The organism is Runella aurantiaca (assembly GCF_003339505.1).
Classification (GTDB): Bacteria; Bacteroidota; Bacteroidia; order Cytophagales; family Spirosomataceae; genus Runella; species Runella aurantiaca.
Genome location: NZ_QPIW01000021.1, coordinates 1 through 57,671 on the forward strand (window position 1 = coordinate 1; position 57,671 = coordinate 57,671).

General features: G+C 46.5%; 38 protein-coding genes (1 of these 38 running past the window's edge). 23 read left to right on the forward strand and 15 right to left on the reverse strand.

The genetic code is table 11. The features are described 5' to 3' along the window. Window positions 1–142: 142 nt before the first annotated feature. The 4 genes from DVG78_RS21000 to DVG78_RS21015 form a co-directional block, all read right to left on the reverse strand. A complete protein-coding gene (locus DVG78_RS21000; RefSeq protein ID WP_114463005.1) occupies window positions 143–1,474 on the reverse strand; it encodes an alpha/beta fold hydrolase in 1,332 nt (443 codons plus the stop codon). 190 nt (window positions 1,475–1,664) lie between these two features. Further along, entirely contained in the window at window positions 1,665–2,558 is an 894-nt protein-coding gene (locus DVG78_RS21005; RefSeq protein WP_114463006.1) for an alpha/beta fold hydrolase, read from the reverse strand. A gap of 287 nt (window positions 2,559–2,845) precedes the next feature. Further along, the gene (locus DVG78_RS21010; RefSeq protein ID WP_114463007.1) at window positions 2,846–3,925 is read right to left on the reverse strand and encodes a tyrosine-type recombinase/integrase; all 1,080 of its coding nucleotides are present in this window, start codon (window positions 3,923–3,925) and stop codon (window positions 2,846–2,848) included. Further along, window positions 3,918–4,265, reverse strand: a complete 348-nt coding sequence (locus DVG78_RS21015) for a single-stranded DNA-binding protein (RefSeq protein ID WP_114463008.1) — start codon at window positions 4,263–4,265, stop codon at window positions 3,918–3,920. The genes DVG78_RS21010 and DVG78_RS21015 overlap by 8 nt, the downstream gene beginning before the upstream one ends. Window positions 4,266–4,405: 140 nt before the next feature. Here DVG78_RS21015 and DVG78_RS21020 point away from each other — a divergent pair, with 140 nt between their 5' ends. From DVG78_RS21020 to DVG78_RS21045, 6 genes are all read left to right on the forward strand, one after another. After that, entirely contained in the window at window positions 4,406–6,805 is a 2,400-nt protein-coding gene (locus DVG78_RS21020) for a penicillin acylase family protein (RefSeq protein WP_114463009.1), read from the forward strand. Window positions 6,806–6,888: 83 nt separating this feature from the next. Then, window positions 6,889–8,100, forward strand: coding sequence for a glycosyltransferase family 4 protein (locus DVG78_RS21025; protein WP_114463010.1), 1,212 nt, complete (start codon window positions 6,889–6,891; stop codon window positions 8,098–8,100). Further along, complete coding sequence (wecB, locus tag DVG78_RS21030; protein WP_114463011.1) at window positions 8,097–9,200, forward strand: non-hydrolyzing UDP-N-acetylglucosamine 2-epimerase; 1,104 nt, start codon at window positions 8,097–8,099, stop codon at window positions 9,198–9,200. The genes DVG78_RS21025 and wecB overlap by 4 nt, the downstream gene beginning before the upstream one ends. 29 nt (window positions 9,201–9,229) lie before the next feature. Next, a complete protein-coding gene (locus DVG78_RS21035) occupies window positions 9,230–10,726 on the forward strand; it encodes an oligosaccharide flippase family protein (RefSeq protein ID WP_114463012.1) in 1,497 nt (498 codons plus the stop codon). 33 nt (window positions 10,727–10,759) lie between these two features. Beyond that, window positions 10,760–11,404, forward strand: a complete 645-nt coding sequence (locus DVG78_RS21040; RefSeq protein WP_114463013.1) for an FkbM family methyltransferase — start codon at window positions 10,760–10,762, stop codon at window positions 11,402–11,404. An 11-nt stretch (window positions 11,405–11,415) separates the two neighbouring features. Next, the gene (locus DVG78_RS21045; RefSeq protein ID WP_147277138.1) at window positions 11,416–12,729 is read left to right on the forward strand and encodes an ArnT family glycosyltransferase; all 1,314 of its coding nucleotides are present in this window, start codon (window positions 11,416–11,418) and stop codon (window positions 12,727–12,729) included. Between the two features lie 763 nt (window positions 12,730–13,492). Here the strand turns inward: DVG78_RS21045 and DVG78_RS21050 are convergent. The 7 genes from DVG78_RS21050 to DVG78_RS21075 all read right to left on the reverse strand — a co-directional run bounded on the left by DVG78_RS21050 (window position 13,493) and on the right by DVG78_RS21075 (window position 23,022). Then, on the reverse strand, window positions 13,493–13,972 hold the full coding sequence (locus tag DVG78_RS21050) for an META domain-containing protein (protein ID WP_114463015.1): 480 nt from the start codon (window positions 13,970–13,972) through the stop codon (window positions 13,493–13,495). A gap of 94 nt (window positions 13,973–14,066) precedes the next feature. Continuing rightward, window positions 14,067–16,085: an alpha-amylase family protein gene (locus DVG78_RS21055; protein WP_114463016.1), complete on the reverse strand. Its 2,019-nt coding sequence runs from the start codon at window positions 16,083–16,085 to the stop codon at window positions 14,067–14,069. 60 nt (window positions 16,086–16,145) lie between these two features. Then, entirely contained in the window at window positions 16,146–18,539 is a 2,394-nt protein-coding gene (locus DVG78_RS21060) for a glycoside hydrolase family 127 protein (protein ID WP_114463072.1), read from the reverse strand. 143 nt (window positions 18,540–18,682) lie between these two features. Continuing rightward, complete coding sequence (locus DVG78_RS21065) at window positions 18,683–19,417, reverse strand: carboxypeptidase-like regulatory domain-containing protein (protein WP_158550068.1); 735 nt, start codon at window positions 19,415–19,417, stop codon at window positions 18,683–18,685. 135 nt (window positions 19,418–19,552) lie between these two features. Then, window positions 19,553–21,742: a S9 family peptidase gene (locus tag DVG78_RS21070; protein ID WP_374755726.1), complete on the reverse strand. Its 2,190-nt coding sequence runs from the start codon at window positions 21,740–21,742 to the stop codon at window positions 19,553–19,555. After that, the gene (locus DVG78_RS30665; RefSeq protein WP_374755727.1) at window positions 21,711–21,872 is read right to left on the reverse strand and encodes a DUF1010 domain-containing protein; all 162 of its coding nucleotides are present in this window, start codon (window positions 21,870–21,872) and stop codon (window positions 21,711–21,713) included. The genes DVG78_RS21070 and DVG78_RS30665 overlap by 32 nt, the downstream gene beginning before the upstream one ends. A gap of 106 nt (window positions 21,873–21,978) precedes the next feature. Beyond that, window positions 21,979–23,022, reverse strand: a complete 1,044-nt coding sequence (locus DVG78_RS21075; RefSeq protein ID WP_114463019.1) for a helix-turn-helix domain-containing protein — start codon at window positions 23,020–23,022, stop codon at window positions 21,979–21,981. 424 nt (window positions 23,023–23,446) lie between these two features. Here DVG78_RS21075 and DVG78_RS21080 point away from each other — a divergent pair, with 424 nt between their 5' ends. The 8 genes from DVG78_RS21080 to trpF all read left to right on the forward strand — a co-directional run bounded on the left by DVG78_RS21080 (window position 23,447) and on the right by trpF (window position 36,180). After that, window positions 23,447–24,706, forward strand: a complete 1,260-nt coding sequence (locus DVG78_RS21080; protein WP_114463020.1) for a DEAD/DEAH box helicase — start codon at window positions 23,447–23,449, stop codon at window positions 24,704–24,706. 121 nt (window positions 24,707–24,827) lie between these two features. Beyond that, window positions 24,828–25,988, forward strand: coding sequence for an aldose epimerase family protein (locus tag DVG78_RS21085; RefSeq protein WP_114463021.1), 1,161 nt, complete (start codon window positions 24,828–24,830; stop codon window positions 25,986–25,988). A gap of 219 nt (window positions 25,989–26,207) precedes the next feature. Beyond that, complete coding sequence (locus DVG78_RS21090; protein ID WP_114070177.1) at window positions 26,208–27,170, forward strand: alpha-E domain-containing protein; 963 nt, start codon at window positions 26,208–26,210, stop codon at window positions 27,168–27,170. A 106-nt stretch (window positions 27,171–27,276) separates the two neighbouring features. Continuing rightward, complete coding sequence (locus tag DVG78_RS21095) at window positions 27,277–28,011, forward strand: proteasome-type protease (RefSeq protein WP_114463022.1); 735 nt, start codon at window positions 27,277–27,279, stop codon at window positions 28,009–28,011. Between the two features lie 65 nt (window positions 28,012–28,076). Then, on the forward strand, window positions 28,077–28,919 hold the full coding sequence (locus DVG78_RS21100; protein ID WP_114463023.1) for a transglutaminase family protein: 843 nt from the start codon (window positions 28,077–28,079) through the stop codon (window positions 28,917–28,919). Between the two features lie 153 nt (window positions 28,920–29,072). Next, window positions 29,073–30,413, forward strand: coding sequence for a lysyl oxidase family protein (locus DVG78_RS21105; protein WP_114463024.1), 1,341 nt, complete (start codon window positions 29,073–29,075; stop codon window positions 30,411–30,413). A 286-nt stretch (window positions 30,414–30,699) separates the two neighbouring features. Further along, window positions 30,700–35,451: an SdrD B-like domain-containing protein gene (locus DVG78_RS21110; protein ID WP_158550069.1), complete on the forward strand. Its 4,752-nt coding sequence runs from the start codon at window positions 30,700–30,702 to the stop codon at window positions 35,449–35,451. A gap of 111 nt (window positions 35,452–35,562) precedes the next feature. Beyond that, a complete protein-coding gene (gene trpF, locus DVG78_RS21115) occupies window positions 35,563–36,180 on the forward strand; it encodes a phosphoribosylanthranilate isomerase (RefSeq protein WP_114463026.1) in 618 nt (205 codons plus the stop codon). A gap of 172 nt (window positions 36,181–36,352) precedes the next feature. On the opposite strand, the gene DVG78_RS21120 is transcribed toward trpF, so the two are convergent. The 4 genes from DVG78_RS21120 to DVG78_RS21135 form a co-directional block, all read right to left on the reverse strand. Continuing rightward, window positions 36,353–36,985: a nitroreductase family protein gene (locus DVG78_RS21120; protein WP_114463027.1), complete on the reverse strand. Its 633-nt coding sequence runs from the start codon at window positions 36,983–36,985 to the stop codon at window positions 36,353–36,355. A 206-nt stretch (window positions 36,986–37,191) separates the two neighbouring features. Beyond that, entirely contained in the window at window positions 37,192–37,743 is a 552-nt protein-coding gene (locus tag DVG78_RS21125; protein ID WP_114463028.1) for a hypothetical protein, read from the reverse strand. Between the two features lie 51 nt (window positions 37,744–37,794). Next, complete coding sequence (locus tag DVG78_RS21130; RefSeq protein ID WP_114463029.1) at window positions 37,795–39,405, reverse strand: SusD/RagB family nutrient-binding outer membrane lipoprotein; 1,611 nt, start codon at window positions 39,403–39,405, stop codon at window positions 37,795–37,797. 96 nt (window positions 39,406–39,501) lie between these two features. Beyond that, entirely contained in the window at window positions 39,502–42,792 is a 3,291-nt protein-coding gene (locus DVG78_RS21135) for a SusC/RagA family TonB-linked outer membrane protein (protein WP_114463030.1), read from the reverse strand. Window positions 42,793–44,094: 1,302 nt separating this feature from the next. On the opposite strand from DVG78_RS21135, the gene DVG78_RS21145 reads away from it, so the two are divergent. From DVG78_RS21145 to DVG78_RS21185, 9 genes are all read left to right on the forward strand, one after another. Next, window positions 44,095–47,229 carry a SusC/RagA family TonB-linked outer membrane protein gene (locus tag DVG78_RS21145; protein ID WP_114463073.1) on the forward strand — a complete coding sequence of 1,045 codons (3,135 nt, stop codon included), beginning with the start codon at window positions 44,095–44,097 and terminating at the stop codon, window positions 47,227–47,229. A 21-nt stretch (window positions 47,230–47,250) separates the two neighbouring features. Continuing rightward, window positions 47,251–48,795: a SusD/RagB family nutrient-binding outer membrane lipoprotein gene (locus DVG78_RS21150; RefSeq protein WP_114463032.1), complete on the forward strand. Its 1,545-nt coding sequence runs from the start codon at window positions 47,251–47,253 to the stop codon at window positions 48,793–48,795. 50 nt (window positions 48,796–48,845) lie between these two features. Further along, window positions 48,846–50,201, forward strand: a complete 1,356-nt coding sequence (locus DVG78_RS21155) for an enolase C-terminal domain-like protein (RefSeq protein WP_114463033.1) — start codon at window positions 48,846–48,848, stop codon at window positions 50,199–50,201. A 91-nt stretch (window positions 50,202–50,292) separates the two neighbouring features. Continuing rightward, window positions 50,293–51,354, forward strand: coding sequence for a LacI family DNA-binding transcriptional regulator (locus DVG78_RS21160; RefSeq protein WP_114463034.1), 1,062 nt, complete (start codon window positions 50,293–50,295; stop codon window positions 51,352–51,354). A gap of 54 nt (window positions 51,355–51,408) precedes the next feature. Continuing rightward, window positions 51,409–52,650: a mandelate racemase/muconate lactonizing enzyme family protein gene (locus tag DVG78_RS21165; protein WP_114463035.1), complete on the forward strand. Its 1,242-nt coding sequence runs from the start codon at window positions 51,409–51,411 to the stop codon at window positions 52,648–52,650. Between the two features lie 49 nt (window positions 52,651–52,699). After that, window positions 52,700–53,947 (forward strand): galactonate dehydratase, encoded by a 1,248-nt coding sequence (dgoD, locus tag DVG78_RS21170; RefSeq protein WP_114463036.1) that lies wholly within the window; start codon window positions 52,700–52,702, stop codon window positions 53,945–53,947. 7 nt (window positions 53,948–53,954) lie between these two features. Continuing rightward, the gene (locus tag DVG78_RS21175; protein WP_114463037.1) at window positions 53,955–54,935 is read left to right on the forward strand and encodes a hypothetical protein; all 981 of its coding nucleotides are present in this window, start codon (window positions 53,955–53,957) and stop codon (window positions 54,933–54,935) included. A gap of 36 nt (window positions 54,936–54,971) precedes the next feature. Beyond that, a complete protein-coding gene (locus tag DVG78_RS21180; protein WP_114463038.1) occupies window positions 54,972–57,197 on the forward strand; it encodes a pyrroloquinoline quinone-dependent dehydrogenase in 2,226 nt (741 codons plus the stop codon). Window positions 57,198–57,221: 24 nt separating this feature from the next. Beyond that, window positions 57,222–57,671 carry the start of a 2-dehydro-3-deoxygalactonokinase gene (locus tag DVG78_RS21185; protein WP_114463039.1) on the forward strand. 555 nt of this gene lie beyond the right edge of the window, so only the first 450 of its 1,005 coding nucleotides appear in the window; the start codon lies at window positions 57,222–57,224; the stop codon falls past the right edge of the window.

A 57,671-nucleotide genomic window follows, 5' to 3' on the forward strand; every position in this document is an offset into this window, starting at 1 on the left:
ACGATAACTCCATAACAAAAGAAAAGAGTTTGGTGAGCACTCACCGCTAGGCTGGCCGCCCGCCCGAGTTTCGTTCAACAGCGGTTTCATGGCTTGGCCTTCGGCCACCACGAAACCTTAGTTATTAGCGGTAGTTCTATTTCTAAAATGTGCTTGCATGTCTAATAATTCTTAACCAGTTTGATTGTCTGTAAACCCATACTTCCGTAAATCTTCTTTCATGGTGTTTGCCTGCATCAGTCCTGTTAGCATCTTTTGTCGGAGTAACATTTTCTTTGCCGACAACTATTGCGGTTTTGTCGTCAGGCATTGTGAAATATTCAATAACCTTTTCAAACTCACTATATTTTATAATGCCATCCTTAACTCGTTTAATCATTGTTTTTTTATCAATCATTTGTCCAAACGGGTTGGTAATTACCATGTCGTCAGGATAAAATTTTTGCATAGCAATAGTATCTTGCTTCAAAACCATTAATTCAATTTGTTTGGTTAAGCTGTCAATTGTTTTATAAACAGCTTGTTGATAGTCATTGAGATTAAATTTATTAGCATTGTTTGGTTTTGTTACTCCAAAAAAATCTCTTACTAAATTATTCACCTTTTGAGGTGCTTCTAAATGTGGAAGGTGTCCAATGTTTTTTAATATTTCAAGTTTTGAGTTTTTTAAGTAGTGATGTATAGAGTCGGCATTAATAGATATTGGTGAAATTTTGTCCTCTGTACCTGCAATAAGCAAAGTTGGCATTGTTACTTTTTTAGAAATAAGTTCTGGATAGTGGTCTTCAGAAAGGAGAAAGTTTACACCTTTCATAAACATACTTGGGTTTACGCCCCTCATGCCTTTTCTTGCTAATTCAATAAGTTCAGGTGAACTATTTGGGGCTAATAAATTTTCAACTCGTTTGTTTGTAAATGCGTAAGCACCATCTTTGATTTGGTCATACCGCATATTTATTGTTTTGGTTCTATCATCAAAAGAAATATTTCTCTTACCAGCAGATGGACCAACCAATGCTATTTTGATAACTTTTTCAGGGTAATAATATGCAAAACATTGTGCTATTCTACTACCAAACGAATTGCCCATTAAATAGACCTTGTCTAATTTTAAAGCAAGGATAAAATCGTTTAAAGCGTCTGCATAATCTTTAGCAGATGGGTAATTTGTTTTTAATTCGTCAGACAACATATAACCTGGGGCATTCCAAGCAATCACATGGTAAGTATCTGATAAATCAAAAAGTTGATAACGCCAGTCAGCAGAACTTCCTCCATAGCCATGCATACACATAATTACTGGGGAAGTTGTCTTACCAGATTCCATATAACTCCAACGGTCTCCCAGAAATTTTGATTTGTCAACCACCGAAACATAGCTCATTTCAGGCAATGGCGGAACAAAAAAGTTACTTTGTCCTTTTGCAAAAACAGTGAGCAAGCCCAATAATGATAGAAAGCTTATTTTTTTCATTTCACTTAAAATTTGTTTTGTCAATGAATGAAGGTGTCTTACAGAATTACCGCTAACGGTTTACGGCTTGGCGATGTGGCGGATTTTTAGCACAAAAGTTCAATAGAATTACTGCTGTTGAACCTTGCACAAATGTCTCAAAGAAGCACTTCAGCCGCCATATTGCCAAACCGATGTTGTGTGCAGTCTTTCATCGTCTAACAAATGTCAAAATCGCTTTGGCAAAGTCGGCAGGTGCTTCTTGTGGTAAATTATGTCCTACTCCTTTAATAATTCTTCTTTCATAACCACCTTCAAAGAAATTAGCATCCTTGCCAGTTCCTGAAAATGGTTCAACTCCGTCATCTTCTGCGTCCAAAATAATTGCAGGTACTTTTATAGTCGGTTGCTCTTGTAATGATTGTTCAATTGCGTCAAATTTTGGGTCACCTTTTACTAATCCATAGCGATGTCGGTAAGAATGTATTACAACGTCCACAAAATCGGGATTATTAAATGAAACTGCTGACGCATCAAAAGTATCATCATCAAATTTCCAAGTTGGCGACCAATTATGCCATAAAAGCCTACAAAGCTCTTTCCTAAATTTTGTCAAACCAATACGCCCCCGCTCACTATGAAAATAAAATTGATACCAATTTAGCATTTCGATTTCAGGGAAATCAGGTTCAGAAAATTTTGCTATATTCTGAATGTTGTATCCTGCCATTGAAACAAGTCCAATTATACGTTCTGAAAAAAGTGCAGAAACGATACAACAAGCTCGTCCGCCCCAGTCATAACCACCAACAATTGCTTTTTCTATGGATAAGGCATCCATTAATGCTTTTAAGTCATAGGCTAATGCAGCTTGTTGACCAGAGCGAATTGTGTCTGTTGATAAAAACTTTGTCTGCCCATATCCACGCAAATAAGGTACTATAATACGACAGTTTTCGGCTGACAAAAATTTTACAACTTCATCATAAGTTCTAATGTCATAAGGAAAGCCGTGCATAAGCATTACAGGTGTTCCGTCTGCATTACCACTTTCTTCATATGCAATTGAAAGGTCTCCTGCATTAATATGTTTCAATATTGCCATTTCAGTTTATAGAGTGTCTGTTTAAGATTGCACACAACTCGCTAATTGATGCATGTTTTGTGCGTTTTATATGCAAAGTAAATGCTTCCGTCATAAAATGCAACCTTTAAGGTGGTTGTTTTTTAAGTTGTTGATTTTTAGTGTTTTGTGTATTGGTTTCTGCATTTTTTCTTAGATAAAGGCTTAAAATAATACAGAATGCGCAACATGTATTTTGAAACCATCCATCATTAAAACAATACAAAATGCGCAGTGCGTGTTTTGTATTGTTTTAATACCCTCTACTTTTAAAGGCTGTCCAATGGACTTTTGATTCTCTTAATATCTTTTTGACTTACATGGGTATAAATGAGTGTGGTCTTAATGTCGTTGTGACCCAGTAACTCTTGAATAAATTTTACATCGGTTCCTGCTTCCAGCAAATGGGTCGCAAAGCTGTGCCTTAGCCCGTGTATACCTACGTCTTTGTTAATCGCTGCTTTTTTGAGTGCATCTTTAAACACCTGCTGGGCACTGCGCTTACTGTATTGTTCACCGTATTGCCCCTCAAAAAGATATTTTTTGGGTTTATAAGCTTTATAATACTCCCGAAGTTGGAGCAAAATACTCTCTGGGAGATTCACATAACGATCTTTTTTACCTTTGGCTCGCTCTATTAAAACCTGTCTGTTTTTACTGTCTATGTCGGTAATTTTGAGATTAACAATTTCGCTCACACGCAATCCCATACCATAGCAGAGTTTGAGCAGGGTGTTGTGTTTGAGATTGGTTGTAGCGATAAAAAGCTTTTTAATGTCTTGTGCATTGATAACTTTGGGTAAAATAGAGGGCTTTTTGGGACGAGGTATCTCAAAAAAGAATTTCTCGCGATGCAGTACTTGCTCATAATAAAACTTTACGGCATTGATACGGCTGTGCAACGTGTTTTCGGATAGTTTCAGGGTTTTGAGGCAATATAAAAAATAACTTCGCAGCCGAGCGGTATCCAAATCTTCAACTGGCTTGTCTTTAAGGGCATACAATAATTGTGCAAACTCGTTGCGATACGTCGTAATAGTACTTTGGCTGTATGCCTTTAACTCTAAGGTTTCAATAAAGGTATATAATGCAAGTTGATTGAGCGGATGAATGTGTAACAGCACTTCTTTGCCGACAGGCTCAATTTTGATACCAAAACGTTCACGATGCATGGGGGTATCAAGGACATACCACGCTTTTTGAGTGCTATTCCAGCGTACACCTATTATGCTACGAATGAGGCGATAGTGCTCAGTATTGTATTCAAACCGAATCAAAATTACAGATTTGCCTTCGTGTTTGGTCAATTCAAATTGCCAATTTGCGGGTATTGGGGCTAAGTCATTCATCAGCGTTAGTCCGTTTATCCAGAATGATTATTTGGTCGGCAATGATCTCGGTTACGTACCTTTTGCTGCCGTCTTTAACATCATAATTACGCGTTTTCAACTTGCCTTCCACATATACCGAACTGCCTTTTTTTAAGTATTGATGAGCGAGGTCGGCCAAACTTCGCCAAAGTACCACCGTATGCCATTCTGTATCGCTGTGGTTTTGACCATTTTTGTCTTTGAAAGTTTCAGTGGTGGCCAGCGAAAACTTAGCTACGCTTACTCCGCCTTCTAAGGCCTGAAATTCAGGCACATTACCAAGATTTCCAATTAAAGTTACGCGGTTAAGTCCTCTCATGTTGAAATAGATTAGTGACAATATGCTCTTTAGAACACATTCTGTTTAAATAGTCACTCATCAAAACGGTTTCGTCGCTATTTCTTGAGAATTCTTCCAAATTTTACTAACATTAGGTTTCATTAACCTAACTATATCCCTTGAAACGATTTATACTACTGCTTGCGGTGGGGCTGTTCGTGCGTTGCGCGGGTTCCTGCGCCCAAACCCTCACCATCAAAGGCCTCCAACAACCCGTTGAGGTCATCCGCGACCGCTGGGGAATCTCCCACATTTACGCCCAAAACGACCATGACCTGTTTATGGCGCAGGGCTACGTGGCCGCTTCCGACCGCCTGTTTCAACTCGAAATCTGGCGGCGACAAGCCACGGGAACCGTGGCCGAACTGCTCGGAAAAAAAGAATTGAAACGCGACATTGGCAGTCGATTGTTTAAATTTAGGGGCAATCTTACGGCGGAGTTGGCGCATTACCATCCACGTAGTGCGCTCATCATCAATGCCTTTGTGGAAGGAATCAACGCCTATATCCGCGAGATGCGACAAACGCCCGAAAAACTTCCGTTTGAATTTAAAGTCTTGAACACCCTGCCCGACTACTGGACACCCGAAATCGTCATCAGTCGCCATCAGGGATTGCTGAGCAACGTCAAAGACGAACTCAACAATGCCCGAATTGTGCAGTTGGTGGGTGCCGAAAAGCTGCGTGAATTGCAGTGGTTTCACCCCGCCAAAACCGCCAACGAACCCAATTTAACTTTGGACAAAACCGTGCAGGGCGAAGACCTTTTTCAGCCCATTCTCGAATTGTACGAAGCCTTTCGGGCGCCTTTGAAATTTGTCAAAGATGATAAAAAGGCGAGCCACACGCCCGCGTTTGATTTTGACAGTTGGTACGAAGAAGAAAAAGCCAACGTCGGCTCCAACAACTGGATTATCAGCGGCCACCGCGCCCAAAGCGGCTATCCGATGCTGGCCAATGACCCTCACCGCGCGCAATCGGTGCCGTCGTTGCGGTATTGGGTGCATTTGCACGCCCCGGGCTGGAACGTCGTGGGGGCGGGCGAACCTTCCTTACCGGGCGTTTCGATTGGCCACAACGAAGTGGCTTCGTGGGGATTGACCATTTTTGAAACCGATAATGAAGACCTGTACGTCTACGAAACCAATCCCCAAAATCCGAATCAGTACAAGTACCAAGGGAAATGGGAAAACCTTAAAATCCTGAAAGACACAATTAAAGTAGCCAACGATTCGCCTGAGGTAATAACGCTCAAGTATACTCGTCACGGGCCGGTGGTGTTTGAAGAAGGGGCCAAAAACAAACTGTACGCCGTGCGGGCGGGTTGGTTGGAGGTGGGTTGTGCACCCTATTTGGCGAGTTTGCGCATGAACCAAGCGCGTACGTGGGAAGAGTTTCGGACGGCGTGCAGTTTTAGCCGTATTCCGGGCGAAAACATGATTTATGCCGACAAAAACGGCCACATCGGCTGGCAGGCGGTGGGGATTTCGCCCATTCGCAAAAACTGGGCGGGGCTTGTGCCCGTGCCCGGTGACGGCCGCTACGAGTGGGCGGGTTATTTACCTATTCAGCTGTTGCCTAATAAAAAAGACCCCGCCCAAGGCTACGTGGTCACGGCCAATAACAACATGACGCCCGTTGATTTCCCCAATCGCAACGCCATCGGCTGGACGTGGGCAAACCCCGTGCGGGCGCACCGCATCGAAGAAGTGCTGAACGCCGGAAAGCGTATGTCGTTGCAGGATTTCGCGACCTTGCAAACCGATTATCTCTCTGGAACGGCCCGAACGCTGGTGCCTGTTTTAATCAATGCTCTGAATAACAATGCGGCCAAAGAAAGCAACGAAGTGGCGAAAGCCAAGGCGCTTTTGCAGGCGTGGGATTATCAACTGAAGCCCAATTCGACGGCGGCGGCCATTTATGTACAGTGGGAAACGGAATTAAAAAAGGCCGTTTATCAACTGACCGTCCCCCAAAATATTCAGACCTATTTTAAAACGTTGCCCACCAAGCGGCTCGTAGATTGGGTTATTACGCCCCGTCCTGAGTTTGGTATAGACCCCATTCAAGCGCGTAATGAGTTGTTGGTGAATAGTTTAGATAAAGCAATTCAGGTACTCATTGTACGGTTGGGCAATAACATGGATCAATGGCAGTATGGACAAGCTAAAAACAAACACATTAAGCTCACGCACGCGCTCAGCGAGTGGGTAGGTGAGGAGCAACGCGCCAAAATTAACCTCGGCCCCTTGCCGCGCGGCGGCTACGGCGAAGTGGTGGGCAATACGGGCAACAACCTCAATCAGGAGCATGGCGCTTCGTTTCGGATTTTGGTAGATACCGAAAATTGGGACAAAACCTTGGGAATCAACAGCCCCGGCCAATCGGCCAACCCCGACGATCCGCATTATGCCGATTTGTTTGAATTATGGGCCAAAGACGGTTATTTCCCCGTATATTTTTCCAAAGACAAAATTAAGCAAGTAGCCGACCGAACTTGGACGCTGAAGCCTAACTAGAAATTTGTACATTTGCGCCTCAAAAATAACGCCGACGGGATTTTTTAGCCTAGCTCGTCGGCGTTATTCTAATTCAGAACGAGATGCGTGTTTGTTTTGTAATGCCCGCTTTGCCCCACTACTTTAAGCTCATTCTGAACAAGATTGTGGCGGGAACTGGGTACGAGATTTTGATGATAAAACCCGCCCAAAAAGGGAAAGCAACGGGGGCGGCCGTAAAGGAAGAAACCGACAATGCGCTGTTTCGGGTGGTTGAGTTGGAAGAATACCGCGCCTGGTACGGCAAACCTTTTTTTAAGGATTTGTTGCCCACGCTCAGAGCCTTTCATCCTGATATTGTGGTGATTACCACTTGGCCGTATTTTCTGTATCTCACCCTCAATCCGTTCTTTTATTGGCGTTTGCGGAGGTTGGGGGCCAAGCTCATTGCCCGGGATATTCCGTTCAACTACGCCATTTGGGGGCGGGTCAAAGAGTTCTATTTCTCTCCTCAGTTTCTCTCCGAAAATTTTCAGGATTCCAACAAAACTTGGATTGGCTTTATTCTTTTTTGGATTGCCTCTTTACTGCGCCGTTTGAATTTGCCTTTGGCCGATGCCCACATCAACTACATCGACGAAGCCCACGAAATCATTGGTAGCTACGGCGTGCCGTCAGAGAAGATATTTGTTATTTCTAACTCCCCTGATACCGACGAACTATTGGCGTCGTTTGAAACGGTCAAAAAACAACCTTCTATTCTGCCCCCCAATCCCCACCGCCTGATTCACGTGGGGCGCTTGGTGCAGTGGAAACGCGTGGATTTGATTATTGAAGCCGTAAAAAAACTACAACCAACCTATCCCGGCATTGAGTTGGTGGTGGTAGGCTTTGGGCCAGAGCTAGAAAAACTGAAAATACAGGCGGCGGAGGCAGGACTGGCAGAAGCGGTGCGTTTTGTGGGAGGAGTGTACAATTCAGGAGATTTGGGGCAATATTTGCACGAGTCGGCGGTGTACGTGCTGGGCGGAATGGGCGGCTTGTCTATCAACGACGCCATGTGTTTTGCTAAACCGGTGGTGTGCTCGGTGGCCGACGGCACCGAAAAACGCTTGGTACGCGAAGGAACCAACGGGTACTATTTCAACAACGGAAATGCCGCTGATTTGGCACGAGTTTTGGATTTGTTATTGGCAAATCCCGAGCGGGTTCGGGCCTTTGGCCAACGTTCATTGGAGATTATCAAAGAGGAAATAAATATACAAACCGTTATCGAAGGGTATCGTCACGTATTTGAATTCGTAACCAAGAAATGAAAATTCTTAACATTGTAGGCGCACGGCCAAATTTTATGAAAGTAGCGCCGCTGCATCGTGCTTTTCAGCGAAAAAGCGAGATTGAATCAAAAATTGTACACACGGGGCAGCATTACGATGCCAAGATGTCGGATGTATTTTTTAACCAACTCGAATTGCCCAAGCCCGATTATTTTCTGGGAATCGGCGGCGGCTCGCACACCCAACAAACGGCCAAAATCATGTTGGAGTTTGAAAAAGTGGTAGAAGCCGAGCAGCCTGACTTGGTGTTGGTGGTGGGTGATGTTACCTCCACCATTGCCTGTGCGTTGGTGGCAACCAAAATGCACATTCCGATTGCGCACGTTGAAGCGGGATTGCGGAGTGGCGACCGTCGAATGCCCGAAGAAATCAACCGTATTTTGACCGACAGTATTTCGGATTATCTGTTTGTGACCGAACAGGCAGGGATTGACAACCTCAAACACGAAGGCGTGCCCGCCGAAAAAGTATTTATGGTGGGCAATTGCATGATTGATTCGCTGGTGTATTATCGTCAGAAAGCCAGCCAGATGAATGTATTGGGAGGGGTGGGGCTTGCCTCCGCCCATTCTTATGTATTGATGACCATGCATCGCCCCGCCAATGTCGATACCGCCGAAGGGCTGACGAGTATTTTGCAGATTATTGAAAACACGACACCCTACAAAAAAGTACTATTTCCGATTCACCCCCGGACCAAAAATAACATTGAAAGATTTGGCTTAAAAGCAAAATTAGACGCGATTGAGGGCCTGATTTTGACCGAGCCGCAGGGCTATTTGGAGTTTTTAAATTTGATGGAAAACGCGGCCTTGGTCATCACCGACTCGGGCGGTATTCAAGAAGAAACGACTTATTTGCAGGTGCCTTGCCTGACCTTCCGCGATAGCACAGAGCGCCCTGTGACGGTCGAACTCGGAACCAATCAATTATTGGCCGATTTGAACCCCGTGACTGTACACGAAAAAGTAATCGAGACCCTCGAAGGTCGGGCCAAGAAAGGCGTTATTCCGCCGCTTTGGGACGGCCACGCCGCCGAGCGAATTGCGGAGATTTTGGTGGAAAAATTCAATCAATAACGATCTTAGTTTAACCATAATAAACGCCTGTGGGTATTGTTGTTCGTCAAAGTCTCAAAGCTGGTGTAGGCTCCTATTTGGGCGTGTTGGTAGGAGTAATCAATCAGATGTACGTTTCTACCGAGTTTTTGTCGGTAGAGCAGTATGCGTTGTCGCGTATTCTCTTTGAGAATAGCCTTTTGTTTGCCTCATTTGCGCATTTGGGCACTCCTTTCATTGTAGACCGATACTTTAGTTTGTTTCGAAACGACGACGAAAAACACGGCGGTATTCTGAGCTTTTTGTTGATGTTGCCCTTGGTGGGCGTTGTTCTTTTTGCGCTTGCATATTGGTTGTTTACCCCCTTGATTGTGAGGTATTTTTCCAAAAACTCCGCCTTATTGGTTGATTATCACTTCTTGGTAATTCCGCTAACCGTTTTTTGGATTTACATTACGGTCTTAGATGCTTATTGCCGAAACAACTCCCGCATTGCCGTACCGATGTTTATTCGGGAGGTATATTTGCGGGTAGCCAATGTCTTGTTGGTGGTTATTTTTGGGATAGGCTGGATCAATTTTGACTGGATGCTCTACCTCATTATCGCCGCTTACGGATTTGCGGTGATTTTGCTGATTATTTACATCGGTATTTTAGGGAAAGGCTATTGGCGCTGGCCCAACCAGACGATTCTTACCCGACCGCTTTTTAAACAAATGCTGGGATATGGTTCATTTACTGTTTTGGGTGCGTTGGGCGTAAACGTTATTTTATTTATTGATCGAACCATGCTGGCGGGGGAGCGTGATTTGGTCAATGCGGGAATTTTCATTGTGGCTTCTTACCTGGCGAGTGTCATCGAAATTCCACGAAAGGCATTGGCCCAGATTTCCATTCCGATTCTAACGCAGCATTTACGCAATGATGATTTTGTGCAATTGGAAAAAATGAACCGTAAAACGGCTTTGCATTTATTGCTCAGTGGCGGGTTGGTTTTTCTGCTGATATGGGTCAACATTGATGATATTTTCTATCTGTTGCCCAAAAGTAATGTGTACGGCGAAGGAAAATACGTGGTTCTTTTTCTGTTGATAACGAAGCTGTTTGATATGGCGGCTGGTCTCAATACAGAAATCATTCTGTACTCAAAATATTATCGGATGGCCACTTGGATTATCATTTTTACGGCCCTTTTGGGTTTTTTTCTGAATCTTTGGCTGATTTCTTCCTATGGTTTTATCGGGGCCGCGATTGCCACCTCGTTTACAACGTTGGTCTATTCAGTATTGCGGGTGGGATATATCAAATATCGTTTTGGTATTTCACCTTATTCGGCGCAAAGTATTCAAATTTTAGCAGTGTTTGGAGTGGTATTTTTGTTTTCGTATTTGGTTCCTGCGCATACCCAAACGCCCCTGATGGCCATGACATGGATTGTGGTTCGTACGGGTGTGGTTTGTGGTCTGTTGGGTTTTTATGTGTGGAAATGGCGTATTTCGGAAGAAATTAACGGTCTAATTGACACGGTTTTGGCGCGGTTTAAGTGAGTTGTTTACTAAAAATTGATAGATAATCAGACAATGATTAAGGCATTAAAAAAACAGGTTTGGCAATGGCTGAACGCGTTGAAATTGGGAGGAAGTGTGCAGTTGTATTTAGAAAGTGAGTTGAAAAACAACGGTTGGTTTAGAAGTTTTCATACTAAGCGCTCGGTGGATGCCGCAGGAAACCCGCTTCCTTGGTGTACATACCCGTTTATTGCGTTTATTCAACCGCGTTTGAAAAACCATTTTGATGTGTTTGAGTACGGCTCGGGTAACTCTACCCGCTGGTATGCCGCTCAGGTACAGTCGGTGCAGGCAGTAGAGAACGATGAAGAATGGGTAAAGGAAGTAGGGCGCCAACTTCCACCCAATGCCGAGGTAACTTACCGAGCATTGGGTGAAAAATACGTCAGCGCCGTACAAATATCGGGTAAAAAGTATCAGATTATCGTCGTGGATGGGCGAAAGCGTGTAGATTGTATGCGGTTTTCAGTGGATTTTTTGACCGCCGACGGTGTCTTGATTTTAGATAATTCTGAGCGGGAAAGTTATGCCGAAGTCAAGGGGTTTATGCGTGCCCTTGGATTTCGTTGGATTGATTTTTACGGAATGGCTCCTATTGTATCGCACCTTACCTGCACCACAATTTTTTACCGAGATACAAATTGTTTAGACATTTGACAGCACAGGTCATGGACACTAAACCGACTAAACGTTTTTGGTGGTTGTTTGGCATATATGCCGTTATCTGCGTGGGTTTTGCGGTGTTTCGCAAGTACCCCCTTCGCAGCGATTCATTGGTTTATTTTACGTGGGCAAGCCAGACGGCCCAAATGCATACGTGGTTTCCGTATCCACAAACCATTTATGACCCTTGGCTGGCAAGCCTGTTTCACGTCAATTTAGGAGCCTTATTCTTGCGCATCCATAACGCACCCGTAACGCTGCATTTTTTGAACGCTGCCGCCAATTTGACACAATTGTATTTGGTGTATCGGCTTACCCTCAAATTTTTTGGAGAACAAAGCGCTTGGATAGTGGCGTGGATGTACGTGCTGTACCTAAACAGCTTAGGGTTGGTGGTGCTCAATTTAAGTGAATTGACGTTTACGGCCTGTACGTTGCTCTGTATTTGGTTTTATGTTCAGAAACCTGAGTTTACGTGGGGCCTTTTGTCAGGACTGATGGCGGGATTTGCTTTGGGGTGTCGTCCGTTGATTGTAGCATTACTGTTGGTGTATGGATTGGTGTGGCTGTGGACTTGGAGGTATAAAAAACGGAATAACTACACGCAACTGATAGGAATTGTCTTGGGCGTATTTCTGTTTGTGGTGCCGATGGGCATGTACAGCAAGTCGCAAACGGGGCAGTTCGTGTATTCGACCACCACGGGGCCTATCAATCTGCTCATGAGTGGGTTTGACGGAGCTACGGGCGTGTACAATGATTCCATTCTCAAAAATGATTCAGTTTATCTATCCAAAAAGACGTTTTATGAAAAAGGGGAATACATCCAAGCCCGTGCTGTACAATGGATTATGAGTCATCCGACAAAATGGTTTTCCTTTTGGCCTCATAAAATTAAGACCACCTTTGTAAACGATGACATCGCCATTAGCCCGCTGTTGGGAGATCCAAATTGGAGTTTTGAACGTTTTATTAAAGATGCCCGCCTGCCTCGCCAACAGCGGCAGTTTTGGCAACAATCGTTGGTCTATTGTGCTGCTTTTCTGGCAATTCATACCTTTCAATTTGCGTATTACTTACTGCTGTTAGGATTGTGGGGGTATCAATTGATTTATTATTGGCGTCGCCGCCACACCGCCCCGCTGATTGTTTGGATCATCAATGGTTTTACTTTTTTAGGCTTTCTGATGACCTACGTTGGGTCGCAAGGAAATCTTCGCTATAAGTACCCATATCTGGTGATTTCGCTGATCTTATTTGCGCCAATTGTGGTTTTTGAAAAAAAACTCAGTCGAAAAAATAAAGAGATAACTCGATGAAAAACAATAGTTCGGTACTAATTAAGCGGCAATAGAGCCAAAAGCATAGAGGTCTTTGATTTTGGGGTTATTTTTAGTTAACTCTGCCACCTCAGGAAAGATTGTAAAAATCGTTCGATAAGTAACTGATTATGATAGAGCGTCTTAACATCTGCCATAGAAAAGGGTTGCTGTTGGTGCTTGGAAGCATCCAACCAATTCGGCCCGCCTATGCGGCTCAAACTTGGCAATATTGATTGCGGTTAAAGATGTATTCCAATGGTACTCTAACTTATTGACAGAGCGAGCTTGGCAATCTTGCAAACTGGTGAACTGCTTGGCATCCCGAATCAGGAATTCTTCGGGGCCGCTCGTGCGGTTGAAAACGAGCCTTGTAATATTGCCGGATTAGTAAGGCAGGCAGCGCCAAGTCAGTACAAGCATAGATTTTGTAGGAACTCACTCGAAAATCATGAGTTAAGAATTGGCAAAAAGCGATTCTGATTTTGCGTTTTAAGGACATACAGTAAGCTAAGATATCATAAACCATGACTGTTTCATCTTGATAAGATAGCTTAAAATGTGTCAAATCAGGCTTATTCCAATCTATTTTGCCATCATACTAGGCGGTGGGGTTCTGGGGTTAAGAATTTCCGAAGATGCCAATCAAATTGGCGCAAATACAGAAAGAAATAATCTTCATTTTTAAGATTGAATTCATAAAAAAAACACTGGCTTGGAGTACAAATACCCCCAAGCCAGTGTCTAAAAATAGAAAGGTATTTTAGCGTTTAAAATACATAATTTCAGAAACAGGCTCTCCCACGTAAAGTTTAAGCGAAGTGCCGTCGACCGAAAATTTGGTCACGTTTTTTAGATTATTGAGGAAATTAAACTCGGCTTTCATCATTTCGGGCGTGCCAGCCATTTTGGTCGTACTGATGGGTGCAACGACCTCGATGGTAGATTTAGCTTCGTTAAACGTAAAATAGGTATTGTAAAAATTCACAAAGGCGCGTCCGTTTACTTGCAACTTATCCGTAGTTTCGGAGGTGGCAAACTCAACGGAAGCTTCGCCGTTGGCGGGAACCGTTTTGTCTTTCAAGTACTCCGTAAACGTCCACGTTCCAGGCAATTTATTAAAATTTACGCGGGCATTTGTGACGTTTTTGGCGGCTTGCAATTCATCTTCAATCGTAACGCTCGTTTTCGCACAGCTCACACACAGGAGCAATAGCACGGCAAAAAAAGGGATTTTAATCATGGCTAAAAGCGTTTTTTTGGTTGTTTACAACCCTGCGTTGAAAAAATCATGCAGGGTCGTAAAAAAGACGCAACCAAGCCTTTTTTGGTTGGAATTACTTCCTGATTTTATACACCTGTCCACTAACGGGTGCAATTTGGCCTTCTGGTGCGGGAGCAGTTTGAAACACCAAGTCGTAACCAGTAAGGTTAATGTTTTCCAAAGACGCGCCCGATTGACTGTCAAAATTAGCAACAAAAATGTACGTAGGAGCGGTGGCGTGTGTCCATGCGACAAGTGTTTTTGTAACATGGGGTGGCAGGAGCCACTTGATTTCTCGGTCGGCAATTTGTTTCCAAATCGTTTCCGCAAAAATACGTAAGTCGTTGATTTCACGGAACTGCGTCATGTTTTCACCCCATTCAAACGGCCCGTGGGTTACTTTGTCGGTTTCGGCATCGTCGTGAATTTGAAAAACGTACAGTTTGGTATATTCTTCGTTTTTCCCTCGCGTTAAGTGAAGGTTTCGTACCTCAAATCCAAGGCTGTAATAACTTGGCATATCGGTGAGGAATATTCCAACAAAATAGCGTAGGAGGTTGCCCGTTCGGTAAAATTCATCAAAACGCGGATCGTCTTTGTCGGCCGTGATAATCGTAAAACTAGGGGCAAAAGTGCGGCTGCGGAGCAATTGGTCATACAACGTAAAACGCTCCTGGAATTCGGTGGAGTCGATGACCGCTGCCTGCAAATCCCCGAGCGTAGCGTCGGCGTGGATGGCTTCCAAATGGTCAAACTCATCGCCGTAGCCCATCACGTTGGGAGGAGCAATGAAGGTCTCGGCATAAAACGCAAAGTGGGGTGCTCCGCGTCGTTGAATGTATTTTTTAACGGCACTCAGCGGGTCGTAAAAAGCATCAGGTTGGGCAGGAACACCCTCGGGGCGCATTTGTACGTGAGCCATGTCGCCGCGCATAAAATCAAAATTGAATTCCTGCTGGCATTCAAGGTATTTTCTTGAAAAGTAATTCCACGCGTCGATATTTGGGCGCTCAAAATCCAGTTCCCAGTGCTGATTGTCATTTTTAGAATGATAAAAGCGGTAGCGCGTCAGCGGCCCAAACACCCTCGACATACCCTCAGGATGGTCAAAATCGTATTGAAACCACTGTGTTCCGCGCTCGTCAAGGACAAAAACTTCTGGATTGATATGCAGCCCCCGGTAGGGTGGTGCCATGGTCATGGGCAGGGTTTCGAAGCCGTGGGCAAGCAAATCCTTCATCAACTCAATGCGTCGGTGCAATCGTTGTTGTTGGTCAAAACCAAAAATAATCTCCTGTCGTCGTTTATCATTTAGCAAGGGAATGCTCGGGTCAAACAGAACAGATTTATCAAAATGCAATCCACTGCCGTCGGCGGTGCCGCAGTTGTGGAGGTGTTGCCAAATCACGTCTTCTACTTGCTGCCAAATATGCTCCGAATGGTCGGTCAGTCGACCACCCTCGCGGCGTACCCACTCAAAAAGACGGGGATGAATCAGCGCAATTTCCGAAAAACGGTCAGTGTGGGGAATCACGTCCAAGCCCACAGTTTTGCCCAGGGCGTGCAGTAAATTAACGACCGCTTTCAGTTGTTTTTCTACGGTATCCAACCACGGTAGGGCTTGTTGAAGGGGCCAACTGTAAAATTCTTGGTTGATGTTCCAGCTTACTTTTCCGTACAAACTTCCCACCACGCCTGGCTCCCAAATGGGTAGAAGGTGAATGGAATCGTGGAACTTGGGCAGGGTAAGCGCATAGCCGACGACGTTCCAAAAGCTACCAATAGTCCGCACATTGACGCCGACCATGTTGGATTTTTTGAGCCATTGGCTGTCTTTTTGAGTGGCCAATGGGGATAAAATTGTTTCGTTCGGGTTGAGCGCCCGCATCATCGTCTCGGTGCCGAGTTTTTTTTGCAGGATGTTTAACACCTGAAAAACGTCGAATTTGGTGGCGAATTCGGGCAACAAACCAGCTACAAACGAAGCTCTGGAGCGCTCATAGTCAGTAAGATGCAGGTGATAATTGCTACGCCAATCTGCCACGTACGCTTCGCGCGTAGGTGTACTGGTGGTGTCGGGAATATTCATCATAGGTTGTGTAAGGCAGCAAAATAATATTTTTATGGGGAAAAGTGCAAAAAATCCCGCATATTACTTTACAGACCATTCAATAATCCCTCCGGCGTACTCCTTAGGCAGCATCACTTCCATTTTCAATGCTTTGGCCGTTACGGGTTCAAAGTAAAGCTCATTATATTGGTCTTTTGCTATCCCAAACGGGCCTTTGGATTGAACGGGTTTCCATTCTCCTGATTCGTTTTGGTATAGTAACCGCCACGAAGCAGGCACGCGGCACCCGCCCCACGGGCCGTCGTCAAACCAATAAACGTTGGTGGATGAAATGGTCTCAGGTTTATCAAACGTGTATTGGACCCATTGAAGTGTATCTTTCATGGGCCACCAGTGGTAGTAAATATTGTCGTGGTCGTTGGAGTTTTTGGGCTCGGCTTGGTCGTTGAGCGCGATGAGGGTTTTGGTCACGTGCGAGGCCGACAGCTTACTTCTGGATGCAATCGTGGGGGCGGGAAGGGGGCGAGAAGCGGAAGGTTTTGTACCAAACCAAACAGCCATTTCACCCGGCCCACGGTTGGCCCATGCGTAATAAGGAATGGCTTCAAAAGTAGTCTTGGAGACGTTGATTTGATTGTCAATCGTCCGTTTGGATTGTTCAACTTCAGCTTTAATCACCGTGACACCGTCCAGAAAATCAGGTCGATAGCTGGCCGTAAAAGCGGTTTCGGGGTTGACCACCAAGTTGAGTACCCGACCTTCCGAATGTTCTGGCCATTCGGCACAATACACAATCGGGCCGCGTTGAAGCGCAATTTTGTCTTGGTCAGCAACCACTTTTTTATTGGCGGCTACTTGCCGAACGGGCATCGGTAAAGTCAGGTGGATAACGTCGCCTTTTTTCCATTCTCTTTTGAGAACAGCGTATCCATTTTCGAGTTGGTACGCGGCGGGTTTGCCGTTGACCATCAAGGTAAAAGGAGTATCATCTTTCTTCGTAAAAGAATATAAGTCGCTCGGTAGTGGTTGGTTTTGCGCCCAGCCGGGTATCCGAATGGCCATCTCAAAATTTTTGCGTTTGGCGGGGTTTAAGGTGAAATCAACCGTGCCGTTCCACGGATAATTGGTCGTTTGGGTAATCTGGACTGCGGTTTCGTTGAGCATGATTTCGGCGTTACTGCTCATGAACAAATTGGCAAAAACGCGGTCATTTTGTTGGGCATAAACATAACCCGGAACCGACGGGATAAACCGACACACGTTGCTCGGGCAACAGGCGCAACCAAACCACGCACTCCGTGAATGTTGCCCCAAGGATTCGAGCGGATTGGGATAAAAAAAGCGGTCGCCGCTGAGCGATACCCCCGACACCATGCCATTGTACAGCGTGCGTTCCAGCACATCGTAAAAACGGGCATCGCCGTGGAGTAGAAAAAGGCGGTAATTCCAATAAATATTGCCAATGGAGGCACAGGTTTCATTGTAGGCCGACATATTCGGCAATTCGTACGGTGCGCCAAATCCTTCGTGGCCACCTGCCGCGCCAATGCCCCCCGTGAGGTAAAACTTGTCGTCGATGATGTCTTCCCAGATTTTATCAATGGCGTTGAGATAGGCTTTGTCGCCCGTGATGGCGGCTACGTCGGCCATGCCAGCGTACATGTAAGTGGCGCGAACGGCGTGTCCGACGGCCTCCGTTTGTTCCGTCACCTTTTTATGGTCTTGGCTGTATTCTTTGCCTTTGCCCCGTACGTCCAGAAAAAATTTAGCCAAATCAAGGTACTTCTTTTGATTCGTGGTGCGGTAGAGTTTTACCAACGCCATTTCGATGATTTGGTGGCCAGGCGCGTGGTCCAACTTGCCGGGGCCAAATTCACGGCAGAGTAAATCCGCGTTTTTGATGGCAATGTTTAACAACGTTTTTTTGCCTGTGGCCTGAAAATGCGCCACCGCGGCCTCAATCAAATGCCCGCTGTTGTACAATTCATGGCTCAAATCAGACTCTTTTTCCCAGCGTTTCAGGCCCGACCAAGGGTGCGTGTGCAGAGGGTCGATGGTTCGATTGGTATATAAATATCCGTCGGGTTCTTGCGCTTTGCCCACGTATTCGATGAGCGTGTCAAGGCGGGCTTCCAAATGTTTATCGGGGAATGTTTGCAACGAAAAACTGGCTCCTTCCAAGATTTTGTAAATATCGGTATCGTCAAAAGGGTATTCGGTGCAAAACTTGCCCGATTTGATTTTGGCAGCAAACAAAAAATTGTTGACGCGCCCCGTGTTGTAGCACTGCTCTAAGGCAATCGGAATCGTGACGTCGTGGTTGCGTTTGATGCGCGGCGCCCAAAACTGATCATTGACCTTCACCGCCGTAAATGGCACGGGTTGAATGGGATAATCGCCCTTGGGTTGGCTTTTGACGGTGTTCGTAACGAAAATGACGAACCAAAAGAGGACTGCCGTTTTTAATTTTACCATGTTTATCATTTGGAATCCGATTTTATCATTCTGAAAAAATCTGTTTTAGAGGTGTTCAAAAATAATGATAATCTCAGTCTAATTCGCACAAAAAGGGCAAATAGGGAGGCCGTGCTGCTTTTCTTTTTTAATAACAGATTTGGCTAGGGTAGCTTCACCTCCAAGGTGAGCTGATAACTGCCCGTAGCGCCTGGGTAAGTAGGCTCAAAACTTGCCGTGACCGAGTTTTTGTAGGACTGACTGGCATTGCGCTGACGGAGGAGCATCGATTGATTGGTGGGCAGATAACGGGCCGTAACGGTATATTTTCCGAGGGGAATGTCCTGGGCATTTTCATCGCCCGTTTTTACCGTCAGGGTTTTACCCGCGCTGCCGTCAATGAGCGTTCCGACGGGCTTAAAAGTAAATTCAACGTTGTCGGTGTCGAAGAATTCTCCGATGGCCCCATACACATCCAACGACCCGCCGTAGTGCCCCGACATGCCAAATTCTTTTGGTTTTTCTCCCGTCAATTTCCAACGCAAGTTACGAATAGCGCCTTCGCTGCCCGCAAACGCCCCCGTAGTTTCGGGAAATAAATCAAGGACGTAGGTTTTGTTGTCAAAACGGACGGTCACAGTACCGCGAACGTACCACGAGCCAGCATTGACCGATAGGCTATAATGCCCGTTGGCATCGGTTTTTCCCAAGATGTTATTGTTATAAAATTGGGCGTTGTTGACCACTATATCGGCGTTGGCCAAAGGCTTACCGCTGGTGTCAACGACGCGGCCTGATACAATCCCTTTTTGGGGGCTATCCGAATCAGGATGTACGTGTGCGTGGGGAGGAATGCAGGACGAAAGCAGCGCCAGAGCGGCGTAGAGCAATGTTTTCATGATTGGCTGTTGTTTTTGTTCAGGGCAAAATTGCCCTTCTCCGTGCGCACAACCAACCATGAAATTGATGAAACGGAAAAAGCGACGGCTGAAACGGGATGCCGCCACTTTTTTCAGTTGAGTGCCTCTCCAGATTTATTTCGTGCCATCATTCACCGTAATCGGCATGGTCCACGCGGGGGGCTCAATTCCCAGCAAATGTCGTACGAAAAAATCCCGTCGCTTGCGCTCACCGTACTCGCCGCCGTTGGAGTGGGCCATGTTGGGCACCATCAAAAAGTCAAAATCTTTGTTGGCTTTGATGAGCGCATTCACCAACTGCATGGTCGAAGCGGGATCGACGTTGTCGTCTACTTCGCCGAGAATCAGCAGCAGTTTTCCCTGAAGTTTTTCGGCGTGGGTCACGTTGGAGCAGTCGGCATAATGCGGCCCGATGGGGTAGCCCATCCACTGTTCGTTCCACCAAATTTTATCCATTCGGTTGTCGTGGCAACCGCAGGAAGAAACGCCCACTTTATAAAAATCAGGATAAAACAACAGTCCACCCGTGGAGCTTTGCCCGCCCGCTGAGGTGCCGTAGATTCCTACGCGACTGAGGTCGAGTGAGGGATATTTTTTGGCGGCTTCTTGCATCCATAACATTCGGTCAGGAAAGCCCGCGTCTTTTAGATTTTGCCAACACACATCGTGAAAAGCTTTGGAACGGTTGGACGTACCCATGCCGTCGAGTTGCACCACGATAAAACCCAATTCGGCCAGTTCAAACATCGAACGGTTGTAGGTCATAAACGATTTAGGCGTAAACGAACTGTGCGGCCCCGCGTAGATATTTTCAATGACGGGGTATTTTTTTGTGGGGTCAAAATTGGTAGGGCGAACAATAATACCCCAAATGTCGGTTTTGCCGTCGCGTCCTTTGGACGTAAATACTTCGGGGGCTTTCCAACCCGCTTTTTGCCATTCCGAAATATCGGCTTTCTCCAATTCCATGAAGACTGAGCCGTCGGTGGCGGAGCGGAGTGTGGTGAGTTGTGGCATATCAACGCGGGAGTAGGTATCAACAAAATATTTTTTGTCGGGCGAAAAATAGGCGGTGTGATTGGCGTTCTCAGAGGTCAGGGAGGTCAGGCCGGTGCCGTCAAAATTGACGCGATAATACTGCACAAAGTAGGGGTCTTGTTGAGGGTTCATGCCGCTTGCCGCAAAGATAATGCTCTTTTTTTCTTCGTCGACGTTGACCACATTGCGTACCACCCATTCGCCTTTGGTGATTTGCTTTTTGACTTTTCCGGTCAGCCCGTCGTACAGGTAAAGGTGGTTCCAGCCGTCGCGCTCGGAAGCCCAGATGATTTCTTTTCCATCGGCTGCGTCGTAACGATAGCGTTTGCCGCTGTAATCGATGAAGGTTTTGCTTTGCTCCTCAATCACCGCCCGAACCGCGCCCGTAGCGGCATTTATTTCCAACACCCAGTACACCTGATGGCCGCGTTGGTTGTACTCGAACGTAAATGCGCGGCTGTCTTTGCGCCATTCCGAGCGCGACAAACCGTATTGGTGGTTAAACAACGCATCATCAACGGGGAGTTGTTTCTGCTCGTCGACCAAAAATAACTGAGGGCGGCGTACGGGCAACGCATCACCGGGTTTGAGGTATTCGCGGCTTTCGAGTTTGGGTTGGAGTTGGTCTTCGGGCGACGAGCGCACGAAGTAAATCAGGTGTTTTTGGTTGGGGCGAGTTTTAAACGAAATTAGTTTTTTGGAATCGGGTGACCACTGAACGTAGCCCGAATAATAGTCGCCTTCGGAGCCGTCGAAACTGAGTTGGGTCTCTTTTTTGGTTTTCTCAAAACGAACGTACACGTTGTAATTCTTGATGTAAGCCGTTCGGGTGCTGTCGGGTGAGAAAACGGGTTTGTCGTTTTGGTCATTGGCCCCCGCGCCCCAATATCGCCGTTCTTCGGGGCGGACGGTTTCTTTTTTGCGTAAGGTGTTGGACGTGAGGCCGTAATTCCAGACAAATCCCTCGGCGCTAAATTCTATTTCTTTGTCGTCTTTACTGTACGTAAATGTACCAAAAGGAAGGGCGTAGGGGGTTATTTTTTTGTTGGTTGCCTCAGAGAGTTTCTGGGCCAATTGTGCGTGGTCAAAGGCCGCTTGACGGGTTTTGTTGTTGGGGTTAACGGCCATGAATTCTTTTCCGCGAACGGTTTGCACGGAATACCATACCCATTGACTGCTCGCCGACCAGTTGACCAACGCGGGGGCGTTGTAGACTTTGTCTTTGAGGCGGTTTTTAAGGGTTTCTGAGCGTTGATAATCTTCCAAACGCCCCTGCGCTCGCGAGGATTGGGAAGGAAAGTTTAAAAGAACAAGCAGTGCCAGAAAAAGCAATGGTTTGGGGTGGCGGGGAGGCGTCAGAAAAAGCATAGGATGAAAGGGTTAAGATATTACAAATTTAGGTGACTTTTTTGGGTAAATCCCCCCTCATCTTGCCTAAATAAGATACTATTTTAACTTTTGTGACAGTCACTGACCTGTTTTGATGTACGCTTTAATGGCGCTTACTCGGGCGGATTGTCATCAGGGGATTTAATCCTATAAACCAGTTGGTTTAAATGCTCATTGACAAGCGCTGTGGGGTTCATATTGTACTTCTTTTTGAATACCTTATTGAAACTCGCAATGCTTGAATAACCCAGTTGCGTTGCGATTTCCGCCACGGTCCACTTGTTTTGTAAAAGCAGTTTTTTTGCAATGTCCAGTTTAAGATTAAGGTGGTATTCATAGGGAGCTGAGCCGTAAATCTGCCGAAAACATTTCTTGAATTTGGATAAGCTCATGTTGGCTTCGCCCGCTAAAAACTCAAGTGAGGGGAGCATTCCGGTGGCAATAAAGTGACGATTTTCCACTTCCATCACTTGCTTGATGTCGCACGGGCTAAATTTATTGTTGGAAAGGTCGGATTTTATGGTCGCGATTTGGCTGATAAAATCTACGATTAGTTCATAGCATTGTGCTTCTGCTAAAAGCGCCCAGTTCAAAGAGCGGGCTTCACTAAAGAGGTTATCAAATGAAACAATTCGTTCAAAAAGCGAAATTCCCTGAAAGTAAACGCCGTTTTCGGACTGCAACATTGTCACAAAAGGCGAGTTAGATGAGGTGGTTGCATCTACGCCGAGTTTTTCACAAATCCAATCCCGGTGAAATCCGATGGTGATAAACCGAGAACGTTTGCCAGCGGGCCAAATCGTATCTACGGTCATTTTAGAACTGTAAAAAAGCGTTGATTTAATTGCCTTTATTTGGTGTTTTGTGTTGTTATGGATTAAAGTGTACGTGTGAGGACCTTCAGAAAGGATAAAACTTAAAATCCAATAATCGTTGGTATTAATTGATTTTTTCAACGTATTGAGGGGTGTCGACCAACGTATTTCGCCCAAAATAACGGCTACTTTTTCGGGTTCAATGATGAGTGAATTTAATCTAAATAATAAATCATCTTTTTCATAACTAAACTCATTAGGTGATTGTGGTACTGTGCCAAATTGCTCAGCTACTTGTGCCATCCAGTTGTGGGAGGGCCTAAGTCCTAAGAGAATTTCCATAACGTTGTTGAATTAACAAATATAAAACGGGCTATCTGAAAGGTGTGTTTACGATTATAGTAAGGGTGTTTATATCCCAAATTGGTAGCAATATAAACCTATATTATGTAAAAATTACTTTTGTTTTGGGATAATATTTATTTTATTTAATAAACATAAGGATACATAAGAAACGGATGATATAGTTAAAATTCGATTTTAAAAAATGGAAGAATTATGTTAGATTCGCGGAAAACAAAGCCTTACTAAAGAATAAGCACTAACTTCGCCGCCAACCCGTACACGTTTTATATGTTGTATAATTATGTTACCTACCTTTTGGGAGTCATTTTTTGGTTTAGAGGTTAATCGTTTGTAAACTTCGGAATGGCATTAATTTCCCAGTGTTATTTTCCTTATTCTTTCACCTCTAACGCTTCACCACTTGACTTTTGACGATTTTGATTTTGACGAAGAACTTTTAGATGGACTGCATTCTATGGGGTTTAACCAGCCAACTCCTATTCAAGCCCAAGCAATTCCAGTCATTTTAAATAATAAAGATTTGATTGCCTGCGCCCAAACAGGCACTGGCAAAACGGCGGCTTATCTGTTGCCCGTTTTAAATAAAATCATTGACGCCTCTCCCGACAACCGACATCTAAATACGCTCATACTCGCACCCACGCGTGAGCTGGCGATTCAGATTGACCAGCAAATTGAAGGATTGGGGTACTTTACGGGCGTAAGTTCCATCGCGATTTATGGAGGAGGAGATGGGGCGGCTTGGAGTCAGCAGCGCAAGGCATTGGCCGAAGGCAGTGAGGTGATTATTGCCACGCCCGGGCGTTTGATTGCGTTGTTGCAAATGGGTGAAATTAACTTCGGAAACCTCCAACACCTTATTTTAGACGAAGCCGACCGCATGTTGGACATGGGTTTTTACGATGATATTATTCGGATTATCAGTTATTTACCCCAGAAAAGACAAACATTGCTGTTTTCGGCCACGATGCCGCCGAAAATCAGAACGTTGGCCAACACGATTCTGAACAAACCTGAGCAGATCAGTATCGCCGTGGCCAAACCCGCCGAAGGAATTTTGCAGCTTGCTTATTTGGTTTACGATGAACAAAAAATAGCGTTGCTCAAAAATATCCTCAAAGAAGGACAGTTTGGCAGCGTAATTATATTTGCTTCAACCAAAGAAAATGTTAAAAAATTGGATGAAGAGCTGCGTCGTAATAAACTGACAGCCAAAGCATTCCATTCTGATTTAGACCAGAAGGAGCGAGAAGGGATTTTGCGGGAATTCAAAAACAAAGCCCTGCCGATTTTGATTGGAACCGATATTCTGTCACGAGGGATTGATGTGGAGGGAATCAGTTTGGTGGTAAACTATAACGTACCGCACGACCCCGAAGATTATATTCACCGGATTGGACGCACCGCAAGGGCCGAAACGACGGGTACCGCGATTACCTTTATCAATGACAAAGACCAACGGAAGTTTGTGGCCATTGAGCGAATGATTGGGAAAGAAATCCCTAAAATGTCGTTGCCAGCGGCTTTGGGCGCGGGGCCGGGCTACCACACGGGTGGGAGTGAAGTAAATTCAAGCCCGCCACGCAAGAAAAAACCGTTTAAACAACGGAGTAACAAGCCTCGTCCTGCGGGCTCCCCACGCCCCAAAAGCGGAACCTAAACGCTGAAGCATAAAAAAGTGAGTCAAGGGCTTTTCTGTTTTACTGAAGAACTTAAGGTTTTTGTGAGTAGGAAAGAAAAGCCCAGATGCTTTTTGTAGGGTTCTACTAAATCCGATTTCTATGCGTCCACTTGCTGTTTCCCTCTTGTCATTCTGCACAATTGCGTATTTATTTTTATCCTGTGGTGGCTCCAATCAGAAAGCCGAAACCACCTCTGTTGATTCTATGAGCACGATTACAAAAACTACTTTCGGGCAATTGCCCGATGGCCAAACGGCCGACCATTTTACGCTTCGTAATTCAAAAGGTACAGAAGTTAAGATTACAAATTACGGAGGGTTGATTACCCACTGGACTGCCGCCGACAAAAATGGTGTTTTTGAAGACATGGTCTTGGGGTATGACTCGCTGAGTGGGTACTTAAAAGCCAGTCCATTTTTTGGGGCATTGGTGGGGCGTTATGGCAACCGCATCGGTAATGCAAAATTTACCCTTGACGGAAAAACTTACTCATTGGCGGCCAACAATGGCCCTAACAGCTTGCACGGCGGCAAAGTCGGATTTGACAAAGTGCTCTGGAAAGCCGAGATTTTGGAAGATACCAAAACGCTGAAACTGACCCACACTAGCCCCGATGGCGATGAAGGTTTCCCTGGAGCTCTCTCGGCGGAAGTAACCTACCGATTGACCGAGGATAACGCGCTAGAAATTGAGTACAAGGCCACTACCGACAAACCTACCATTGTCAATCTGACCAATCATACCTATTTTAACCTGACGGGCGGGAAACGAGACGTGTTGGGGCATCAGGTACAGTTGAACGCCGATAAATTTGTCCCCGTTGACAAAACCCTGATTCCAACGGGACAATTGAGTGATGTGAAAGGCACGCCGTTTGATTTTTTGCAACTGACCGAAATCGGCGCCCGCATCGACGACCCGAAAGATGAGCAAATCAAATTCGGCGGTGGCTATGACCATTGTTGGGTCATCAACAAAGGAGCCGATACTCTTGCGCCGACGGCAACCGTGTACGAGCCAACTTCGGGGCGGGTATTGGAAACATTTACTACCGAGCCGGGCGTACAGTTTTATACGGGAAATTTTCTGAATGGCGCTATTACGGGTAAAAACGGTGTAACGTACACAAAACGCTCTGGTTTTTGCCTCGAAACCGAGCATTTTCCTGATTCTCCCAACCAAGCATCGTTTCCGAGCGTAGTGCTGCGCCCCGGAGAAGTTTACAAAACCAAGACGGTTTATAAGTTTTCGACAAAATAATTTTTTCACGCCGAAGAAGCCGATAGTTGGTTTTCTTCGGCGTGCAGTTTAAAGGTTAATTAGTTGATTTATAGTGCCTTATTGGGTGCTAAGTGCTCTTTTTTGCCCTTCTGTTCTCGCTTCAGTCTTAACATTTCCCGTCAAATATTGCCAAATATCGGATTATTGCATTAGTTTAGCGATTGTCAATAAACCAACCCCCACCTTACTGATATGGCCATGTTAAGCCGCGTTGCCGATTCCATTTACTGGATGAATCGCTACATTGAGCGAGCCGAAAATTATGCACGCTTCATAGGAGTCAATTTTAATTTGGCATTTGATTTACCGCCCAATGTGAACGAACAATGGGAGCCTCTTTTGATTGCTACTGCCGACAATTACCTTTTTTATCAACACTACGACGAGCCTACCCGCGAGAATGTCATCAATTTTATGACGTTTGATAAGCGAAATCCCAACTCGATTTACAGTTGTTTGATGTTGGCCCGGGAAAACGGTCGGACCATCCGGGAGTGTATTTCGAAAGAAATGTGGGAAAATCTGAATGAACTTTATCTGTGGATTAAAGATGTAAAGCCACAGTCAGAATGGGATCTCAACCACATGCAGAATTTTTATACGCAGGTACGCAACGGAACCCAACTTTACTACGGCGTAGTGGATGCGACCATCACACGCAACGAAGCTTGGCATTTTGGTCGATTGGGGCGTTTTATGGAGCGCGCCGATAAAACTTCGCGCTTTTTGGACGTTTCTTACTTTACATTATTGCCTGATTCTGACGTTACGGGTAGTACATTGGAGCTGGTTTTGTGGACGGCCGTGCTTAAATCAGTAAGCGCCTACAATATGTATCGTCAACAGTATCAGACGCTTACCCCAACGCATATCGTGGAGTTTTTGATTTTGGACAAACTTTTTCCTCGGGCAATGGCGCATTGTATTCGTCAAGCCGAGTTATCTTTGTACGAAATATCAGGAACGCCGATTACCAATCGTTTCAGCAATCAGGCCGAAAAAATGATGGGCAAGCTCCGTTCAGAAATTGAATTTACGGAAGTGGAAGATATTTTTAAATTGGGCTTACACCAATACCTCGATCAGTTCCAAATCAGAGGGAATGAAGTAAGTAAAAGTATTTTTGAAACCTATTTTGATATAAAACCTGTTGAACAGTAAGGAGGCGTTTCATTACTCTTTCTGTATTCAGTCAATGAATTTTGGTACAAATATCCATTGTTGCCAAGATAAGTGCATTTGAATTTACTCTTTTATTGATAAGATTATGACGTATTGTCTTGGTATTAAAGTCGCATCAGGCTTGGTGGCGATTGCCGACACTCGGCTCACTTCGGGCACCGAGGTCAGTACCAATAAAAAAATCTCCGTTCACCAGTTGGAGCACCACTCGATGTTTATCATGACGTCGGGGCTGCGCTCGGTACGTGACAAAGCGGTGACGTATTTTCGGGAAGTTCTGGAAGAACAGGACCATAGTTTTAATAAACTATACAAGGCCGTAAATGCTTTCGGGCAGCAGGTTCGTCGGGTAGCGCACGAAGACAAAGAAGCACTGGATGCGGCTGGATTGAGGTTCAATTTACACGCGATTGTGGGCGGACAATTGGAAGATGATGGTGAGCACATGCTGTATTTACTCTATCCTGAGGGCAATTGGGTGGAAGTGGGTGAAACCTCTCCTTTTTTTGTGATTGGCAATTCCAATTACGGTAAGCCGTTGCTTTTCAGGAGTTTGAAGTATGGTTCTTCTTTGGCAGAGGCGCTGAAAGTGGGTTTTTTATCCTTTGATTCAACCCGGGTAAGTGCCAACGACGTAGATTATCCGATTGATGTGGTGATGTATGAGCGGGATAGTTTTCACGTCACGGAGCATCGTTTTCAGAAAGATGACTTGGCCCACCTGTCGTTGCAATGGAGCATGTTACTCCAAAATTCTGTCCAGCGTTTACCCAATGACTGGATGGACCCAGTTTTTGAAAAACTACGTGAAAAAGTCTAAAGTAGCGGCAGGGATTTTTCCTGCCGTTTTGTTTTAAGTTTATTGAGAAAGGAAGGCTCACCATTATGATTCTGAATGTCAGTCATCGGCTATTTTACACGTATTCTGAATCGGTAATTTTAGAACCGCATACGTTTTATCTTTACCCTAAAGCGTATCCGCACCAACAAATCGTCAGGTATACGATGACGATTGACCCAGTCCCTTCTATGTTGGTTCAAAACATCGACGCCGAAGGAAACCATCAGCATATTGCTTATTTTCGGGAAGCTACTTCTTCGTTGACCGTTTTGGTCGAGATGGCGGTGCGCTCCGAGGATTTTAACCTGTTTGGCTTTGTGTTGTTTCCATTTGAAACCGAGCAAATTCCTTTTCAATACCCTGAGTCACTCAAAAAACTCCTTCAACCGTATCTGGTGCGGGAAGGCGTGACTACGTACGTGGAGCAATATGCACGTCAAACGGCGGCTTCCGAACGTTGGAAGACCGTTGCTTTTTTGACGGCATTGTGTCGCGATATTTCTCAAAATTTTGTGTACGAGCGCCGAGAGGTTGGTCCTCCGATGTTGCCAGAACATACGCTCATCGGACGCAAAGGTACTTGCCGTGATTTTGCGCAGCTATTTGTGGCTTGTTGCCGCGCGTTGGGAATTGCGGCGCGTTTTGTGAGTGGTTATTTGTACGGCAATGCCCTTCAAGAGCATGATTTGCACGCTTGGGCCGAGGTCTTTTTGCCCGGAGCTGGGTGGAGGGGGTTTGACCCGACAGAAGGCAACGCGGTGATTAATAATCACGTACATTTAGCGGCCTCTGCCGACCCAGCCCTGATTGCCCCCGTCACGGGCGTGTTTAGAGGTCGAGCCAAATCTACGCTGCTGGCCGAAGTGTCGGTGGGTGAAGGTATTTAAGGATTGATTTTTTATGGGCGACTAAGAATTTACATTTGATATTTCTTGGGAGTGCTTACGAAAGCGTTTTGAAACATCTATTGAACTTGATTTGTTGTGATTATGACACGCGTTTGGATTTCTGCGTGGCTTTTTTTTAAGTATTTCCGACGAATGAGATTTGTAATTGTACATATTGTTGGTACGTTGATTCTTTGGGTAACCTTGGTTACTGACATTTTTGCACAGAGTTTTTATGCGCAGGGAGGACGTATAGCCGATTTTAATGGTAAAGAGATTGCAGATACATTTGCTGTCCAAATTAAGGGATTGCCTCTACAAATAGATACTAATTTTGGTTTGACAAAAGTTTGCTTTGACATTACCCACGGTCGAGCATCTGACCTTAAAATTGAACTTATTAATCCCGCTGGGGCAAGTATTTGGCTGAGTAATCGGAACGGGGGAGACGTGGGGGGCAATTATAGCGGAACTTGTTTTCGGGCCAGTGGTTTTTCGGGGTACATTCAGGATGGCAAGGCGCCTTTTGAGGGAGAATATACGCCCAATGGGCGTTTTGAGTTTCTGAACAATCAAACCAATCCCAATGGTACTTGGAAACTACTCATTTCCGATTTGAAGACGGGGCTAAGAGGAAGCCTGAATTTCTTTACTCTTGAGTTTTCCCCAAATCCGATGCCCAGCTTAGCCAAAGGGCCATGTAATATCGAAAATGGAGCGGGATGTACTTGTGGAGCAGAGGGCGCATCGTGCGAACTTTTACCCGATTTTATTATCCTTCCTACATTTACGCAGACGCAATGGAAAGAATACCCCAAAGATGACCCCTACTATCCGGGTCAATTGCGTTTTGCGGCTTCGATTGCCAATATCGGCGATGGCCCTCTCGAAACGATTGGTAAAGGGGAATGGTATTGTGGTAGTACCCGCGTGGATTCGGCTTCAAAATGTGCCGATGGGTCTTTTCCAAGGCAAAAGTTGTACCAGCGGGTATATAAAAAAAAGGGGGATAAAATTGAATGGTATGACTACGAGGCGGGCACCAATTACTTCGACGACCAGCCCGGTCATAATCACTTTCACGTAGATGGATGGGTGGAGTTTAGACTGATTAAAAAGCAAAAAAAGGGACTTGCCGAGAAAAAAGTAGTGATTGGTAAGAGCCGAAAAGTGAGCTATTGCTTATTTGATTCAGGAATTTGCAATAACGATGGCTTATGCCAAGTAGATTCGGTGAACTTTGGACAGAAAAACCTCCCCAACTATGGAATGGGTAATTACGTTGACTGCAAATCTAAAAAGCAAGGAATTAGTGTTGGGGGCTATGATACGTACGGTATGATGTATGAAGGGCAATACATTCAACTGCCCAAAAATTTAAAAAGTGGCCAATACTTTTTAGAGATAGAAATAGACCCTTCGAGGATATATAAAGAGAAAAAACGCAGTAATAACTTATTTACAATGCCAGTGGTCATTTCAAAACAGAGTTAATTAAAATTGCTATTTGGCATGGATTCTGATAACGAACCAATAACTTATTGAAAGAGAGCGTTTAGATGAGAATAGACCTGTTAGGTATATATTTTTTTTAAAATATATACCTTTTTTTTTGTTTTTGAGTTTTTGGAACAATTGGAATATAAAACTCTGATTTAAAGGTTTTTATATTCCAATTATTCCAATTTTTGGTACTAATAGGCATATTTATTGTTGGTATTTTGTGTTTTTTGGCAAGATAGTTGGTATGTTTTTAGGGAATGTACAAAAGCCTAAAATCATGAAAATACCTTTTACCCTATTATTATTATTTAATGCCTTTTTAAGTCTCAATGCCCAATGCCCTGGCACTTGTACCTACACTTACAATGGTTCAGGAAATACCAACTTTACCTTAAATGGCGGAGAGACGCTTTGTATTACCGGAAATGCACCCTCTGGATTAAACATCAATTTCAATGGATCGGGGGTCAACACGATATGTATATCACCGGGTGTATCATGGACGCAGCCTTTTGGCTTTAACGTCAGCGGAAACCTCGTCATCAACAATTATGGTACGTTCAACATGAATGGTAGCTATAATATCAACGGTGGTGGCACAATGGAGGTCAATAATAATGCGGGCGCTACGCTTAATACCGACTCACAGGGTTTTGGCTCAGGGGTAATTATTCGCAACAGCAGTACAATGACTTGGACGGCAACGGCTGGTATTAACAATCAAGGTACTTTTCAGCTCTACAACGACACTCCGACGTCGATAATGACCGCTACTGCTACCTCTTTGTTTAAGATTGGCAACGGTAATACTTTTGAGAATTATGGCATTTTTACGGTGTCCAACTTAGAGAATGAAGAAGCTTTTCGTTTTTATAATGACGCAGGTGGCAAGATTTCAATTGGCCGTTACTTTTATAATCATGGGGCTTTTTTGAATGAGGGGTTGACCGAAACCATTTGTGGCAACTTCGGCTCCGTTGCGTGTGAGTTTATTGTCGGAGATAAAGGCCCGGGAAAAGAATACATCAATAGTGGGTGTATGAAGGTGAAGGGGAATGTGAATTTTAACGGGCCAGGTAAATTGAACGATGGTACGCTCATCATCGAAGATGGTAACCTAACAATCAATAAACAAGTTACGGGAACGAATGGACGAATAGTGGTTCTAAACGGCACGAGTACCATTTCGGTCAGTGGTGGTTTTAACGGTACAAATATGAAGTTTTGTGATCAAAACACCGCAGGAAATGCCTTTGACGTAGTGAATGCCAACAATCAAGCGACAGCGGTTGTCTACACCGTCGATTGTTCAATAACAGATTGTGGAAGTGTTCCCGTATGTACACCACCCACGCGCACGGTAGTAGCCACCGATCCCACTTGCACCATTCCCGGCAAAATCGAACTGACGGCTACCAATGGAGATAAATACGGTATCAGTAAAGGCAATACCTATACAGGCCCAGCCTATGAGGCAGCCACGGTGGTAGGTATATTGTCAGTGACTTTGAAAAACAACATCAGTCACGCGGCCGATTCAACCTTTACAATTCGGGTGTTCAACGGTGCCAACGATTGTTTCAAAGACACTACGGTAACGGTAGCGGTGCTGCCCGTGATCAGTGTGCCTACGGCTACGGCTGTTTGTCATGCCAACGGAACGCCAGAAGATGCCACCGACGATTACATGACGTTCAGCATTAAAGTGACCGACGCGCCCATCAGTTTGCATACCTTTACCGTTACGGCCACGCAGGGCGGCAATCCCTTGGCAGTAACGCTTTCTAACGGCAGCCCCGCTACATCGCTCAACTGTGGCTTAGAGGCTGCGTTGCGTACCCCCACGGGTAGCGCTGGCAAAGGCAATGTCACGCTTACCATTACTGATAATGTAACGGGCTGTTCGACAACCCTCAGCATTACAGACTCTGGCACTTGTGCGGTAGCCTGTGTTGAGGGTACTCCAAGCACCGTTAGTTATCAATATGCTACTCAAGTTGATGTAACTGATCTTGATAAATTACCAATAATAATTCCCAAGTTTGATGAGCAAGGAGGCACAAGAGTTTTGCAATCAGTTAAGTTGGAATATGAAGTAGGTGGTAAGACTGCGTTCGTTTTTGAAAATCGTGCAGCCCAATCACAAACGTTTGAGGCAACTGGAACGTCGGATGCTTACATTGAATTAAATGGTGTGGAGATTGCTAATTCCTCATTGACGATGCCTATTCCTGAAACGACGCTGCCGGGGGGGATTCTGGTGCCTGCGAGCGGGAATTGGGCTGGGGATAGCATTCAAAGTAGTAATCCTACTACTTTAGGTCGAATGGTCTCTTGGGTGAGTAATTATCTAACTTTATTCAAAGACCCACGGACAGACCCAAAATGGGTAACCAACGCCACGGGCAATGCTGCCAATGACGATGATATGTTCGTGGTTCCGATGGTTGAGGATACCGCTACGGGTTCATTCACCTATACAACTGTCGGCGATTTAGCCCCATTCATCGGTACAGGGAATGTTCCTTTGAATGTGAGTACGTCATCGGGTCTTTCTTTGAGTGGAGGTGGTGGCAATATATATGCCATCCAGCGCACGAGAGCCTACGCGAGTGCAAAAGTGACGTACACTTACGAGTGTGTTGAGTTGTGCGTTAAACCCGTAGCCGTAGTCACCACCAAAAGCCAAACAATCTGTTCAGGAGCCACCGTTTCGGCTTATAATGCAACTCCAAGTACGGGCGTAGAATACAAATGGTACGGTCCATTGGCCGATACAACGTCTAGTTTGGGGGCTTCAATAGCAGGTCAAACTACGGCCTCTTACACGCCTACTGGCGTTGCACTCACAACCGCAGGCACTAAATACTATGCCGTTATTATCAATACCACCGGTGATTTAACATGTGCTGATACTGCTTTTGTAACGTTAACTGTCAACGCTAAACCAATCATTGCTGACGGCGCAGCCACCATTTGCGAAGGCGAATCTGTGGATTTGACTTCAAAAATCATTGACTATGCTTCTTTACTTAATCCAACGTGGACCATCGCCACCGCTGGCGGTACGTCAGTCTCTACGCCCATGAATGTAAGCCCTATCACCACCATCACCTATGTCTTGGTAGCCGAAAATGCCTCCGGTTGTAAAGACACGGCGAGTGTAGTGGTAACGGTCAATCCAAAACCGACCATTGCAACGGCTAACGGTTTTCCAGCCTGCCGCTTAAACGGTACGGCTTACACCATCAAGTTTGTGGCCACAGGAGGTACAGTGACCACGGTGCCAAGTTTGACCATTACGGGTGATAGCATTGCCAACATTCCTTTGACCACCGCAAGTGTTAAACTCATCATCACAGGTGCGGGCGGTTGCAAAGACAGCATCACGGTTACCGCCCCCGCCTGCGACAAGCCAGTAGGTAGCATTGGTGATTTGATTTGGAAAGATACCAACGACAACGGCTTGCAAGATTTACCAACCGAAAAAGGTGTAGTGGGCGTGAAAGTGAACTTGTACGCTGCCGTAGGCGGTACCAAAACAGGAGCTGTATTGCAAACAAAAACCACCGACAATGACGGGTTATATTTGTTCAACAATCTGTTGGCAGGTGACTACATCGTCGAAATCGACCAAACGAGTTTACCAGATACCTGTGTTATTACAACCAAACAAAATACCCCAAGCGACGATACCAAAGATTCTGATTTTAACCCAAGTACGGGCTTGAGTCAAGTCATTACGCTTGCCCCAGTCTTTAATCCAACGACACCCGCTGACAGCTTGGCAACCAATAATCTGACGGTTGATGCAGGCTTGGTAGTTCCTTGTATCAAATCAAGCGTAACCTTGACGGCGGCGCCCGTTTGTTCGCCGGACGTGCAAACCTACAGCCTGACTTTCAATGTAACCAATAAAATGGGTACGGTAAAAGTTGACAAAGGCGTACTGACGGGCAATAATCCTTACACCGTTACGGGTATTCCGTCGGGAGCTACGCTGAAAATCACCGATAGCTTGAGTGCAGTGTGTAAATTCGACACCCTGATTACGGGGCCTAACTGTAACTGTAATCCACCGTTACCAATATTAATTGCTCCAAGTCTAACCGCTTGTATTGGCGATACCTTCCCGACCATCAAAGCAACTGTCGTTGGTTTGGCTACGGTCGAGTGGTTTACAGCCTCCTCTGGCGGCGTGGCGGTCTTCACAGGTCTCAACTATAAACCATCGGGAAGCGTTACGGGCGATACCATCTTCTACGCACAGGCCCGCAGCACCGATGCTAGTTGTCCGGCCGCCATCAGTACTGGGCGGGTAGCCGCCACCATCAACGCGCAAAACTGTACCGTTGAAGTAGATTTGGCCCTTAGGAAGTCTATCAATACCAAAATAGCACAGATTGGCGATACGCTGACGTACACGATTAAGGTCTTTAATCAATCCAACACGGCAGCCACGGGCGTGGAAGTGGCCGATAGCATTGCGACGACGGTACAATTTGTAGCGGGTAGTTTGGCGGCGAGCCGGGGCGGTGCAACCATCAATGGGAATGTGATTACGTGGACGATTGGCGGTATTGCGGCCAACGCAGGAGCCGATGGCGACACTGTCACGCTGACGTACAAAGTAAAAGCCGTTCAGGAAGGTGTTCATTTTAACACGGCAGAAATCAGCAAGACCAATGAGAAAGACATTGACTCGACCCCAGGAGATAGCAAACTAGGAGAGGATGACATCGAAAGTCAGTGTTTTACGGTTCCGTTCAAGCTGTGTCCAACGGAAAAAGTGGAAGTCAATGTTCCAGCGTTTTTAACCAATGTGCAATGGTTTAAGGACGGGGGAACAACCCCGATTGCCGCTGGCAACACCGTATTATTGACCGAAGTAGGCACGTATACTTTCACGGCCTCCAATCAGACCTGCCCTGCCAATGGCTGTTGCCCGATCATCATTGAGACGGGTGTCAATTGCTGTCCCGAAGATTTGTGCATTCCGTTTACCATCCAAAAGGTCAAAAAGAAGTAAGGAGAACGTAATTGCGGGCGTAAGTATATTCGTAGAGAAATCACTGTGGGGCATTTCCCGCAGTGATTTCTCATTTTCAGCCGTATATTTGTCCCTCAATTTTATGGAAGTATGTTAAAAACCATTGTAAAAATCAGTAATGTTACCAACCTGTCCGACGCCCGCTACTGCGCGGGGATGGGGGTTGAGATGCTTGGATTTTCGATTGATGAAACAAGTGATGCCTACGTTGACTTAAAGCGTTTTCAAGATATTCGTTCATGGGTATCGGGGGTCCAAATTGTGGCCGAAACCGACTCCCTTGAGGCTGAAACCTTGCTGGAAAGGTTGATTCAGTACCAACCCGATGCCATTCAAGTGAGCCATGCCGAATTGTTGCCTTGGCTTAAAAGTGAAACAAGTAAGCCCCTCATCCTCCGCATAGAAGCCGATCAGGATGCCGACACGATTGAAGAAATCATGACCAATTATACGGCCTACGCGACGTATTTTTTGCTCGAATCAAGTTCAGACACCGCTTTAGATGGCGATTGGCCCTCATTTTTGAACACTTTGGCCGCTCGTTTTTCTATCTTATTGGGCTTCGGAGTCACCGTTGACAATGCAGATTTTCTCCTCGATGATGTAAACATTGCGGGTATTGCCCTGCGCGGAAGCGACGAAATTCGTCCCGGCTATAAAGAGTTCGGAGAATTAATGGATGTATTGGAAGCTCTGGAAGAGGAATAATTTAAGGGTGTCAGTTGAAGTTATGTCCGTTTTTTACACCGATGGGTGGAGTTTCTTTCGTCAGTTCGGGGTTGCTTTATGAATAAAAAAATGCTCTCTGCGGCGAAACAGAGAGCATAAATACTACTAAAAAAACACAGGTAAAGTGTTGAATATAAACCCGCAAGGCTTTTTAATTCAAGTGGGTGTACAGCAATTCGCTAGGAGTTCTCACTTTTTTGAGTTTGGCCAACCAGTCGTTTGCCTCATCGCGGTAGCCTAAAGCCAAGATGGCGGTGCTTTTTAATCCCTTGTCTTTCAAGCCCAAAAGCTCGTCCAATGCCGCAGCATTGTAGCCTTCCATCGGGGTAGCATCTACTTTTTGTTCGGCCGCTGCCAGCAACGCAATACTCAACGCAATGGCTGATTGCTTGGCGGTATGCGCAAAATTTTGTTCGGGTGTTTGTGTTGTGGTCATCGTAATCAACCGCGTGCGGTAGGCATCGGTGGCGCTGTCGGGCAGGCCTCTTTCGGCGTTTGAAAAAGCAAAAAAATCATTGATGCGTTGCTCGGTATATTTATCCCAAGCGGCAAAAACCAACAGATGGGAAGCATCGGTGATTTGGCTTTGGTCAAAGGCAATGGGCCGTATTTTTTCTTTCAATTCCTGATTTGTAATGACCAAAATCTCGTAAGGTTGCAAACCCGACGAAGAGGGCGACAGGCGTATAGCTTCCAGTATATAGTCAATTTTTTCCTGCGGAATTTTCTCTCCCGTCATTTTCTTAGTGGCATAGCGCCACTGCAAATTTTCAAGTAAACTCATATCTGTAAATACATTAATTGTAATTGTATATATTACAGCTGCCTACTTAAAATCGTTCATTTATTGATTAAAATGAATATAGTTTACTATCAAGTACTTGTTTATCAGTAAGTTAATGTGAGGACAGTTTTGGTATACCAATAAGTCATGACATAAAAAAAGCGGCCCGTGGATTCACGGGCCGCTTTTTTTATTTTGATTTTGTGTTATTGTAACAACACATCAAGCAGTGGCGTAAAGGTGCTACCGAGTGGGTTGACGGTGATTCCCGGCCCTGAATTTTGCCATGAAAATACCCGGCCATCTTTCATCGTGGCCACAAAACGCACCCGAATACGGTCGTTGGCGCGCAAGTTGGCGGTCGCAAATCCCGTTTTGGTCAGTAACTCACTGACCGAGATTTGCTCTTTCCCGTTGAGAGTCGTGATGGACTTTACCATTACTCCGTGGGGGGCGCTTGTAGTCGCCGCTGGCGTAACGACGGTTCCTCTGACGTGGCTGACGTACGCATCCACTTTTTCAATTTCAACTGCGTTTTGGCTTTTGGTGGTAAAACTCATCGAGGCCGAAGCCACCCCCGTCAACGGTACGGGGATGGTGTTGACATTGGCGGCGGTAACGGCCGTGGGCAGCGGGTCGGGTAATGCCACGAAATGGGCACCGTTTTTGATTTCAGGAATAGGGCTTTTCGGCTCGCAGCCCATAAAAGCGACAGCCAGTAATGCGCCAACAAAGGATATTTTTACGCTATTTTTCATGTTTTTTTTCGTTATTGATTAACAAATAAGGCGGCACTCTTCAAGAGGCAACTACTTCTGCCAGAACACTTTGTCGTTGGCTACCACGCGTTGCGCGGGGGCATTGGGGTTCAGTTGCAGTTCTCCAGGAGTGGGGTACGGATACGATTGCGGATATCCCCGGTTGACGTTGGTAAAGGCGATGCCGTCGGTGTTGGGGTCGTAAATTTTTGGAAAACCCGTCCGACGAATATCGTTGTACGATTCAAGCGCGAAACCAAAATTAGAAATCCACTTTTCGGTCATGATTAACTCCAACTTACCGCTGTCGGAAGCCGCGTCGTACTTAACCAACACCGCATCTACGTATTCTTTGATGGCGGCGGCTGTGATGGCAGGCGCGCCGCCCCGGGCAGCAGAGGCATTGACTTCGGCAAATGCCGCGTTGATGGCGTCGCTGAAAAGCTGTTTGGCATTTCCAGTACTCACACCCGTTTGGGCTAATTCGGCCCGGGTGAATAGATGTGAGTGATACGGCAAGATACGTTGGGGCCCGTCGCCGCGCGCGGAGGCTCCGCTTACCCCTGCGGCGCTTACGCCATTTCCGTCGTCAAAACGCCCGCCACAGTAGTAAAGCCCAATGATTGCGATTGAAGAAGATTGGTCAAATCCTTGGTTGGGCCCTTGCGATGAAAAGTAAATGGAAACAAAGTTACCGTTGCGATATTCCACCGCGTTTTGGGCGTTGGGACGCGCCGCCGAAAGTTGATTGAAATAATAATACGGAATCCTGGGGTCTTGGATACCCGTCAAAATGGGGTTGAGCGTACTCGTTCCGAGCAGGATTTCGTGAAAATACGGGCTGATGTAATTGTCACGCCCCGTGGTGGTGATGTTGTAATCTTCCCTGAACGCAGGGTGACGGTTGTCGGGGGCGCTTGAAGTGCCGTAGTTTAGCGAAAAATTCCCGCCTGCCTTCATTAAGTCATCTTCTGCAATCAGCGCATTGACGGGCGCACTTACGTTTTGTACCAACCGAATTTGATTGTACAGTTTTAGTTTTAAAGATTTGGCAAACTGCCGCCAACGCACCAAATTGCCCGCGTAAATCAAATCATCGGTACGCGGGCTGAGTGCCGACGCTTTGGCGAGGTTGGCAATTCCTTCGTCAATCAGGGTAAAGAGTTGCGGATAAATATCCTGCCCTTTATCAAACTTTGGGAACTGAATTTTGGCCGCCGTACTGGCTTCCGTAAACGGCACATCACCCCACACATCGACCATGTAACTAAACGCCAGCGCTTTCATGATTTGGGCCACACCAGCGTAGGTAAACTGTTGGTTGGCAGTGGCTTGGTCAGACAGTACATTCAGGTTTTGGATGGCGCGGTAGAGGTTGGCCCAAGCCTGCGTTCCCGCAAAATCCTGCCCAGTGATGGCATATTGGTCATTAGTACTGCGTTGGGTTACTTGGTGTACAAAAACCCCCGCAGGATTGGACAATCCGGGAGACCCTGACCCAATCGAGTTGACGATGTCCAATTGTGCATTGGTCAGCAATTGGGCCGTCGAAACTGCCGAGGGATTATTGGGGTCGGTATTGATGTCGAGATTACAGGCGTTCAGGAGCAGCATGGCCACCGTCAGCACGCCATATTTTATATAATTGTTTATTCGGTTCATTGTGTTTCAGAATTAAGTGATGTAGTCATTTACCGTGGTCCGTTTTACAGAGAATTTTGGATTTACGATTGTGTTTTTCGTTCTCCATATTTCCGTTTAGAATGTAACGCTCAAATTGACCCCGAAACGACGCACGGACGGAGCTGAGAAAAAGTCAATTCCTTGGGTATTGGTGTTTCCAAACGTGTTGACTTCAGGGTCGAAGTTGGCGTGTTTGGGGAAGTTGGGCGCAAAATACCACAGGTTGCGTCCGCTCAATGTGAGGCTCACGGCGCCAAATGGCGTTTTTGTCAACAACGTTTTTGGTAAAGAATATCCCAAGGTGATTTCGCGTAAGCGGACCACAGATGCATCCCACACCGAGAATTCATTGGGGCCGTTGATGGCCAATGCCCCGCCCGCAGCCTGAAACCACAGGTTGTTTTCCATCACCTGAATGTTGTTGGGGATGGGTTGGCCGTCGCCGCCGAGCAGTGGTTTGAGGGTATTGGCATCTCCCAATACGCCCGCTACTACCTTAGGAACTTCCCGGTCTTCGGTGTCTTGCGTTACCCCACGGCCCAACAAAAACTGGTTTGTCCACGAGTACAGGTCGCCACCGTGGCGGTAATCGACCACGCCGCTCAGAGTAAATCCTTTGTATTTCAACGTGTTGGTCACCGCCAAAATAAATTTGGGATTGGGGTTGGCGATAATTTTTTGTTGGATGTCAGGAATGGTCAGGCCCGTATTGGGATTGATGAGGGCGTTGCCGTTTTCATCGCGGGCCACGGCCGTTCCCCGCAATACCCCAAACCACTCGCCGGGGCGAACCACGGGAATCGGGTTGTTGGTAAAAATATTACGTAATGTCACTTCTTCGACGCCGTCGGCCAGTGATTCTACAATGTTTTTGTTTTGGGTGTAAGCGGCGAAAATATCCCATTTAAAACTATTGGCGAGCTGAATCGGAACCAAGGTAATCCCCGCTTCGATGCCTGAGTTGCGAATCGAGCCGAAGTTGGTCACAAAAGAAGTGTAACCCGACGACTGCGGCAACGAACGACGGGCGATAATATCGGTACTGAGGCGATTGTAGTACGTAAAGTCAATCACGGCTCTACCGCCAAAAAACTCAAGGTTGGTTCCGAGTTCAATCTCTTTCGTAAATTCAGGTTTTAGGTTGGGATCGAAGGCTGAAGAAGCCACCGATGCGCCCGGCTGACCGTTGAAAGGATAATCATTGTAGCGGGTGGAACCCGTTTGTCCTGAGCTTTCTCCGAAATTGATTCTGAACGTATTGAGCGTTTGGTAAGGGTCGGCATCGCGGCCCACTTTGGCGTAACCCAACCGCAGTTTAGCGTTCGTCAAGGCTTTGGATTTGATATTGAACGCCTCGGTCAAAATGAAGGAAGCACTGCCAGAATAGTAAAAATAACTGCGGTTGGAGGCTGGCAGGGTAGACGACCAGTCATTGCGGCCCGTGAGGTTTAAGAATAAGTAGTTTTTGTAGCCCAAGGTCATGTCGGTAAAGGCCGCGTACATCCGGCGCTTGCTGATGCCCGTATTGCCGGTGTTGGGCGTTACAGTACTGACGTTGGTAATCAAATCAATGCCTCGGGTTACTATGCCTAGCCCGTTTACGCTCGTTTGGTCGCTGCCGCGTTGGTTGTAGTTGGCGCCCACAATGGCCCGCAGGTTTATGTCTGAAGTCAGGTTTTGCGTAAGATTAAACAGCAGGTTGTGGTCTTGTTCTTGAAATTCAATGGCGTCAAACTGCATACTTCCTACGCCCTGAGCGCCCGATAGCGAACCCGCCGAAATACGCTGAAAACGGTTGTCATTGTAGCTGTTGAAACCTCCTTTGTAAGTCACGTTCAGCCAATTGGTGATGTCGTACAAAATGCTACCGTTCAGGGCGATACGGTTTACTTTACTCGTAAAAATGCTATTGTTAACGGACCAATAGGGGTTGTCGGCCTGCCCAAACGGGAAGAAAAAGACGCCATTGCCAAACGGATCTTCGTAGGGCAGTTGGTCGAGTGGCCAGTTGCGAGGTTGCTGAAACATCCGCGCCAGTGGAGAGGTGCCGTCGCCCCCAAAAAGCGGGCTGTTCTGAATGGTGTTGGTATAAGCTAAGTTGGCTCCGACGACAAAGCCGTTGTCGAGGGTGGTGTTTCCCCCCACGCTGATGTTGGTTCGTTCAAAACCCGACCCCGGGAAAAAGCTTTGCTGGTCGGTGCGCGAAATCACCGACGTAACGCTGGCTTTGGGGCCACCACCCGTGATGCTGACCGAGTTTTCGTAGACACTCCCCGTGCGAAAGAAATTCTTCACGTTGTCGGGATATGCTTGGTACGCCACGTTTCCGCCGGGGCGCAGGCCATATTGCGCGGCCAGTGCAGGGTAGTTGGTGGCGTAGGTGTTGTAGCCAACCCAAATCGGAATGGAGTCGACGGGGGCGGTAGAATTGGCCCAACCACCCGCCGCGTTGTAGGTGCGGCCTAGGCCGAATGCTGGTCCCCAGGTTCCGTTGGCGTTGGCGTAGACCTGCTGTGAACCCGAGCCGTATTTGTTTTGAAAATCAGGATAACTCGCGATTTTCTCGGCCGAGTAGGACGTATTGTACGTAATTTCCAATCCTTTCTTTGACAGCTTGTTAGTGCCCGATTTGGTCGTGATTACAATCACCCCGTTGGCGGCGCGGGTTCCATACAGGGCGGCGGCGGCGGCCCCTTTCAAGACCGTCATGGAGGCGATGTTGTTGGGGTCAAGGTCGGCGATACGGCTGGAGAAGGCAGCACCGTTGTCACGGAAACTGCCGCTTTCGTTCAGGTCGTTGTTGTACGGAATGCCATCTACCACAAAAAGCGGTTGATTGCTGCCAAAAAAAGAGTTGGCTCCCCGAATGGTAATCCGGGACGAGCTCCCCGCAGCTCCTCCTGAGCCATTGATATTGACCCCGGGAATCTTGCCCTGCATGGCTTTCAATACATCGGGTTCTGATTTCTGCACCAACTTATCGGCCGAGAGGCGCTCTACCGAATAGCCCAGAGATTTGTTGCTGCGCTCAATCCCGACGGCCGTTACCACCACTTCGGTCAATTGCTTGACGTCGTCGCTCAAAATAACGTTAATGGTGGTTTGGGCCCCGACGGCCACTTCTTTGGAGGAATAACCGATAAAGCTGAACACCAGCGTGGCGTTGTTGGGAACCTGAATTTGGAAGGTTCCGTCGGAGTTGGTGGTGCTACCCGTGGCAGAGCCTTTGATGACGACGTTAACGCCCGGTAGCGGGGTTGCGTCGGAGGCGGCGGTCACTTTGCCCGAAACGGTGCGATTTTGGGCATGGCCGTGGATGACGCTCAGGAGAACCCCAAGCATCAGGAACAATAAACTTTTTTTCATAAATGAATTGAAGATTTGGTTTTTTTAATCTGTTGTCAGCAACCATAAGGGATTGCTGACAACAAAGTTCTCCAATTCAATTTTGTTAAAAATCACCCATTTATAGGGGTTTATCAGCGACGATATTACCCAAATATGAAGTTGGGTTTTGGCCAAAAAGGGCGAATATTTTGAGCATTGAGCAGAATTGTACCGTTGGAGTAGGGCGCTTGCTGACCAAAAAATGAAATATTCTACCGTCATATCCCTCATTTACGGTTACCCCTATAGTTAGGGAGGGAAAAAAACATAAAGAAAGCCTAACAGATGAAATGAAGATACATCAAGCTCCGAAAACTACTTTTGTGCTGAAAATAACGGGCTAAAAATGGCGCAATTAGGGTGATTTGCCGCATGTTTTTTTTCAGGAGCTTTGTCCCATCAATCAACAATGACTTTCTACTGCAAATAGTATGAAGTAGACATTTGCAGGTATTCATAGATAAAAGATTCTCATACGATTTAGTTTAGGTTAAGAATTATAGCCGCAGGACCTTGTCTTGCGGCTATTTACTTTTTTAAATAGGCTGCCGCTTCTTTAGCCGTTTGGGGGTGGGGAAATACCCCTACTTGTTTCTTCCCCATTTTTGCCGAAATGCCTTCGCATTGCCTTGTCTGTATCTTTTAAAGAAAAAATGTAAAAAAAATGATAAAAAATTTTTTGTTTAAACGTTTAAACTTACATTTGTATCAAATCCTTCTATTTTAACCTAGTAAAATCCACTAAATCCCCTCATGAGAGGGTGTAGATTCATAATTGACCAATTATTAGCCTGATAGTTGCCTTAGTGACGGAACATAAATTCGAGTATTTTTAGTCTTAAAACGGAGAAGTGAGTACTGAAGCGGCAAGAAATAACCTTTAGTCACGAATATTTTTTTATATCTCATTGCTTAAACGTTTAAACAAAAAGATAGTAGGTTAGTTACTTCAAACCATTATTTTAAAAAGATGCCTATGCACCACTAAAAAGGTTTTTGGAGCTAAAATCGGCTTTCTACCGCCGATTCCTTCCCGTAAAATGTGATTTTGTTGCCATTGCCACCCATTATCCTGCCCGATAATGACACTATTTTGTTGCGTATATTAATCAGCGTTAGGTGATTTATTTGCGTAATAAAGGTTTTAAAACAGTAATGTGATTTGAAAAAAGCAGGCTCACACCTTCGGTGAGCGCAGGACTTTTATTGCCTAAAATTCAAATGTATGTCTATCCTTTTACACCACGGACCAAAAAGGTCCTCCTAAACCCCTATGTACTGATGAAAATAAATTTAACATCCATTCTTCTTATTTTATGCCTGTATCAAAGCATTGCTTTTGCGCAGAGTATAAAAATTACGGGTAAGGTGACTGACCAAGCCAACGAAGGACTTCCCGGCGTAAATATTCTCGTGGACGGCACCAACAAAGGCACAACCACCGACGCAACTGGCAAGTACACACTTGAGGCCCCTGCCGATGCCCAATTGGTGTTTTCTTACATTGGCTATGTGAGCCAAACCATCAAAGTAAACGCCCGCTCCATCATAGAATTAAAAATGGCGCAGGAAGAAAAAAACCTTAATGAGGTGGTAGTCACAGCATTGGGTATAAAAAAAGAAGCTAAAACGTTGGGCTATGCCACGGCTACGGTCAATGCCGAAGAAATTTCAACCAACCGGTCGCCCAATGTGGTCAGTGGTCTTCAGGGAAAAATGGCGGGGGTAAATATCTCTACGCTTTCGTCTGGCCCAGGGGGGACGGCCAAAATCCGTATTCGGGGACAATCTTCGTTCAGTGGTCAAAACAACCCACTTATCGTGGTCAACGGGGTGCCGATTGATAACCAAAACTACTCACTCGGTGGCGATTACGGAATGCGGGCGGCCAATAGTTCCGACGGCGGCGACGGTCTTTCCAGCATCAATCCCGACGATATTGAGACCATGACGGTGTTGAAAGGCGCAACCGCTGCGGCATTGTACGGTTCGCGGGCGAAAGACGGCGTGGTTATGATTACCACCAAAAGCAAAGGCACTGGCAAAGGTTTTGGGGTAGAATATAACGTAAATTATACCACCGATACGCCGCTGGATTTTACCGATTTTCAGTATGAATACGGTCAGGGAGAAGGGGGAAAGCGACCAACTACGCCAAATCCAACCTCGGGCGTGTGGAGTTTTGGGGAGAAATTTCAACCTGGCATGACCCAGATTCTGTTTGACAACAAAACGTATCCCTACGAGCCGGTCTACAACCGCGTAAAACAGTTTTTTAACGTAGGAACTAACCTAACAAACACCGTAACGGTCTCAAACAGTGGGCAAAACGGTGGTTTTAGCCTGTCGTTGGCCAATACCGACAACAAGGGCATCATGGCAAATAATACCTTTAATCGTAAGATTATTAACCTTGGATTTACCCAAAACATCACCAAAAAACTGACGGCTTCGGGCAACATTAATTATTCAAAAGAAAATAACATCAATCCGCCCCAGATCAACACGCAGGATTTTTCGGTTTCAACGGTGATTTTTACCTTAGCCAACTCCATGCCTTTTGATGCACTCCGCGACAATCAGACCTTACCCAACGGTGATGAGTTTGTGTTTTCGCGATTTCTGGTGCGCAATAACCCCTATTACTCACTGAGTAAACACTTTGAAAACGTAGTTCGTAACCGTATTTTTGGCAATATTTCGCTCAAATATCAGGTAGCGGATTGGCTGTATGTGCAGGGAAGATTGGCGGAAGATTTTTACGTGCGTAACCAAGATTACAACATTCCAAACGGTTATGCGCCCATTCCAAAAGCGCCCGTAGGCTACGTAAACGGCTCTTTCACGCAGGATGTCAGGCAGAATACGGAAAGAAACCTTGACTTGATTTTGGGAGGGAACAAGAATTTCGGAAAAATCGGGGTGGATTTTACGCTCGGAGGAAACCAACGCTACGCCCGCATGGACTACAACAGCGTGACGGTTCAGGATTTTATCCAGCCAAATCTCTATACTGTCATGAACGGACGGATAAAAAATCCGCTTTACAGCCTGTCTGAGAAGAAGATTAACTCGCTTTTTGGGGCCGCCACCATTTCCTACAACGACTATTTATTTCTGAACGTAACGGCTCGCAATGACTGGTTTTCAACCTTAGCGCCTTCCAACCGCAGTATTTTGTACCCTTCTACCACGGGGAGTTTTATTTTTTCACAGGCATTTCCTAACCTACCGGCGTGGATATCGTTTGGTAAGTTGCGGGCTGCTTATGCCCAAGTGGGTTCTGACAACGTAAACCCTTACTCCAACGCGCTGTTTTATGCCGTTGACAACAACTCCTTTCCCAATCCTTCGGGGCAGTTGGTGCCCGTGGGAGGTGTAAATGCTACCGTGGTGCCCAACAAAAACCTACGTCCGCTACGGATAAAGGAGGCCGAAGCGGGTCTGGAGTTGAAGCTGTTTAATAACGCCGTCGGCCTTGATTTTACGTATTATCGTAAAATTACCGAAGACCAAATCCTCGCCGCGCAGGTATCGGATGCGTCTTCTTACACCAGTAAACTCATCAACGTTGGTAGAAGTATGAACCGAGGGCTGGAGATTTTATTTACAATTTCACCCGTTAAAACGAAGTCTTTCCGCTGGGATTTGAGTGCCAACGTGTCTTACAATACCTCTAAAGTATTGCAACTGGGCTTGTCTGACAAAGACACCGTCATTACGGTGAGTAGCGGCGGCGGGCGTAATTTAAACCAAGTGGTGGGCAAGCCCATTGGTCAGATTTATACGTTCTTTTACCTGCGCGACGCACAGGGCCGGCAGGTGTTTGACAGGAATAGCGGTTTGCCTTTGCGTAACAACACCTTGGTGAATGTTGGGAGTGCGTTGCCAAAATATTTTGGGGGAATTACCAATACCTTCAACTACAAAAACATCATTCTATCGACGTTGATTGATTTCAAATTGGGGCATAAAATGATTGCGGGGCGCAACATCAACTACCTGCGTCATGGCTTGTCTAAGCGTACTTTGCCGGGCCGCGCCGAAGGTTTTGTGATTGGCAATGGGGTGAATCCAAACGGCGAAATAAACCAAACAAAGTCGGCGGTTCAGCCTTTTTATGAATCAGTCAACCCGCTGGGAATCAACGAGGACTTTGTGTCGAATGCAGGATTTTGGAAACTCCGCCAGATTACGTTGGGCTATGATTTTGGCAAACTTTTGCCCGCAAAATTCTTCGTAAAAGGAGCACGCCTCAGTGCCGTTGCCAACAACGTGTTGGTCATCAAAAAATGGACCGAGAACATGGATCCAGAAGAAGCACTGGTGTCGTCGGACAATGGCGTCGGCCTTGATTTTTGGCCCGGTCTGCCGCCTACCCGCAGCGTTGGTTTCAACTTGAATTTGAAGTTTTAACAGTAAACATCCGACAAAATTATGAGAACGAATCATTTAAAATATATCCTAGGATTGCTCCTCACGGTGAGCGTCATGACCGGTTGTGACCAAACATTCGACGAAGTAAATACCAACAAAGTAGATCCTACCTCATTGGCCCCTTCGTTGATTCTCAACAAGGCCATCATCAGTACGACCTACCTCGACGGATTTTCGACCTTGGGGATGTTGTGTTATAATTTCGGTATTGTTCAGCAAATCATCACGCCCTACGGAAGCTCACTTTCGGGCGGTAATTACAATCAGCTCAACAACGGAAATGCCTCCCAAGTGTGGATTAATTCTTACCGCAATGTGGTCAAGCAAATCGTGGCGGTGGTAGACCAGACCAAAAGCGATCCGTTGCAATCAAATACCTACCATTGTGCGCGCATTTGGAAAGCCTATACTTTCATGATTTTGACCGATACCTACGGCGATATTCCTTATTTTGAGGCGGGGCAAGGTTACATTACGGAGGTAATTAGTCCCAAATATGATGCCCAACAGGCCATCTACAAGGATATTTTAAAGGAGTTGGATGAGGCATCTTCGGCCCTTACCACGACGCAGGCGGCCGTGACAACGGATATTCTGTACGGCGGAAACGTAGCTAAATGGAAAAAATTGGGGTATTCGATGATGCTGAGAGCCGCCATGCGCTTGACAAAAGTAGATCCTGCCACGGCTAAAACCTACGTGACCAAAGCCGTAACGGGAGGTGTATTGCAGTCCAATGACGACAATTCGGTCATTCGTCACACGGCTATTTTTAACAATTACATTGCCAACCATTTGGCCGCTCGGGAAAAAACCAATTTTTATCTTGCGGCCCCTTTTGTGAATTTTTTAAAGGAAAACAACGACCCCCGCTTGGCGTCTATTGCGGTTCGATACGTGGGAGCCAAAGGCGGTCCTGAGCAGGTAGCAGCTCGCGCTTCGACCGACCCCAAAGTCCAAATCGGCATGCCGATGGGATACAACGACGTGACCATCACGGGCGTATTGCAGCAAAATGGCGTGGCGAGCATTTGGGATTTCTCGCAGGTCAACCTCAATACCGTGCTTAAATTGGACGCTCCCGAATTTCACATCACCTATTCGCAAGTGCAGCTTTTATTGGCCGAAGCCGCCGTACGCGGGTGGGTTTCGGGCGCCGCCGCCGACTATTACAGCAAGGGCATCAGGGCGCATTTGGAGCAAATGGCGCTGTATGATGCCTCGGCAGCCATCAAAGAAGACGCCATTCAGACCTACTTAAAAGCCAATCCGCTAGACCCCGCCAAAGCCCTTGAGCAAATCAATACCCAGTATTGGGTAGCGGCTTTTTTGGATGGAAATGAAGCCTTTGCCAATTTTCGCCGCAGCGATTTTCCCGCACTCAAGAAAAATCCGTATCCTGGCTCCGAAATCAAAGGCGATTTTATCCGCCGAATGCCGTATCCTGACAGCGAAATTGTGGTCAACTCGGGCAATATGAACGAGGCCATTACCCGTCAAGGAGCCAACGACATGGACACGCGTGTGTGGTGGGATAAAAAGTAAAATTCTGATTTTGAGGCCTTTTATTTTCCTAAACTCTTATCAAACTGGTTATGAATAAAACAGACGTAAACCGTCGGGAAACCATGAAAATGCTGGGCCTTGGTGGCTCGGCTGGACTCCTTGGACTTTTCGGTGGTGTATCCAACGCCCAAGCACGAGAAGAAAAAGGCACGCCATCGTACGCCAAAGCGATGAAGCCCATCAAAATTACCAATGTGAAGGCCATTGCAACGGCCCCACAGGGTTCAAATTTGATTGTGGTCAAAGTAGAAACCTCTGAACCGGGATTGTATGGTTTGGGTTGTGCTACCTTTACCCAACGCGCCGCTACCGTGATTGTGGCCATCAACACCTACCTCAATGAGTTTTGTGTTGGAAAAGACGTAGACAATATTGAAGACATGTGGCAGGCGGCTTATGTGAGTTCTTACTGGCGCAACGGACCCGTGTTAAACAACGCCCTCAGTGGTTTGGACCAAGCCCTTTGGGACATCAAAGGAAAACGGGCGGGAATGCCCCTCTACCAATTGCTCGGTGGAAAATCACGTTTTGCGATTCCGTGCTATACGCACGCCAACGGCAATACACCAGAGGCAACGGTTGAAAGTGTAAAAAGCATCATGGAGCGCGGGTTTAAGTACATCCGAATCCAGCAGGGTGGCTACGGTGCCGTGGGCAGTACCGAACAAAAGCCCGATTTTAAAGCAGCAGGTTTTGGCGGCGAAACCGACAATTACATGAATGAACGGACGTATTTGAAATCCATTCCTAAATTATTTGAAGCCGTCCGGAAAGGCTGCGGCGATGAGATAGAACTGCTGCACGACATCCACGAGCGGGTTCAGCCGATGGATGCTATCAACATGATTAAAAAATTGGAAGATTATCGTCCTTTTTTTATTGAAGATCCTTTTTCTCCGGAGAATATGAAGTGGTTTAAACAACTGAGGGCCAGTACTTCGGTGCCGATTGCGATGGGAGAGTTGTTTAATAATATCAATGAATTTGTGGAGCCGATGGTCAACCAGTGGTTTGACTACATTCGCATCCACGTTTCCCAAATCGGGGGAATTACGCCCGCCATGAAAGTGGCGAGGCTGGGCGAATGGTTTAATATCAAAACGGCTTGGCACGGTCCCGGAGACGTGTCGCCCGTGGGACACTCCGCACACGCGCACATTGATTTGGCGGTTTGGAATTTTGGAATTCAGGAAGCCGTCTCGTTCAACGAAAAAACGCTGTCGGTCTTTTCAGGTTGCCCAACCATGAAAGATGGGTACATGTCGGTCAACGAAGTACCGGGTATCGGGGTAGACATCAACGAAAAAGAAGCCGCCAAATATCCCATTACGACCAAGTCCAACTGGCAAGTACGGAAGTTTGACGGAACGATTATCCGCCCTTAGGCCGCGCAGGCGGAGGTTTTATGGTAGTGTAAAATCTCCGCCTGAAATTTTGTTCTAACTTGCAGGCTAAACTTTTATACCCGGTTTCTCAATGAAAACAAAAAAGGTTTCCCTGAAAGATATAGCACAAAAGGCAGGGGTGTCTATTGCGTTGGTTTCTTACGTCATGAATGGTAAAGAGAAAGAGAGCAGGGTAGGAGAAGAAATTGCCAAAAAGATCAAAGAGATTGCCAAAGAGCTAAACTACCAGCCCAATCACCTCGCCAAGAGTTTGCGAAGTGGCAAAACGCACACAATTGGGCTGATTATTGCCGATATTTCCAACCCTTTTTTTGCCAACATTGCCCGGGTGGTGGAGGACGAAGCAAAACGGAATGGCTACACGGTCATTATCGGAAGCTGTGACGAAAACGCCGATAAATCGTGGGACTTGCTCAACGTATTGATTAATCGTCAAGTCGATGGTTTTATCATTGTTTCGTCCGAAAACTCTGAGAATCAGGTTTATTATTTGAAGGAGAGAAACATTCCGTTTGTGCTGTTGGACCGACATTTTCCAGATATTCAGACGGATTTTGTGGCCACCAACAACTACAAAGCTTCCTACGACGCGGGGGTTCATTTGGTAAAAAGAGGCTATCAACGGATTGGGCTCGTGGCATATAAGTCGGATATGTTTCACATGGCAGAACGGATACGGGGCTATAAACAGGCCCTGAAAGACAGCCAAATTTCATTTGAAGAAGGTTGGTTGAAAGAAGTTCGTTTTGAAAATATTGAGAAAGAAGTCAGGGAAGCCATTGATGAAATCACCTCGCCCGACCAAAAGGTGGATGCACTGATTTTTGCTACGTATGGACTGGCTATCAATGGATTAAAATACCTCAACGAGTTGCGGCTCAAAGTGCCGTACGATTTAGGAATCGTGAGTTTTGGCCAAGCCGAAGTCTTTGACTTGTATTATTGCCCGATTACGTACCTGCGCCAACCCTTGGAATTATTGGGGAAAACGGCGGTTCAGTACCTGATTGGCAAGCTGAAAAACCCCGACGAAGGAATGAAACAAATATTGATGGAAGCCAAGCTGATTGTCCGGGAATCTTCAATGGCAAAGTCGGAATGGGTTTCTGAAGCCACGGCCGCTGGTCAGTAACACTATCTTGTTTTAACGTCTAACCTCGGCGTAAACCGCCCTTAACCTTAAAAAATGCAACGACGAAACTTTCTAAAAACAGCGGTTTTGGGCTCAACCGCGCTGGCGGTTGGATTGCCCCTTTACAAAGCAGAGGCCGCTTCTAAACTAAAAATCACCAAGATTCGCTACTACGCAGCGCCCGGCTATAACAAACCCCTTTTTAATCAAGCCCGGGGCATTGTTGAAATAGAAACCGACGGTGGCATCATCGGCATTGGCGAAGGCGGCTCAAAAGATATGATTGAGCAATGCGCTCAGATGCTGATTGGCGAAGACCCGTTCCGTATTGAGCACCTCTGGCAGTACATTTATCGTGGTATGTTTTATCCGCCCGGCCGGGAAAAACTCCACGGACTGGGCGCGTTGGAAATGGCCCTTTGGGATATTAAAGGCAAAGCCCTGAACGTGCCCGTTTATGAACTATTGGGCGGCGCTACCCGCGATTACATTGAATGTTACGCTACAGGTTTTCGGGCCTCCAAAGCCACAACGGAAGAAGGAAGAGCGCAGGACTGCATCGCGGCGGGGCTACGGGCGTATCGGATTGGCCCCACCGGCGGAAACGGCACCGAGCCTTTTGATTTTTACGATAACGTCAAGAAAACCATTGACATCTGCAAACGGATAGACGCGGCCGTGGGTGGGGGCGGTAAGTGGGCCATTGACCTGCATACCCGTTTTGACATGACCGACGGTCTGAAAATTTGTACGGCCTTGGAAAACCTCGAACCCTATTTTGTCGAAGACATCGTGCGCTCCGAAAATCCCGGGGTGTATAAAACCGTACGCGCCATGACCAAAGTGCCGATTGCGGTGGGAGAGCAATTTGGCGACCGTTGGGATACCAATGAACTGATTGAAAATCGGCAGATTGACTACACCCGCTTTACCCTGCCCAACACGGGTGGTATCAGTGAATTTAAGAAGATAGCGTCAATGTGCGAAACCCACTATGTGGGCATGATTCCGCATTTTACGGGCCCGTTGGCCACTGCCACACTCGTTCATGTGCTGGGGTCGAGCAGCCCAGCGCGTTGCCTGATGGAACTCGGCGGCGGCGAACCGGAGCGCCCGCCGTATTTCAACGAAGATTTTGTCAACTTCAAAAATGGTAAACTGTACCTCAACGACAGCCCGGGTTTGGGGGTGAAGTTTGACCCTAAAAAAGCTACGTTTGTGATGGAAGTAAAAGAAAAAACCAAGTTTCCGCATCCCATTTTGAAAGCGCCTGACGGCTCAATCCATAACTGGTAAAAGAAACGAGAATTCACACTATTTACACTAAACCTCTATCCTTTTTCAAATGAAATCATCTTCAAAAAAGACAGGTATCTCCCGTCGCAGTGCCATACAGTCGGTGTTGGGCGTGGCAGGAATGGGAACCATGACCCTGCCCCAAACGTCGTACGCGAATGCCCCGGGGCTTTTCAGAGACTATGGGCAGGTAAAGATTACAAAGCTTGAAACCTTTTTGGTGAAACCCCGGTGGATTTTTCTCAAAATCCATACCGATGTAGGCATTGTAGGCTTGGGAGAGCCCTTGCTTGAAGGCCGGGCGCTTACCATTCAAACGGCCATCAAAGAAGTAGAACCGTACTTGATTGGCAAAGACCCGCGGGCGGTAGTACACCACTGGCAGGCCATTTATCGCCACGCTTTTTACCGGGGCGGCCCGATTCTGACCAGTGCGTTGAGTGGAATAGATCATGCGTTGTGGGATATTAAAGGAAAACTTTTGAACGTGCCCGTGTATGAATTGTTGGGCGGCCCCACCCGTGACCGGGTGCGTATCTACGGCCGCGCAGCCAATGCAGAAGACATGAAAAAAAGAAAGGCCGAAGGCTATACGGTCATCAAAACGGGGGTGGCGAAGATTAACCCCGCCAACATCGTCGAAAATCCGAAATTTATTAAGTACGCCGCCGATAATTTTGCCTCGCTGCGGCAGGCTGGCGGGCCAGATATGGACATTGCGATTGATTTTCACGGGGCCATTTCTCCCCAAACCGCCAAAGTACTCATCAAGGAGTTGGAACAGTATCAACCCATGTTTATTGAAGAGCCTTGTCAGGCACAAAACGTGGATACGATGGTGGACATAGCCCGGGGTACGCACCTGCCGATTGCGACTGGCGAGCGGATTTTTACCAAATGGGGTTTTCGGGAAATTCTTGAAAAAGGCGCGGCGAGCATCATTCAGCCCGATTTATGTCACGCCGGCGGCATTACCGAAGGACGCATCATTGCTGGAATGGCCGAGGCGTATTACGTGCCCATTGCCCCGCACAATCCAATGGGTCCTATTTCGTTGGCCGTGGGGTTGGCGTTGGCGGCCAGTGTCCCCAACTTTTTGGTTCAGGAACAGGTTTCATTGGGAGAAGGGTATTTGAAAAAACCGTTTGTACTGGAAAAAGACGGCACCGTTTTGGTTCCCAAAGGCCCGGGTCTGGGCATTGAATTGGATGAAGAAAAAATGAAGGATAAAATCGGCCACGATTGGAAAAATCCCGAAACATATAATGCCCTCGACGGTTCTGTCACTGACTGGTAATCATAAGATGAAAAAGGAATTTTTTGCTATTGCGTTGAGTATGAGTGTCTGCGGAGGGTTTATTTCCTCCGCAGATTTTCCCACGACCAAAATCTCCAATGGTCTCATAGAGGCCGAATTGTACCTGCCCGATGCCCAGCGTGGGTATTATCAGGGAACCCGGTTTGATTGGTCGGGCGTAATGCCGCGTCTGGATTACAAAGGCCATTCGTATTTTGGTATTTGGAATCCTGCACCTTACGACCCCAAACTGCACGATGCCATTGCAGGACCCGTAGAAGAATTTGTGGCCGTAGGGATGAACGAAGCGCCCATTGGTGGTGAATTTCTAAAAATTGGCGTGGGAACGCTCATCAAACCGGATGCCAAACCCTACTCTTTTATGACGCCCTACACCCTCAAAAATGGCGGAAAATGGATGGTGAAAACCTTTACAGACAAAGTGCAATTTATGCATGAGTTGACTGATGCCGCTGGTTACGGGTATCTATATCGTAAAACAGTAAAACTCACCAAAGGAAAGGCGGAATTGGTTTTGGAACACAGCCTGAAAAATACGGGTACAAAACCCATCGAAACCCAAACCTACAACCATAATTTTTTTATGATTGACAATGAGCCGACAGGCCCAAATATCAAAACGACTTTTCCGTTTGAGGTAAGCGCCGAAGGCCGAAATTTTGGCACGATTGCCAAAGCCGAAAATAAAGCCATTGGCTATTCACGAGTGGTAGAATCGGGGGAGTTTGTATTTAGCGCTGGTTTACAGGGTTTTGGTGCTACATCAAACGATTATTCGATGCTTATTCAAAACCTCAAAACGGGCGCGAGCGTCCGAATCAAAGGCGACAAGCCGTTGGAGAAATTTGTATTTTGGGCGTGTCATACCACCTCGTGCCCAGAGCCATACATCAAGCTTTCGGTCAAGCCGCAGGAAGAAATTCATTGGAAAATTACGTATGAATTTAAAGTAGAAATGCCAAAATAAAACTTGTCTAATCTGTACTATCAGCGGTTGTAGACTATGAATAAAAATTACCGAAACCCTCTTTTAGGTGGTATTTTTGCCGTACTGATGTGCGGGGTAGCGTTTCAAAGCGGGTATAGAAATGATTCAGAAAATAACACCGATTGGCCCAAATACGGAGGAAACAGCGCGGGAAGTAGGTACGCGGAGTTGACCCAAATAAATGCGGAAAATGTCAATAAATTGCAATTGGCATGGTCGTACGATACGGGAGAAAACAACAATCCCGACGGCAAAGGCAACGATATTCAGTGTCAGCCGATTGTGGTCAACGGTATTCTTTATGGGACTACTCCGCGCTTGAAATTGTTTGCTGCCGATGCGGCTACGGGCAAAGAATTGTGGAAATATGACCCTTTTTCCAACCCAGACGTAAAACCGAGTTTTCATCCCGTCAGAGGGGTGGTGTACTGGGAAGATGGCGCTGATAAAAGAATCCTTTATTCCGTCGGAGCTAAGCTTATGGCGGTCAATGCTTTGACGGGAGAGTTGATAACTAATTTCGGTGAAAATGGTTTGGTCGACCTGCACGCTGGCCTCGGCGACGCGCAAACGTTGGGCTACGACGTCAATAATTTCAACATTCGTTCCACAACGCCTGGTGTTATTTTCAAAAATTTGCTCATTATGGGTTCGTCGGTTTCGGAAGGTGGCGACGCACTCCCCGGCAATATTCGGGCGTTTGATGTGCGCACGGGCAAATTGGCGTGGGTATTCCGCACCATTCCGCTGCCGGGAGAATATGGCTACGAAACTTGGTCGAAAGATTCGTATAAAAAATTGGGCGGAGCCAACTGCTGGGCGGGGATGGTCTTGGACGATAAACGAGGTACGGTGTTTTTGGGAACGGGTTCGCCTTCGGTTGATTTTTACGGCGGCGCGCGCAAAGGCACCAATCTATTTGCCAATTGCGTCATTGCCCTCAATGCCGAAACGGGCAAACGCATCTGGCATTTTCAAACGGTTCACCATGATTTATGGGATCGTGACATTCCTTGTCCTCCCAACCTGATTACGGTGGTGCACAAAGGCCCCGACGGTCGCTCCCGAAAAGTGGATGCCGTAGCGCAGGCCACGAAAGACGGCCTTATTTTTGTTTTTGACCGCGACACTGGCAAGCCGCTGTTTCCCGTCAAAGAAGTGCCCGTGCCCAAAGTTGCGGCGCTGCCCGGCGAAGCCCCTTGGTCGACCCAACCCGTTCCCGTAAAACCTGCGCCTTTTGCCAATCAGACGTTTACCAAAGCGGATTTGACCAATATTTCTCCAGCATCAGCGGCGTATGCGCAGTCAGTTTTTGAAAAAAGTAGGGGAGGGTTGAAAAACCTTCCGCCGAGCACGGTCGAAACTCTTTATTACGGCATCGGTGGCGGTGCTGAGTGGGGAGGTAGTGCGGTTGACCCCAACGGAATCATGTACGTCAACGCCAATAATATGCTTTGGTTGTTGAAAATGCAGGCCACCAATACCCCCAAAACCACGGAAGCGTTGACCAAAGGCGAGAAATTATTTATCGCTAACTGTGCCGTTTGTCACGCGATGGATGCCAAAAACACTGTCATAGCGACTACGCAGGCGTATCCAAATTTGCAGGATGTGGGCAAAAAACTTACCCGTCAACAAATCAATACACTCCTCGAAACGGGTCGGGGCAGAATGCCGTCTTTTCAGCACATTTCCAAGCCCGACCGTGAAGCCATTGTTCACTTTTTACTGAAAACAGAAACCTCGACTAAGGCCGACGATATTCATCGGGTAACGACGGTTGAGACCAAAACGGCGCGCGACTTTCCGTATACGCCATTGTTCCAAAACAAGGGATTTCGTCAGTTTAGAGACGCCGACAATTACCCTGCCATCAAACCGCCCTGGGGCACGCTGAATGCTGTGGATTTGAACACGGGAGAATACCTTTGGAAAGTTCCGTTGGGAGAATACCCCGAATTGGCAAAAAAAGGCCTTCCGACCACGGGCACCGAAAACCACGGCGGCCCCCTCGTAACGGCGGGTGGTCTACTTTTTATCGCGGCCACTTACGACGAAAAACTGCGGGCTTTTGATACAAAAACGGGAAAAGTGGTGTGGGAATATACATTGCCAGCGGGCGGCTTTGCCACGCCGATTACATATCAGGTCAAGGGAAAACAATACATTGCCATCGCGGCGGGGGGCACACGGTACGACTTAAAACCCGGCGGCAAATACGTGGCGTTTGCCTTGCCTTAGTTCATTAAATGTAACATCGAAAGGATGAAAAACTACTTGATAGGCTGCGATTGGGGGACTACCTCGTTCCGGTTGCGGTTGATAGAAACCGTCGAAAATAAAATAATCAGTGAAGTACTTTCTTCGGAAGGAGTGGCAAGTACGTTTGACGCATGGAAAGCAACAAAAGCAGAATTTGAAACTAAGAAATCTTTCTTTATTCAACGTTTAAAAGAACAACTTGCCGTATTGGCCCAGCAGTCGAAGGCCGAATTGAACGGAATTGAAATTGTTATTTCGGGAATGGCATCGTCTTCCATCGGAATGTACGAGGTGCCGTACGCCACCTTGACGTATGATGTGGATGGGGCGCAAACGGCCGTTCATCGCCTAGAAGCCGACGCCCATTTAGCCCATGATATTATGCTCATATCGGGTATTCGGAGCGAGTACGACGTGATGCGCGGCGAAGAAACGCAATTGGTGGGGTTGGCA

Excerpts from the sequence above, each read along its gene's own strand:
- DVG78_RS21000 (WP_114463005.1), bottom strand. The coding sequence starts at position 1,474 with ATGAAAAAAATAAGCTTTCTATCATTATTGGGCTTGCTCACTGTTTTT.
- DVG78_RS21005 (WP_114463006.1), bottom strand. The coding sequence starts at position 2,558 with ATGGCAATATTGAAACATATTAATGCAGGAGACCTTTCAATTGCATAT.
- DVG78_RS21010 (WP_114463007.1), bottom strand. The coding sequence starts at position 3,925 with ATGAATGACTTAGCCCCAATACCCGCAAATTGGCAATTTGAATTGACC.
- DVG78_RS21015 (WP_114463008.1), bottom strand. The coding sequence starts at position 4,265 with ATGAGAGGACTTAACCGCGTAACTTTAATTGGAAATCTTGGTAATGTG.
- DVG78_RS21025 (WP_114463010.1), top strand. The coding sequence starts at position 6,889 with ATGCGTGTTTGTTTTGTAATGCCCGCTTTGCCCCACTACTTTAAGCTC.
- wecB (WP_114463011.1), top strand. The coding sequence starts at position 8,097 with ATGAAAATTCTTAACATTGTAGGCGCACGGCCAAATTTTATGAAAGTA.
- DVG78_RS21040 (WP_114463013.1), top strand. The coding sequence starts at position 10,760 with ATGATTAAGGCATTAAAAAAACAGGTTTGGCAATGGCTGAACGCGTTG.
- DVG78_RS21045 (WP_147277138.1), top strand. The coding sequence starts at position 11,416 with ATGGACACTAAACCGACTAAACGTTTTTGGTGGTTGTTTGGCATATAT.
- DVG78_RS21050 (WP_114463015.1), bottom strand. The coding sequence starts at position 13,972 with ATGATTAAAATCCCTTTTTTTGCCGTGCTATTGCTCCTGTGTGTGAGC.
- DVG78_RS21055 (WP_114463016.1), bottom strand. The coding sequence starts at position 16,085 with ATGATGAATATTCCCGACACCACCAGTACACCTACGCGCGAAGCGTAC.
- DVG78_RS21060 (WP_114463072.1), bottom strand. The coding sequence starts at position 18,539 with ATGGTAAAATTAAAAACGGCAGTCCTCTTTTGGTTCGTCATTTTCGTT.
- DVG78_RS21065 (WP_158550068.1), bottom strand. The coding sequence starts at position 19,417 with ATGAAAACATTGCTCTACGCCGCTCTGGCGCTGCTTTCGTCCTGCATT.
- DVG78_RS21075 (WP_114463019.1), bottom strand. The coding sequence starts at position 23,022 with ATGGAAATTCTCTTAGGACTTAGGCCCTCCCACAACTGGATGGCACAA.
- DVG78_RS21085 (WP_114463021.1), top strand. The coding sequence starts at position 24,828 with ATGCGTCCACTTGCTGTTTCCCTCTTGTCATTCTGCACAATTGCGTAT.
- DVG78_RS21090 (WP_114070177.1), top strand. The coding sequence starts at position 26,208 with ATGTTAAGCCGCGTTGCCGATTCCATTTACTGGATGAATCGCTACATT.
- DVG78_RS21095 (WP_114463022.1), top strand. The coding sequence starts at position 27,277 with ATGACGTATTGTCTTGGTATTAAAGTCGCATCAGGCTTGGTGGCGATT.
- DVG78_RS21100 (WP_114463023.1), top strand. The coding sequence starts at position 28,077 with ATGATTCTGAATGTCAGTCATCGGCTATTTTACACGTATTCTGAATCG.
- DVG78_RS21105 (WP_114463024.1), top strand. The coding sequence starts at position 29,073 with ATGAGATTTGTAATTGTACATATTGTTGGTACGTTGATTCTTTGGGTA.
- DVG78_RS21110 (WP_158550069.1), top strand. The coding sequence starts at position 30,700 with ATGAAAATACCTTTTACCCTATTATTATTATTTAATGCCTTTTTAAGT.
- trpF (WP_114463026.1), top strand. The coding sequence starts at position 35,563 with ATGTTAAAAACCATTGTAAAAATCAGTAATGTTACCAACCTGTCCGAC.
- DVG78_RS21120 (WP_114463027.1), bottom strand. The coding sequence starts at position 36,985 with ATGAGTTTACTTGAAAATTTGCAGTGGCGCTATGCCACTAAGAAAATG.
- DVG78_RS21125 (WP_114463028.1), bottom strand. The coding sequence starts at position 37,743 with ATGAAAAATAGCGTAAAAATATCCTTTGTTGGCGCATTACTGGCTGTC.
- DVG78_RS21130 (WP_114463029.1), bottom strand. The coding sequence starts at position 39,405 with ATGAACCGAATAAACAATTATATAAAATATGGCGTGCTGACGGTGGCC.
- DVG78_RS21135 (WP_114463030.1), bottom strand. The coding sequence starts at position 42,792 with ATGAAAAAAAGTTTATTGTTCCTGATGCTTGGGGTTCTCCTGAGCGTC.
- DVG78_RS21145 (WP_114463073.1), top strand. The coding sequence starts at position 44,095 with ATGAAAATAAATTTAACATCCATTCTTCTTATTTTATGCCTGTATCAA.
- DVG78_RS21150 (WP_114463032.1), top strand. The coding sequence starts at position 47,251 with ATGAGAACGAATCATTTAAAATATATCCTAGGATTGCTCCTCACGGTG.
- DVG78_RS21155 (WP_114463033.1), top strand. The coding sequence starts at position 48,846 with ATGAATAAAACAGACGTAAACCGTCGGGAAACCATGAAAATGCTGGGC.
- DVG78_RS21160 (WP_114463034.1), top strand. The coding sequence starts at position 50,293 with ATGAAAACAAAAAAGGTTTCCCTGAAAGATATAGCACAAAAGGCAGGG.
- DVG78_RS21165 (WP_114463035.1), top strand. The coding sequence starts at position 51,409 with ATGCAACGACGAAACTTTCTAAAAACAGCGGTTTTGGGCTCAACCGCG.
- dgoD (WP_114463036.1), top strand. The coding sequence starts at position 52,700 with ATGAAATCATCTTCAAAAAAGACAGGTATCTCCCGTCGCAGTGCCATA.
- DVG78_RS21175 (WP_114463037.1), top strand. The coding sequence starts at position 53,955 with ATGAAAAAGGAATTTTTTGCTATTGCGTTGAGTATGAGTGTCTGCGGA.
- DVG78_RS21180 (WP_114463038.1), top strand. The coding sequence starts at position 54,972 with ATGAATAAAAATTACCGAAACCCTCTTTTAGGTGGTATTTTTGCCGTA.